The sequence below is a fragment of the Micromonospora sp. NPDC049139 genome (assembly GCF_055586845.1).
Map to the genome: position 1 here is coordinate 1 of NZ_JBVJHK010000014.1, position 56,711 is coordinate 56,711.

Here is a 56,711-nt window from a genome sequence, read left to right on the forward strand (position 1 = left end):
CATCTTCCCTCGACAAGAAGAATGATCAACCAAGGGCTGTCCCCATGATCAGTCGGGGTCACCGACCAACCCTCGCAGGTTAAAGATCAAGTTAGTGGATGTCACCGGGGGTTGGTATGCACGAAGCCGCTGAAAGAGGAGTCCTGTTCAGCCTGCTGGGGCCGGTGACTGCTGCACTGCCCAATGGGGCGGTACGTCTCGGCGGTCCACGTCAGCGGGCAATCTTGGCGGCGCTGCTGCTGGAGCCAGGCCGGGTCGTCCCGGTCGAACGGATCGTGGACGCGGTGTGGGGTCCGCACGCGCCATCTACGGCCCGGAACCAGATTGCAGCCGGGGTCTGCAGCCTGCGCCGCGATTTCCGGGCGGCCGGCCTCGGTAGCGAGCTCATCGGCACGAGTCCGCCTGGATACGTACTGCAGGTCGGCGCTGACAGCATCGACCTTCACCAGATGGAGCGCTGTGCCGCCGAGGCGAGAACACTGGCTGGCGCGGGACGGCTGGACGAGGCAGTGACGAAGCTGCGCGATGCTCTGGCCATGTGGCAGGGCCGGCCGCTGGTCGATATTGAAGGCCGGCTCGCGCACGTGGTGGAGCGGATCGAGGAGCGCCGGGTGGCCTTGGCCGAGGAGTGCCTCGGCTTGGAGCTGCGACTGGGCCGCGCCCGCGCAGTCATTCCCGAGCTGCAAATACTGGTTGAGCGACACCCGTTCCGGGAACAGTTGCGCGCCTGCCTCATGGTGGCGCTGACGTACTGCGGACGTACAGCCGATGCACTCACCGTGTTCCGCGACGGTCGCCGGTTACTGGTAGAAAAACTGGGCGTGGAGCCGGGCCCCCAACTGCGGGAAATGCACGACCGGATCCTGCAGGGGGACGAGGTGGCAATCCCGATGAGCGAGGGCGGACCATGCCCCGAATGGCCTCCGCTCCCGCCCAGTTGCCGACAGGCGACCATGCGTTCGTCGGTCGCACTGAGGAATTGACCCAGATCGACTCCCTCCTCATGGAGCGACCGCGGCAGGGTCCCGCGCTCGCGATCGTCCAGGGCGTGGCGGTTCCCGATCATCGGCAAGGGATTGGCACCTGACCGGCTGGCTGGTCAAGGACTGCCTTCTCGCCGGCCCGGACGGCGAACGGCAGCACGTTCCCCGAAGGCGGCAGCGGGCAGATGAATGCCTCGGAGAACGCACACGGAGGCAGGGTGACGCGGTTGAAGTCCAGCGTCACCGGGCCCGCCGTCGCCGGCAGGGGCAGAAACAGAAACCGGGCCGCGCCGTAGCTCTCCCGTCCGCTGGTGGCGTCCCGGAACGTGATGTGCGCTTCACCCTCGTGGCCGGTGTACAGCGCGACCAGCTCGGCGTGCCGGCCGTCGACGGTGAAGGTGAACGTGCCGACGACCGGGTAGTCCACCAGCCGGTCGGAGCGGCTGTGCGCGGTGCGCACCGCCTGGCCGGCGTCGGCCGGGGTGAACTCGGCGGCCACCACCCAGGCGGGGTCGGGGGCGTACGCGTCGATGCCGGCGAAGCGGTGCACCGCCGGCGCGTGCGGGTCGTACGTCCGTACCGCCAGGTCGGCGCCGCGGCGGATGATCTTCAGCTCGACGTCGCCCACCATGAGTCGCTGGTCGGGGCGCAGCAGGCCCTCGGCGGTCGGTACGCCGCCGACGAGCAGGCCTTCGGCGCCGGACACCCGCACGTCGGTTCCGTCGGCCCACCAGGTGCCGGGTATCCCGTCGATCCGGGTGCGCCCCACCAGCCAGTGAGTGCCGGTCAGCGTGAGGTCCCCACCCGGCGCCGACACGGCCGCCTCACGTTCGGCGTGCCAGGTCCGCCACTGATCGACAAAGGTCACGGTTCCTCCAACAGGTCGAGCGGCAGTTGCGGGATGGCCGCCAGCAGGGCACGGGTGTACTCGTCGGCGGGGTCGGTCAGCACGTCCGCGGTCGGGCCGCGCTCGACGACGCGGCCGTGGCGCATGACCAGCACCTCCTGGCACAGCTGGCTGACGATCGCCAGGTCGTGCGAGACCAGCACCAGCGTGAGCCCGAGCCGGCCAACGAGATCCTTGAGCAGGTCGATGATCTGCAGCCGGACCGAGACGTCGAGGGCGCTGACGGGCTCGTCGGCGAGCAGGATCCGCGGGGCCGGTGCGAGCGCCCGCGCGATGGCGATGCGCTGGCGCTGGCCGCCGGAGAACTCGTGCGGGTAGCGCCGTCCGTCTTCCGGGCGCAGCCCCACCGCGGTGAGCACCTCGGCGACGCGCTCGGCGCGGGCCGCCCGGTCCGTACCGATGCGCAGCGAGCGCAGCGGCTCGGCGACGATCGACGCGACCGACATGCGGGGGTTCAGCGACGACCGGGGGTCCTGGAAGACGACCTGGACCTGCCGACGGAACACGCGGTGTCGAACCCGGTCGAGGGACTGGCCGGCGAAGCGGATCTCGCCCGAGGTGGGGCGGTCCACGCCGAGCAGCTGCCGCAGCAGGGTCGACTTCCCGGCGCCCGACTCGCCGACGATCCCGAGGCTGGTCCCCGGTCGCACGGTGACGTCCACCCCGTCGAGCGCCGGGTGGGTGCGGCCCGGGAACCATCGGGTGAGCTGATGCCCGGTGAGAATCGGATCGCTCATCGGTCCTCCCTGCGCACGCTGGGGCGGGCCAGCCGGGTCACCCTGGCGGCGCTCGCGACGAGCTGCCGGGCGTAGCCGGAGCGGGGCCGGCGCAGCACGTCGTCGACCGGGCCGGATTCGACCAACCGGCCCGTGCGCATGACCAGGAGATGGCGGGCCAGTCCGGCGACGACCGGCAGGTCGTGGCTGATGAACAGCAGCCCCACCCCGGTCTCCTCGATCAGCTCGTCGAGCAGGGTGAGGATCTGCGCCTGCACGGTCACGTCCAGCGCCGTCGTCGGCTCGTCGGCGATGAGCACCCGGGGCCGGCAGGCGAGGGCCATCGCCAGGGCCACCCGCTGCCGTTGGCCGCCGGAGAGTTCGTGCGGCAGGGCCCGTACCAGCCGGGCCGGGTCGGGCAGGTGCACCCGGTCGCACCACTCGATCGCGCGGCGCTCGGCGTCGCTGCGGTTGAGGCCCTGGTGCAGCCGCAGCGGACCGGCGATCTGGCGGCCGACCGGCATCAGCGGGTCCAGGGCGGTCAGGGGCTCCTGGAACACGATGCTGACGGTGCGGCCGCGGACCCGACGCCACCGCCGGTCCGGCGCGCCGAGGTGGTCCTCGCCGTCGATGAGGATGCGGCCGCTCGTGCGCATGCCCGGCGGTAGCAGTCCCAGCAGCGCCAGCGCGGTCAGCGACTTGCCTGAGCCGGATTCGCCGATGAGGCCGACCCGGTCGCGGGCGGCGAGGCCGAACGAGACGTCGCGAACGAGCGGCTGCCCGTCGAGCGTGATGGTCAGCCCGGTGGTCTCCAGGACGGTCATCGGTCCGCTGCCTGCCTTTCCTGCCGTAGCTGCGGGTCGAGGACCTCCCGCAGGCCGTCACCGAGCAGGTTGACCCCGACGACCGTGACGGCGACTGCGAGGCCGGGCAGCAGGACGTTCCACGGGGCCACGCTCACCGTCGACTGCGCCTCCTGGAGCATGCGGCCCCACGACGGCGCGGGCGGCGGAGTGCCGAGCCCCAGGTACGACAGCGACGCCTCGGCGATGACCGCGACGCCGAAGGCGAGGGCGGCCTGCACCAGCAGGGTGTGCCAGATGTTGGGCAGGACGTGCCGGACCAGGACCATCAGTGGCCCGGTGCCACAGGTACGCGCCGCGAGTACGTAGTCCTGGGTGAGCACCCGGCTCGCCGAGATCCGGGTCAACCGGGCCACCTCGGCGGAGACGCCGATCCCGATCGCGCTGATCGCGACTCCGGTCGACGCGCCGTACACGGTGACCAGCAGCATCGCCAGCAGCAGGGTCGGGAAGGCGATCACGATGTCGATCACTCCGATGACGGCGTTCTCGACGAGCCGGCCGGCGATCGCCGCGAGCAGGCCCAACGGGACGCCGATGACGAACGCCACCGCGACCGAGGCCAGCCCGATCCACGCCGCGGTACGCGCGCCGAGCATCAGCTGGGTGAACTGGTCGCGGCCCAGGCGATCGGTGCCCGCCCAGTGCCGTGCGGACGGGCCGGCCAGCCGGGCCGCCGGGTCGGTGTGGTCCAGCCCGTACGGGGACCAGACAAGCGACACCAGCGCCAGGGCGAGAACCGCCAGCAGCAGCGCCGCGCCGACCACGAACGACGGCGAGCGCCAGCCTCGGCGTCGCCGGACGGGGGTGTCGAGCGCATCGGTCGTTTCGATCGTCTCGACCAGAGGTGTGCTCATGCCCGTGCTCTCAGTCTCGGGTCGACCAGCCGCTGCACGACGTCCACGACGAGCCCCATCACCAGCACGATCGCCGTCATGAGAAAGACCGTGCCCTGCACGATCGGCAGATCGCGGGCCTTCACGCTGGTCAACAGCAGCGAGCCCAGGCCGGGCAGGGCGAAAACGCTCTCGATGACCACGGTGCCCAGCAGTGAACTGGCCAGCAGGAGGCCCAGGATCTGGACCACGGTTGCGGCACCGTTGCGTGGTCCGTGCCGCCACAGCGCCTGCGGCAGGCTGTAGCCGAGGGAGCGGGCGGTGCGCACGTACTCCTGGCTCAGCACGTCGAGCGTCGCCGAGCGTACGTAGCGCACCAGCACCGACCCCTGCGCGATCGCCAACGTCGCCACCGGCAGGACCAGCGACTGGACCGCGGCTTGCGGGTCCTGCCAGCCGGTGCGGGGAAACCCGCCCGGCGGCAGCGCCCGCCACTGCACCGCGACCAGCCAGACCACCACGATCCCGACCCAGAAGATGGGCAGCGCGATCCCCAACTGCGCCAGCGTCGACACCGCCACCCCGAGCAGGCCCCGCCGCCGTACCGCCGCGAACACCCCGATCGGTACGGCCACGATGATCGACAGCACGAACGCGCTCAGCGCCAGCGGTACGGTGACCGGGAGCCGGCCGGCGATCTGATCGAGCACCGGCATCCGGGTGAACAGGCTGTCCCCGAGGTTCCCGGTCACCAGGTCGCCCAACCAGTGGCCGTACTGCGCCAGCACAGGCCGGTCGGTGCCGAGCTGGTGCCGGATCGCGTCGATCTGGTCCGGGGAGGACCCGACCGCCAGCAGCGTGACGGCCGGGTCACCCGGTAGGACCCGGAGCAGGAAGAACACCGCCGAGCCCGCGACGAAAAGCGAACCGATCAGCCAGGCGACCCGACGGATGAGGTAGCTGAGCATGCCTATCGCCTAGCGTTTGGTGATCGGCGCGACGTAGAAGCTGTCCGTGGTGTTGTTCTTCTGGTAGCCGCTGACCGAGGTGCTGGCGACCTTGATGGCCGGGTCGAGGAACAGCCAGGCGCTCGCCGCGTCCTCGGAGATCTGCCGTGCCACCTTCTTCAGCAGGGCGGTCTGCTCGTCGGGCGTCGCGGCGGTCTCGGAGTCCTTGACCCACTTCTGCACCTGCGGGTTGTCGTACTGCCAGTAGAACGTCGGGTCGCCGTACCAGACCAGGTCGCGCTGGTTGACGTGGGTCATGATGGTGGCCTGGAAGTTGTGGTTCTTGTAGACCTTGTCGGTCCAGGTCGCGTCGTCGACCGGGTTCAGCGTGATGGTGATACCGGCCTGGGCGAGCTGGCTCTTCAGCCCCTGCGCGATGATGTTGACCGCGTCCGACGGTACGTAGTCGACGGTGAAGGACAGACCGTTCGCGTACCCGGCCTTGGCCAGCAGCTGCTTGGCGCCGGCCACGTTGTGGTCGTCGATGCTGGTCAGGTCCTCGTACCAGGGGTCCGTGGGCGGCACCATCGAGCCGATGACCTGGCCCCGGTCGGCCCACACCGCCGTCAGCAGCGCCTTGCGGTCGATGGCCTGCCGGATGGCGTGCCGCACGTCGGGGTTGTTGAACGGGGCGACGGCGTCGTTGAAGTTGAACAACTCCTTCGTCGTCGACGTGCCCTCCACGATGGAGAACTGCGGCTGGTTGTCGAACTGGGGGAGCACATCCGGCGAGGACACCTGGGTCACCAGGTCGAGTTGGCCGGCGAGCAGCGCGTTGTTCTCGGCGGTGGCGTCCTTGAAGAACCGGTACACCACCTGCTTGTTGCTGGCCTTCGTGCCCCAGTACGCGTCGTTGCGGGTCAGCGTGATGGAGTCACCCTGCTTCCAGGAGGTCAAGGCGTACGGGCCGGTGCCGATCACCGTCGTCTCCGGGTTGCCGGCGCCGGGCTTGGTGACAGCCGCGCCGGTGCTGGTGAGGTAGAAGAGGAACGATTGCGACCGCGTCGACAGGGTGACCTTGACGGTGCCGTCGTCCGGCGCCTCGATCGTCTTCATGATCGAGAGGTTCTTCTTGCGGGCGCTGGTCGACTCGTCGGAGGTCACCCGCTTGAGCGCGACCACCACGTCGCTGGCCTTCAGCGGGGTGCCGTCGGAAAAGGTCACGCCGGGCTGCAGGTGGAAGGTGTATGCCGTGCCGTCCGGCGAAACGTCCCACGACTTGGCCAGCAGCGGCTCGACCTTGCCCTCGTCGGTGAGCACGGTGAGCCCCTCGACGACGTTGCGCAGCAGCACCTGGGCGTGGCCGGTGTTGCCGCCCTTGATCGTATTGAGCGTCGTCGGCTCGTTCAGCGAACCGACCGTGATCGTCGCGTCGGGGTCGGCGGCGCCCGTCGACCCGGGGCTCGTCGACGAGCCGCAGGCGGCGATCAGCAACGCGAGGATGGTGGTGGCCGCGAGCGCGCCGAGCGGGCGCAACCGGCGTGCGAAGGGTAGGCCGACCGAGGGCCTGCGGTGAGTGGTCATGTCCGTACTCCAGGCAGACGGAACCTGCGTCGCGCGAGCGCGGGACGCGGTGATTGAGATTCACAAATGAGGGGAAGATCAGACGTTGATGACGGCGCGCGGGCAGCGTGGCGTGGCAGCCACGGGCGCGGGCCGGGGTGTCAGACCGTCAACAACAGCAGATACGGCGCGCGGCGACGACACGGACCGCGAGCGGGGTCCGGTCCAACGACGGCGCAGTGTTCACGCAGGTCAGAGTACATGATCACGCAGTTGGGGCGACCAGCCGGCATCGTGTCGTCTGCCACAGGTCCTTGGCCCCAGGTGGGAAGATGCGCCGATGCCGCTCACCTTTCCGTCGCACCCCGGCGTGGTACTCCCGCTCAAGCTCTGGCGACCCCGATGGTTCGACGGTGTCGCGCTGACTACCGGGGGCGGTCGCACCCGACATCAAGTACGCGTTCCTCGGGGTCGGTCCGGAGTGGCAGAGCCACACCCTCACCGCACTGGTGTGGTGGTGTCTGCCAGTGGCGCTGCTCGGCGCGTGGCTCGTCCGCGCCACCGTCGCGACCAGGTCAGCGACGTCGCCTGGTGGACCGTGTCCGACATTCCCAGCAGCCTCGTAGGCGCGCTGGTCACGCTCGCCGTCGCCGTCGTGGTCGGCCGCCGTCGGCACCTTCGCGCCTGGCACGGCAACCCACCGCCGGTCCCCACCCGCCCGACGGTGTTCTGGTCCACAACGGGCGCCACCGCAATCATCGGGTACGCCCTGACCCCGCTTCTGCCAGCCGAGAATCTGCCATGGGCGACCGCAGTACGGCTGCTGTGTCTCACGGCCGGGGCGCTACTCGTCGCCGCCGTTGCAGTGCAAGCAATGAACGCTAGGACCGCCCCCGCTGACAGACGTACGGTGGCGCGTGGGAGCCATTCGGAAGCGCCGCCCTCATCGCTGTAGCAGGCTCTGCCAGCGCTGGATGAATGGGCGGACGAAACCTCCGGGGCCAGGTGCCTAGCTCGGCCAGCCAATCGCGTCGAGGAACTCCTCCACGGCGACCACGACTCGACTGGGCACTGCGATCGACTCGGTGAGCGGGCCGGGTACGTACATACCGTGATCCGCGCCTTCCACCTCCAACACGTGGGGCGACAACCGGCGGGCGACATCACCGCCCCATACGTTGTCGGGTCCGAACCTCGCGCCGGGAATCACGACAGCGTCAGCCATGCGGACGACCTTACCCAGACCCTGTGGGAACAGGATGGTCGTGACACTTCCGCTGGGCAGCCAGCACCCGCGCCCGCGCCACCGCATTCGCCCACAACGCCCGCCCGCAATCGCACAGCCGCTTCACGGGAGGTCTACCGGCCCGTACCGGGTCCGGTTGGCCCCGGTGCTCAGCGCCCAGTAGCGGTCGCCGAACGACCAGTGCCACCATTCGGTCGGGTAGTTGACCATGCCGGCGGACGAGAGCGCCCGGGCGAGGATGTCGCGGTTGGTGCGGGCCTGCGGGGCGATGTGGGGTGATCCGGTGAAGCAGGCGTTGGCGCTGTCCACCGGGCTGGCGTTGACGATCGTGCCCAGGTCCAGTTCGATCCCGTCGGCCGTGCAGAGGGTGAGGTCGACCGTCCCGCCGGTGCTGTGCGGAGCCACCTCGGGCGGCGAGATGTACTTGCTGGCCTCCACGTGCCGGCGCGCCGAGTCCCACTCCGGGTACCTGCGGCGCAGTTCGTCCTTGTAGCTCTCGAAGTAGGTCGTCTGCAGGCTGAGCGGCCGGTACCCCTCGATGATCAGCAGCCGCAGTCCTCGGGGCAGGGTCTGCTGGGCGGCGAGCAAGCGCTGGACCGTTGCCTCACGGAGGTGCGCGTAGGCCCCGGCCTCGTCGGCCAGGCGATCGTCAACCCGAAGTTCCGCAACCTGGCGCACGTCGACCAGGGCTTCCCCGTTGTCGCCTAGCGGGATGGCCGAGATTCGCCGATCAGACAGCAGGATCATGGCCGGCACCGGCCGGCGGCGTCGATGATTGCGCTGGCCACGGCTGTGGCCGCGTGGGGGCGGCCGTGTTGACGGGCTGCGTTGGCCAGCTTCTGGCGTCGTTCCGGGTGGTCGAGCAGCACCATGATCTCCTCGTAGAGGCGGTTGGCGGAGGCCTCGGGGCCGGCGAGCATGCGGGAGGCACCGGCGTCGGCGAGGTGTTGTGCGGTCCGCCGCTGTTCGTCGCCGCCGGTGGGGATGAGCGGGACGAGGACGCATGCCTTGCCCAGGGCGGTGAGTTCGGCGACGGTGCCGGCGCCGCTGCGCGCGACGACGATGTCCGCGGCGCTCAGGACGTCCGGCAGCTCGCCGTGGACGTAGTCGACGACCCGGTACCTGCTGCGCAGGTGTTCCGGAAGGGCGGCCGCGACCTGCCGCATCCGGTCGAGGGAGTAGTCGCCGCACTGGTGCAGCACCTGACATCTCGGCAGGAGTCCGGGGAGGCTGTCGGCGATCAGGTTGTTGACCTGGACGGCGCCTTGGGCGCCGCCGGTGACGTACACCAGCGGCAGGCGGGGGTCCAGGTGGAATGCGGCGAGCGCCCGGTTGCGGTTACCCGTGAGGATCTCGGGCCGGATCGGGTTGCCGGTGACCACCGCGCGGGTTCTCGCTCCGGCGGGCAGGTGGTCGATGGAGGATTCGTGGCTCAGCAGGACTCGATCAGCGAGGCGGGCGAGGATCCGGTTCGCCAGCCCGAGCGTGAGGATCTGCTCGTGCATGACCAGCGGGCGGCGGGTCAGCCAGGCGGCGATCCCGATCGGGACGGAGACGTATCCGCCGGTGGAGAAGACCACCTCGGGCCGGGTGCGCACCACGATCATGATGGCCTGGAAGGTACCGAGCGGCACGCGGAAGGCGTCGGCGACGTTGCGGCCCCACTCGCGCAGGTTCGGCGATCGGCGCAGTTTGCCGGTGGTGATCGCCGTGAAGGGGATGCCCTCCTGCCGGGCGATTCTGGCCTCCAGCCCGTGGGCGACGCCCACCCAGCGGACGTCCGGTTCGGTGCCGGCTGCCGCTAGCCGGTCGCGGAGCGCACGGATCGTGGTCAGCGCCGGGTAGGTGTGCCCGCCCGTTCCCCCGCCCGCGACGATCATGCGGAGACCACGGAGACGTTCCGCGGCGTAGACGGCCATCAGCAGGAACTCGGGCAGGGGGAGGCGGTGTCGCGTCGGTGCAGTGCGCCCTGGATGAGGATGTCGAGCAGTGCCGAGTAGCCGACGCCGGCCCGCTGCCAGATCTGCGGGTACTGGGAGGCGGCGGTGAATCCGGGGAAGGTGTTGACCTCGTTGATCACCGGCTCCCGGTGGTCTCCGGTCCACCCCGTTCCGTGGTCGGCGTCCGGATCCGGGAGGAAGAAGTCGACGCGGAGCAGCCCGCGGCATCCGAGCGCGTGGAACGCCCGCACGGCCCGGTCCTGCAGTAGTCGGGTGGTGCCGGGGTCGAGCCGGGCCGGAATGTGGAAGACGGCACCGCCGTCGTACTTGGCGTCGTAGTCGAAGAAGGAGGCGTTGGCCACCCGTATCTCCAGCGGCGGCCCGGCCTCGACGCGACCGTCGGGGTGCTGAAGGACGCCGACGTCGATCTCGCGCCCGCGCACGGCGCGTTCGACGACAACCTTCGCGTCGCTCTCGCGCGCGAGCCGCAGGGCGGCGGGCAGTTGCGCCCATCGTTCGACCTTGGAGACGCCCAGGCTGGAGCCGGCCCGGGCCGGTTTGACGAAGACGGGCAGTCCCAGTCGCTGCTGATCCCGCGACGACAGCTCCTCGTCGGGGCGCAGCGTCACCCCGGCGGCCACGCGCAGGCCGTCGGCGGCGAGGAGTTTCTTCGTGACCGGCTTGTCCATCCCCGCGGCGCTGGCGAAGACACCGTTTCCGACATACGCGACGCCGAGCCACTCCAGCATCGACTGGATGGTGCCGTCCTCACCGTACGGGCCGTGCAGCGCCGGGAACACCACGTCCTGGTCGCCGAGGGTCCGCAGCGCCTGCGCGAACGTGGCCCGGTCGCCGTTCACCCGCCACTGGCCGTCCCGCTCGATCAGCACCTCGGTCACGTCGTACGTGTCGCGGTCGAGATGGGCCAGGATGCTTTCCGCCGAGCGCCGGGAGACGTCGTGCTCCCCGCTGCGCCCACCGAACAGCACCGCCAAACGAACGGTCATGACGTTGCCGCTTCCGCGTGTAGGTGTACGCGCGCCACTCGCGCGCCGATTCCGGTCAGGACTTCGTGCGGGTTGGTGCCGGCCCACTGCGCCCACTCGGCGGCCGTCGGCTCGGCCGGGTCGGGCGAGCCGGGCTCGGCGCCGGGGCCGAAGACGACCACGGGATCGCCGAGCGCCACCGGCAGATCGCCGACATCGACGACGCACTGATCCATGGCGATGCGGCCGACGATCGGGCACCGTCGACCGGCGAGCCAGACCCACGCGCGGCCCTCGGCGGTGCGCGACAGGCCGTCGGCGTACCCGAGCGGCAGCAGAGCGAGCGTGGTCGGCCGACTGGTCACGTGGTCGGGCCCGTACGAGACGCCGGTCCCGGCGGGCACGCGCTTCAGGTTGATCACCCTTGACCGCAGGGTCATGGCGGGTCGCAGGCCGAAACGGCGGGGGCCGGCCGCGCCAAAGGGGTCGACGCCATACATGGCCAGGCCGATCCGACAGAGATCGAACCGGGTCTCCGGGGCGGCCAGTGCCGCCGCCGAATTGGCCAGATGCACCACTTCCGGATCAAGCCCGGCGTCAAGCGCGATCCGCAGTGCCTCCTGGAACGTTGACAGCTGCCGCGCGATGCTCGGGCATCCGGGCACGTCGGCGTTGGTCAAGTGGGACCACACCCCGTGTACCCGGATGCTGCCCTCCACCTCGTGCCTGCGGGCCCAGGCGACCAGATCGGGCCATTCGTCGCCGCTGGCGCCGTTGCGGGACAGACCGACGTCCGCCTTGAGCTGGACCGCGGCGGGCACACCGAGACCCCTGGCCGCGTTGGCGATCGCGCGCAGATGGGTCAGGGTCGACACCGCGATGTCGACGTCCGCGGCAATCAGGCGGGTGAAGTCCTCGTCCGGGCGGTGCAGCCAGCTCAGGACGGGCGCGTCGATGCCCGCCGATCGCAGTGCCACCGCCTCCGTCGCCGAGGTCACGCCCAGCCAGTCGGCGCCGGCCCCCAGCGCAGCCCGTGCCACCGGCACCGCGCCGTGCCCGAACGCGTCGGCCTTCACCACGGCCATCAACCCGGTACGCGCGATCGCCGCGATCGTCCGAATGTTCTGGGCGATCGCCGCGAGATCTATCACGGCCTCGGCCAGCTCGGCACTCTCACTGATCACACCGGTCCCCGCGCGCCGACCGCGCGTACCCGGCGTCGCCCCGGCAGCCCTGGGTTCGACGGGCGGCTCGTCCGGCGGTTCGGCGGCCCCGTGCCCGCCGACAGCGGCGGCCCGGCGCACCGCGAGCGTCTCCCGGATCCGCCGCCGGACCGTCCGCCGCTGTTGCTCCTCGCGGCGGCCCCGGTGCGCCGGTTCCAAGATCATGTCCGGATCCTGACTGACATGACCGGCACGGTAGGCAGCCTGTGGTGAAGAACCCTTGAAGAAACCGTGGGCCAGCTGTGGGGACATCCCGCTCGCCGCTCTCCGGAGCCGTCCGCATCAGTTCTTCACAGGTTTCGGTTTTACTTGACCCCCGCCACCACCAGCCAGAATGGGGAAACATGAGCGCGCGGATCCTGGTCGCCGAGGACGACCCCAAGCAGGCCAACCTGGTACGGGTCTATCTCGAACGCGAGGGGCACAGCGTGCTGCTGGTCGGCGACGGGCGGGCCGCGCTGGACCGGTGCCGGTCCCGCCGGCCGGACCTGGTGGTCCTCGACGTGATGATGCCGGTCGTCGACGGCCTCGACGTGTGCCGGATCCTGCGCGCCGAATCGGAGATTCCGATCCTGCTGCTGACCGCCCGTACCACCGAGGACGACGTCCTGCTGGGCCTCGATCTCGGTGCCGACGACTACCTCACCAAGCCGTACAGCCCGCGGGAGCTGGCCGCCCGGGTACGGGCGCTGCTGCGCCGGGCCCGGGTGGTGAGCGCCGACAACCGGGCGGTGCTGCGCGTCGGCGAGCTCGAGGTGGACGCCGGCCGGTTCGAGGTACGCGTCGGCGGCCGGCCGGTCGCCCTGACGGCCAAGGAGTTCGGCATCCTCGAGGTGCTCGCCGGCGAGCCCGGGCGGGTGTTCACCCGGGCGCAGATCATCGACCGTGCCTTCGGATTCGATCATTTCGTGCTCGAACGCACCGTCGACGCGCACGTGATGAACCTCCGCCGCAAAATCGAGGCCGACGTTGCCGAGCCGCGGTACGTGCAGACCGTCTACGGCCGCGGCTACCGGCTCGCCGAACCGGAGCCGGGACCGGCGGCGAGGCCGACGCCCGAGGGGACGCCCGGAGCCAGCCGGTGAGTTTTCGGCTACGGGTGCTCTGGCTGGTGATCCTCGTCGCGGTGAGCGCGACGGCGGCGACCGCGTGGCTGACCCTGCGGCAGGCCTCGCAACAGATCAACGAGTCGGCCACCGTCGACCGGGCACAGCTCGACCAGGTCGTCGACCGACTCGAGGCGTACGGCAGCGGGCACGGCACCTGGGAGGGCGTGCCCGGCCTGGTGCAGGACCTGCGCGCCGAGACCGGTCAGCGGATCCACCTGGTCGCCGATACGGGCCAGGTGATCGTGGACACGGACACCCAGGAGAATCGCACCGCCCGGCCGCTCGGCACGATGGTCGGGTTCGTCGATCCGCGGCCGGTGCTGAATCTGGCCGCATTGCCGGTGGACCCGGTCGGCCGGCAGAAAGGCGTGGTCGACGAGATCGCCGCCTACCGCACCGGCGTGCTGTTCGCGGCCTGCCTGACGCGGGCATCCGTTCCCGTTGCCGTTTCGCCCGCCAGCACGGGAGTTCCTCGTTTCGAGGTCAACCTGAGCGGGGCCGACGTGCGCGATCGCCGAAGCGTCGACGAGATCGCCGGCGGCTGTCGCGACGTCGCGGCCCGGCCGGGCCGTGAGCGGGGGGCCGACGCCGACCGGGTGCAGGGCTGTGGCGCCCTGACGGCGGTGGAACCACTGGATTCCTGCCTGGCCCAGGTCTTCACCAACCAGATCAGTGACGTCGCGCCGGTACCCGCCCGGGTCTACCTCGGCACTCGTGGCGATCCGGCGTCCGCGCTGGCGGCCGGTCCGCTGCTCGCCGCGGCGGCGGGCGTGGCGGCGGTCGCGATCATCGGCACCGTGCTGCTGAGCCGGCGGGTGCTGCGCCCCATCGACACGCTCACCGTGGCCGCCCAGCAGCTCGGCCGGGGCGACCTCACCGGACGGGTTCCGGTGCGGGGCAACGACGAGCTGGCGGAGTTGGCCCTGTCGTTCAACCGGATGGCCGACTCCCTGCAGCGCGGGGAGGAGCGGCAACGCCGGCTGGTCGCCGACGTCGCACACGAACTACGCACCCCGCTGGCCAACCTGCGCGGCTATCTCGAGGCGCTCTCCGACGGCGTGATCGCGCCGGACCAGGAGCTCTACGCCTCGCTGCTCGAAGAGGCGGTGCTGCAACAGCGCATCGTCGACGACCTGCAGGACCTGGCCCTCGCTGAGGCCGGCAACCTGGCGTACCACCGGGTCACGGTGGATCTGGCCGAACTCCTGGAGACCTGCGGCACCGCCCACCACGCCCGGGCGGAGTCAGCCGGGGCGTCGTTGTGCGTGGCGGCCGAGCCGGTTGCGGTACACGCCGATCCCGACCGGCTCCGCCAGGTGGTGGGCAATCTCGTCACCAACGCACTACGGGCGACCGCTGCCGGCGGCAGCGTCCGGCTGGTCGCGAGCCGCACCGACACGCAGGCGGTCGTCCAGGTCGTCGACACCGGCTCGGGAATCGCAGCGGACGCGCTGCCGCATGTGTTCGACCGGTTCTGGCGGGCCGACGCCGCACGGGGTCGCCGTACCGGGGGCAGTGGCCTCGGCCTCGCCATCACCCGGCAGATCGTCACCGATCACCAGGGCACCATCACGGTCGCGAGTGAGGTCGGCGTCGGGACGACATTCACCATCGCGCTTCCCCTCGCCCACCAGCGAACAGCTCAGGTGGGGGGTCAGGTCCCGCGCGGTCGGCGCCATCCCGCTCGGTAGCGCCATCGGCCCCGCGGGTTCAGCCGTCGGTGGTCTTGCATCGAGTCGGACGCCACGCCGCTGTGTGCGGGGTTTCGATCGGGATCCGTGGCGCTACCGCAGTTGGTCGCGGCGGCGGGTCAGGTAGGCGGTCTCGGCGGTGTTGCCCGCCAGGTCGATGGCTTTGTCGTAGGCCGCGCGTGACTGCTGACTTCGGCCGAGCCGGCGCAGCAGGTCGGCGCGGGTGGCGTGGTAGGCGTGATATCCGACCAACGCCTCGGCGAGGCGGTCAACGATGGCCAGTGCCACCTCCGGGCCGTCGAGCTCGGCGACCGCGACGGCCCGGTTGAGGGCGATGATCGGCGAGGGGTCGAGGCGGACGAGCTGGTCGTAGAGGGCGAGGACCTGCGACCACTCGGTGTCGCGTATGTCGCGGGCGGAGGTGTGCACGGCGTTGATCGCGGCGAGGATCTGGTAGCGACCCGGAGCCACCCCGGCGGCGGCAGCGGCGAGGCGCTCGCGCACCAGCCGGTGGCCCTCGGCGATCAGTTCCGCGTCCCAGGCCCCACGGTCCTGCTCGTCGAGGGCGACCAGTTCGCCGCCGGCCGAGATCCGGGCGGGGCGGCGGGCCGCGGTGAGCAGCATCAGCGCCAGCAGCCCGGCCACCTCACCGTCGTCCGGCAGGAGGGCGCGGATCAGGCGGGCGAGCCGGATCGCCTCGGCGGTCAGGTCGTGTCGTACGGGGTCGGTGTCGGGGCCGCTGGCCAGGTAGCCCTCGTTGAAGACGAGGAACAGGACGGCGAGTACGCCGGAGACACGGGCCGGCAGGTCGTCGGCGGACGGCACGCGATAGGGGATGCGAGCCGCCTTGATCTTGGCCTTCGCGCGGGTGATCCGCTGCCCCATGGCACTCTCGGCCACCAGGAAGGCGCGGGAGATCTCGGGCACGGTCAGACCGCCGACCATGCGCAGCGTCAGCGCCACGCGGGCTTCCATCGCCAGCGCCGGGTGACAGCAGGTGAAGATCAGCCGGAGCCGGTCGTCGTCGATGGCGCCGAGAGGCTCGGGTGGGCTGTCGTCGTGCAGCATCTGAGCCTCCTTGTGCTTGTCGTCGCGTTTGTTCTCGCGCCGGATCCGGTCGATGGCCTTGCGGTTGGCGGTGGTGGTCAGCCAGGCGCCGGGGTTGGGGGGCACGCCGTCGGCCGGCCACCGCTCGACGGCGGTCGTGAACGCCTCGGCCGCTGCCTCCTCGGCGATGTGGAGGTCACCGAAGCGCCTGGTCAGGGCGGCGACCACCCGCGCCCACTCCTCGTGGTGGGCCTCGGTGACCGCCGCCCGGGCGTCGACCCTGTTCACAGGAACGGCCGCACCTCGATCTTCCGATCGCAGACCTTCGACGCCTCGGTGGCGAGCCTGAGCGCCACATCCAGATCGGGGGCCTCCCACACCCAGACGCCGGCGAGGTACTCCTTCGACTCCACGAAAGGCCCGTCGCTGAACACCGCCTCCTCGCCCCGGTTGTCGATGACCGTGGCCGCGTCGGTGTCCGCGAGTCCGCCAGCGAAAACCCAGTAGCCCTCGGCGATCAGTCGTTCGTTGAACGCGCTGATGGCAGGCTGCCTGTCCGTGCTGCCGGGATTGCTCTTGTCATCGATCACGGAAACCAGGTACCGCATCTGAAGATCATCTCCTGTGGTGTCGAGACAGCGTGGTTCGGTGGTCAGGGACTTCAGGCCGTTGCATACCGCGGGCGCCCGGCCGGCCGGTAGACCTGGATCGTCACGCCCTTCGAGTCGACCCGCGACTCGACCAGGTCGAGCGCGAGATCCGGACCGGTCTCCGGGAACAGTCTCGCGCCCTGGCCGAGGATCACCGGGATCACGATCAGAGTCATCTCGTCGACCAGATCGTTCTCCAGCAGCCACCGGGTCAGGGCGCCACTGCCGTGCACCTGCAGCTCACCCCCGGGCTTGGCCCTCAGCTCACTGACGGCCGCCGCGAGGTCACCGCGGAGAACGGTCGTGTCCTCCCAACGCGGCGCGGTGAGCGTGGTCGAGGCAACGTACTTGGGAGCCTCGTTCAAGGCCACACCGATGGGATGTGCGCGCATCTGGTCGATTGATCCCCAGGAGCCGGCGAACAACTCGTAGGTCCGCCGGCCGAACAGGAACGCGTCGGCGCGCTGGTAGGTCTGCGTGATGAACGTCCTGGTCTCGTCGTCACCCTTCCCCCGGGCCCATCCGCCGCGCTCGAAGCCGTTCCTGCGGTCATCCGACGCGGCGCCGTTTCCCTGCATCACTCCATCGATGGTGACCTGAGTCATGGTCGTCAGCTTCATGATCGCGGCTCCTTGCCTTGGCGCCGCCCCTCGTGGGCGTCCTCACCCCTGCTACGAACACCACCGCCCCGATCCGACACCCCCTCCCGGATTTTTCCTGGCGAACGCCTCCGGCTCGACCTTCACCAAGCCCGCCAGGTAGCCCACCGCCGCGCCCGGCACCTCCTACGGGGTAGGCGGGGAACCGGCCCTCGATGTGGTTTGTTCCGGCAAGCGGAACACTCCGCTCGGTAAATGGGCGTGTGATCGCCACGGTGTGACCATGGACCGCCTTCATGGCGCCGTCCTTGACGAAGAACTGGGCGGTGTCCGTGGCCCGCTCGACGGTGGACTCATCAAGATCGCGCGTCTCGAACACGAGATCCTTCATGATCTGTGCCACCTGCCACCAACCCGTGAAAGCCGTTACACCGCAACAAACGCCACAGAACCTGACAAAGCACCAATAGGGCCTTGTCTCAAAGTCCGGCTCATGCGATCTTGTGGCAAGATCGCGGGATGCTACGACTAACCGACTTCATCATCGATTGCCCGGACACGATGAAGCTGGCAGCCTTCTACTCCGAGGTGACGGGGCTCCCGGTCAAGGAAGGCAGTAACGAGAACTGGGCCGGTATCCAGTTCGGCGAGATCGAACTGGCCTTCATCCAGGTGGAGGACTACCGCGCCCCGCAGTGGCCCGACAGCGAGCACCCCAAGCAGTTCCACCTCGACTTCGAAGTCGACGACATCGAGGCCGAACAGCGCCGCATCCTGGCCCTCGGCGCGACCCTGCAGCGGGACTGCGTCGGCCCCGACGGCTACGGCTTCCGCGTCTACGCCGACCCCATTGGCCACCCCTTCTGCCTCTGCCGCAACAAGGGTGTCATCTGGACCGATCAGGGCCTCATCTGGCCCAAGCGCGACTAGGGTCTGTCGAAGTCGGCTACAGCCATTCATTGATGGCGGCGAGGTGGATGGCGGCTTCGTAGCGGACGGCGAGTTTGTCGAAGCGGGTGGCGACGGCCCGGTTGCGTTTGAGCCGGTTGATGCCGCACTCCACAGCGTGTCGCTGCTGGTAGACGTGCGCGTCGAATGCCGGTGGGCGACCGCCCCTGGATCCCTTGGCCCGCCGGTTCGCGTCCTGGTCGGCCTTGCTCGGGATCGTCGCGGCGATCCCGCGGCGGCGCAGGTAAACCCGGTTCGCCTTCGACGTGTACGCCTTGTCGGCCAAGACCCGGTCCGGACGGGTCCGCGGGCGGCCGGTGGTCAGGCGTGGGACGCGGATGGCGGTCAGGACCGGGTTGCCACCGGCGGCGCAGGTCGTGGCCGCGTGCGGGGAAACCCAGCGAGCCGGGTCGCCCGGCTCCCCTGCCGGGCCCTGATCAGCCGCTGCACCAACTCCCGCAGCCGACCGGCGTTTCGGCCGTAGGGGCGATCCCGTAGCGGTCGGAAACAACGCATCCGCCAGGAGGTGGAGAGGACTGGGACCGGTGGCGACGCGAGTCGTACGGCCAACGCGACCGCAGGACGATGCCGCGGGGGTGGCGGCTGCCTACCGTCGTGGCTGTGGGAGAAAGCCCTGATGGCGTGGCGGAGCCTCGCCGACCTGTCCGGACGCGTTGGCGGCGAGCGTTGCTACGGATTGTCGCTGGTCTGGTAGTCGTGTTCGCGGTGGTCAGCGGCTCCGGTTGGGTCTACGAGACGCTGTCGAGGCGGGCCGACGGTCAGCGGTATCCGGAGCCAGGCCGGTCGATCGATATCGGGGGGCACCGGCTGCATCTGAACTGCAGCGGATCGGCCGACAGCGCGCCGACCGTGGTGTTCGAAGCAGGGCTCGGCGAGTCGTCCACGACGTGGGCGACGGTGCAACAGATGCTGACCGACCCCTCGGCGACCGTGCGGATCCGGGCATGCAGCTATGACCGCGGCGGCTACGCGTGGAGCGATCCGGGGCCCGGTCGGCGCGACGCCGGGCGGCTGGCCGAAGAGCTACACACCCTCCTGGACAAGGCGGGCGAACACGGGCCCTACGTCCTGGTCGGTCATTCGCTGGGTGGGTTCGTGGTACGTCTGTTCGCTGACCGTTGGCCAGGCGAGACCGCGGGTCTGGTGCTGGTGGACGTCACCGACGAGCGCCAGACCGGGACGTTGAAGGCGAGCACCCCTGTCGTTCGCGCGCAGATGGCAGCCTTCCAGTTCGCCGCGCGGATCGGTGCGGTGCGGCTGGCCCCGGGGATCGCCGCGAGCACCGGCGCTCCACGGGCGGTGCGTGAGAACGCGGCGGTCGTGTATCGGAGCACCAGCATGGCAGCCGCCGCCAGCGAAGCCGAGGCCTCTGTGGACAGCGCCCGTCTGGTGCAGTCAACGGTACGGCCCGGAGCCTGGCAGGACCGTCCGGTGGTGGTGATCTCCGCAGCCGGCCAGTCGCGCGAGGTGCTCGAGCGTCACGCCCAACTGGCCGCGCTGTCCAGCCGAGGACAGCACGTGGTCGCCGACACGACCGACCACTACGTTCATTACCACCAGCCGCAGTTGGTTGTGGACGCGGTGCGACGAGTCGTCCTTGGACCTGCGCTGTAGCGACCGTCGACCTCGGAGTGGTCGGTTCACAAGGCGTCAGCGGGGCAACAACCCCTGGCTGCCGGCAGCTGCCGGCAGACGGGGCTGCGTTGCTGCGGCTTGTCGCTGGTCTGGTGGAAGCGTTCGCGGTGGTCAGCGGCTCCGGTGGGCCTACGAGGCGCTGTCGAGGCGGGCCGGAGGCCAGCGGCACCCGGCGCCAGGCCGATTGATCGATAGCGGGGGCACCGGCTGCATCCGAACTGCAGCGGATCGGCCGACAGTGCGCGGACCGTGGTGCTCGAAGATCGCCGCGAGCACCGGCGCTCCGCGTCCGAAGGGGAACCTCATAGAGGTTCCGTGAACCAACCACCCGGCTGCATCCGTGCCTCCATAGACGCACGCGTTAGGCGCGTCCAGGCGCAACTGATTCATGGCAATGTCCCACTACCAGGTCCTAGGAGCCCAGATGACAGCTTTGACTCGCATGCGCAAGGTGTGGCGGCCGGTCTTGATCGGCGCCCTGGTCCTGGCAGGGTTGGCCACCGCCGCGACACCGGCAAGCGCAGCGAGCACCAACCGGACCGGACTCTGCAACAAGTCAACGACCTACTCGTCGACCCTGGAGTTCCCCTATCGTGGCGGGTTCACCAGCAATCTGGTAGGGCCGGGCAAGTGTTGGAGCATCACGCTCGCCGCCGGCAGCACTGAGCCTGTCTACGTGTATGCCCACGGCAGCGGCGCGACGGTCTTCCTCGGCTCGAAGACGATCAAGACGGGCGAGCACAACGTGTTCCGGACCTACGGCACGATCTACTCGCCCTCCTTCACCTTCTCGCACTAACTGACGGCCGGAGAGGCCCCGCGTGCCCCTCTGGCGCGGGGCCAGGGCGAATCGCGTAGTCGGGCGGTAAGGCTCTGAGCAGGAGGTTCGTGGGGCGGCCCCTGATCGTCTCGAACAACGGCCGCAACGGTTTCGGCCCGACTCTTCCCCTGACCCTGGTCAACGTGAATAATCCGAGGCCAACCCATGTTGTTGTGCTCGCGGGCCAGGGTGCCGGACGGTCCCGATGGTCAGCCATGCAGCCCGAGAGGGCTCAGGGGCGCGCGTGCGCCGCGATGACGCACGTCGGGACGCGACGTCCTGCTGGGCTGCCAGTTCACGTCGGATCTAGACGACCATGTGGACGCTCCCGAGGAAGGATTCGGAGACAGGTGACCACGGACAGCTCGGTCCAGTCGGGCGGCATCGACCCCTCGGTCCCCACTGCTGCGGGCATGTACGACTACTACTTGGGCGGCAAGGACAATTCCGCAGCCGATCGCCGAGCCGCGAACGAGGTGCTCGCAGCGGCTCCCGAGGTGATTCTCATGGCACGGGAGAACCGTGGGTTCATCCAACGTGCAGTGCGTTTCCTGGCCCGCGACGCGGGCATCCGCCAATTCCTCGACATCGGCAGTGGCCTGCCCACCCAGGGCAACGTCCACGAGATCGCCCAAGCTGAGGCGCCGGACGCCCGCGTGGTCTACGTCGACAACGATCCGAAGGTGCTGGCCCGCTCGCGCGCCTTGAAGACCACCGAAGCCAAGACCACGAGCGTGATCACGGCGGACCTGCGCGACCCGGACGTCATCCTCAACCACCCCGACACCCGGGCGCAGATCGACTTCGACCAGCCGATGGCAATCCTGCTGGCCGCCGTCCTTCACTTCATCGACGACGAAGCCGACCCGTACGCGATCGTCGCCCACCTCCGCGACGCCATGGCCCCGGGTAGCTACCTTGTCATCAATCACGCCACCGCCGACGCCAGGCCGGACAACGCTGGTGGCGCCGCAGCGGTCTACAAGAACACCAAATATCCGTCCACACACCGCACGCGCAGTCAAATCGAACGCTTCTTTGACGGCGTAGACCTCATCGACCCCGGCCTGGTGTTCGTTTCCGAATGGCGGCCCGACACCGAAACCGACATCAGCCCGGAGGAGGTCTGGATCCTCGGCGGCGTGGGCCGAAAGCCGACTGTGGACTGATCTCGATCGTTCACGGATCTGACGGGTCTGCTCGCGTTCGGGCCCGCGACGACTTCCGGACCGGAGGCCGCCTCTGTCGGGTCACCAACCCGGTGAGCGCTCCTGGTCGGCGTACGAGGCGGAGGACAGGAGACCCACCGCGCCCGTCACCGCGAGGTGGCGGGCGGTCTCGGCTCGGATGCCCTCGGCGGCGAGCACTTCCCGCTGCTCCCCCGTGTAGCCGATGCAGTCGAGAAAGACCACGTCGGCTCCGCCCGCGGTGACCCTTCGTCCGGCGGCCGCCACCTCGTCGAGGCCCGCCGTGTAGGGGTCCACGGCTGCCGCGACGACCGGGCGGCCCAGGCGCCCCTCCCACCGCTGCCGGATGTCCGTCAACTGCTCCGGCACGGGGCACAGGACACCCAACCGCCCCTCACCGACGAGGCGCACCATGAGGTCGTGGGCGAGGTCCTCCGCGTGGAGCACCGGCACCGACGCCGGACCGTGCTCGACGCGGCCGGTACACAGCACGAGGACGGCCCCGCAGTGATCGGCTACGCAACGTCGGAGAGCGCCGTCAAGCGCCGGGGCGATGCTCGTCGCGCCGAGGCGGACGCGCGAACCGTCCCGCAGCCGGGAAACAAGGGTACGCTCCCCGCCGCGTGGTTCGAGCCGGGCGATGCCGTCCGCGTCGAGGAGGTCCAACGCCCCGTGTTCGACCCAGTCGACGCCGGAGAGGGCAGCCTCGACATCGGGGATCAGGTCGACGCGGGGGGCCTGGCCGATCGTGACGAGACCGAGCGTCGGCCTTACGCTGCGCGCCCCGCCCGCAGCCGGTTCGTGCATCACGCCACCTCCTTCTCGGGCAGGTCGGCCGCCGCGACGCCACGCTCGACGATGCGGCGCCGCACGGCCCGATCGACCCGGGCGGTGGGGTCGGCGATCGGGATCGCAGCGAGGAGCGCCTTGGTGTAGGGGTGCTGCGGCGCCGTGAAGATCTGCTCGACACTGCCCTGCTCGACGACGCGGCCCTGGCTCATGACGACGATCTCGTCGGCCATCATCTCGACGACGGACAGATCGTGCGAGATGAAGACGTACGTGAGCCCGAGGTCCCGCTGCAACTGCTTCATGAGGTCGAGCACCTGGGCCTGTACCGACACGTCGAGTGCCGACACGGGCTCGTCGCAGACGACGAGGCTCGGGTTGAGGATGAGGGCCCGTGCGATGCCGATCCGCTGGCGCTGCCCCCCCGAGAACTCGTGCGGGAAGCGGTCGATGTCCTCCTCCCGCAGGCCGACCGTCTCGAGGACGTCGACGATGCGGGCGCGGATCGCCGCGTCGTCGAGGTCCGTGTGCAACCGCAGCGGCTCGGCGAGGGCCCGGTGGATCGTCCACCGCGGGTCGAGCGAGGCGTACGTGTCCTGGAAGACGATCTGCATCTCGGAGCGGAGCCGACGCAACTCGTCGTCACTCGCCGCGAGGAGGTCGACCCCGTTGAAGGTCACCGCGCCCGACGTCGGCTCGTGCAGGCGCAGCAGGGCCCGACCGGTCGTCGACTTGCCCGAACCGGACTCGCCCACGATGGCGAGCGTGCGGCCACGGCGGACCCGGAAGGACACGCCGTCGACGGCTTTGACGGTATCGGCCGGACGTCCCAGACGGCGGCGTCGCCCGGTGAAGGTCTTCGTCAGGTCGGTGACCTCGAGCAGCACCGGCGCCTCGTCGTCGGATGCCGAGGGAGCGTCCGTGCCCGCCTCGACGCGAACCGGCCCCGAGCCGTCGGGCGCCGCGCTGTTTTCGGCGAGCGCCTCGACCGCCTCGATGACGTGCTCGTTGGCGGAGGGGATGAAGCTGAGCAGCCGCTTCGTGTAGTCGGCCTGCGGCGCGGCGAAAAGCTGCTCCGTCGGCGCCGTCTCCTGCAGTTCACCGCCGTACATCACGGCGACCCGCTGGCAGGTCTGGGCGACGACGCCGAGGTCGTGCGTGATGAGCAGGACCGCCGTTCCGTGCTGCTCCTGCAGGTCCATGATGAGGTCGAGGATCTGCAACTGGGTCGTGACGTCGAGCGCGGTCGTCGGCTCGTCGGCGATGAGCAGCTTCGGCTCACACGCCATGGCCATGGCGATCATGACTCGCTGGCGCATTCCACCGGACAACTCGTGCGGGTACCCGGCGAGGACGCGTGCGGTGTTGCGGATGCCCACCATGTCGAGCAGTTGGCCCGCTCGGTCCGCCGCCTGCCGTCTGCCGAGGCGCAGGTGCTGGCGCAACGGTTCGGTGAGCTGGTCACGGATCGTGAAGACCGGGTTGAGCGCGGTCATCGGCTCCTGGAAGATCGTCGCGATCTCCTTGCCGCGGATCCTGCGCATCTGCCGGTCCGACAGCGCGGCGAGGTCGCGCCCGTCGAAGCGGATGTGCCCGCCGGTGACGTGCGCCTGCCGCGCCGGCAGCAGTCCCGTGATCGACATGGCGGTGACGCTCTTGCCCGAGCCCGACTCGCCGACCAGCCCGACCATCTCGCCTCGCGCGATGGTCAGGTCGAGGCTCCGGACCGGGTGGATCGGGCCGCGCGACGTGTCGATCCGGATCGAGAGGTTCTCGATCGACAGCAGGGTCTCAGCCATGTCCGTGCTCCTTGTTCCGTATGCCGCTGGGCTCGGTCCCGCGTGCCCGCTCAGGCGTGCGCGGGGCTCTTCCCGCTCGTCTGCAGGTGGGTGGCCGGGCCGTAGAGGCTCTCGAGGAGCGCCGCCTGAGCCTCGTCGTGGAAGGACACCGCACCCGCGGTGAAGCCCTTGGCGACCTCGACGGCGAAGCGCGCGGCCAGTGCGATGTCGACCTCGTGGCTCGCGCCGGTCGCGCAGCCGGCGACGGGCGTGACCGTGGTGATGGCGACACCGACGACGGGCGCGGCCGTCGCGACGGCCGGCTGGAGGATCGAGTTGAGGTGGTGCAGGCCGTTGCCGTACGGCGTGATGTCCTGCGTCGACAGCGGAAAGACGACGGCCGGCTCCCCCGACACGGTCTCCAGGACGCTGACGAGGTCGGTGCTGGCGGGGAGGATGTAGCCGGCGCGGACCGTCGGGGAGATGGCGATGCCCCGGTGGTTGATGAGGCGGTTGCCCTTCGTGGTGTCGATGGACAGGACGGCGTCCATCTCCGACGTGACCTCGTGCTCGTTCATCGCGGTGATGTCGACGGGCGAGTCCATGAAGGGCACGGGGTCGTGCGGGCGGGTCGGCGCGTCGGGGCAGATGTGCGTCGAGATGACGACGTCGCCGGGCAGGATGTCGCCGCGGGCGTGCATCGCGAGGAGCTTGGCGGCCGTGGCGACGGCGGCGGTGGCCCCGTCACCGTCGGACACGTAGCCGATGAGTTCCGGGCGGGCGCCGAGGCCGCCGAGGCGCCCGACGACACCGAGCGTCGGGGCGTCGCCGCCGACGGTCTTGCCGCGGCTGCCCGGGACGATGACCTGGATGAAGTCGGTCGAACCGAGCTCGCCCGCCACGGTCTCGACGGTGATCGAGCAGGCGTCGTCGCCGAGGGTGCGCAGGTGCTCGGCGACGAGCTTGCCGGACGCGTCGGGGCGGTCGAGGAGGTCGAGGGCCGTGAGGACGTGGGACAGCATGATCATTCGCTTTCGACGGCGGTCTCGGCGACGCCGAGGTACCGGAGGGTGGTCAGGGCGTAGGTCTTCGCGGCGAGGACGACGTCGGCGACGGGTGCCCTCTCGTCGAAGCCGTGGATGGTGGCCAGCTCCGCCGGCCCGTACTGGAGCACGGGGATGCCGTGGCTGCGGAAGGTGCGGGCGTCGGAGGACGCCCACTGGAGCACACCCTCCGCGGTGGGGTCCCCGGTCAGTTCGCGTAGGGCCGCGACGAGTTCGGCGACGATGGGGTCGCTCGGCAGCGTCCAGTTCGGCTCGCTGCGGAAGCCGGTCGGCTCGATCGTCGCCTCGATGCCCGCCCCGGCGAGCAGCTCGTCGACCCGGGCGAGGACCTCGGCCCGCGACAACCCGATCGGCACGCGGGTGTCGACGTCGACGACGCACCGGTCCGCGACGACGTTGGAGGAGGTGCCACCGTGGATCGTGCCGATGTTGACGGTGACGTGCTCGAAGACGGCGCCGATGCCCGGACCGTAGCCCTCGCGTTCCTCGGCGAACGTCTTGGACCGCTCGATGAGGTCGACCACGTCCTCGGGCGGCGACGGCTTCATGTCCCAGAGCTGCTGCAGGGCGATGACGGCCCTGGCCGCGAGCAGGTTCGCGCTGACGCCGTGCAGCGGCTGGAGGCTGCCGTGCCCCGGCTTGCCGTCGATCGTCATCCGGAACCAGTTGCTGCCCTTCTGGCCGATCGTCGGGTGCGTGCGTTCGGCGGGCTCGGCGATGATCGCGCCGGTCGCGCCGTCGAGGACCCCCTGGTCGAGGAGCCAGTCCGCCCCGCGCGAGCCGCCCTGCTCCTCGTCGGGGACCGCCGCGAGCGACAGCTTCCCGGCGAGCGGGACACCGAGGCGGTGCAGGACGACGAGCGTGTGGATGACGCCGGCGAGGCCGGCCTTCATGTCGCTCGCCCCGCGACCGCGGAGGTAGCCGTCGACGATGTCGCCCGCGAAGGGGGGAAACGTCCAACGGTTCAGGTCACCGACGGGAACGACGTCGGTGTGACCGGCTAGCACCAGGTGGCGCGCCGTCGTGGGGTCGTCGTCCACCGCGGCGTTACTCGCGGCACGGTGGACGACGATGCTGAGGCGACCATCGCCGGCGTCGTGGACCTCGGGGTCGAGGCCCTGGGCGCGCAGGTGGTCGGCGATGAAGTTGCCGACGTCCGTGCAGTCCCCCGGAGGGTTCTCGCTCGGGATCCGGATGAGGTCTCCGGCGAGCGTCAGCAGTTCGTCCTGGGTGCGCTCGATCTCGTCGAGGACCCGGGTCTCCCAGGCGGGGGATGTCGTGGTCAAGTCGGGCTCCAGGTGTCGTGTTCGCCTGCGGGAAGTCGGATTCGCGGTGGTGTGGAGGAGGCGGCCGCCGGGCGCGTCGGGATGGCGGTGGGCCCGGCGGCACGCCTCTCCTATCGGCGTCAGCCCTTGTTGCTCAGCTGGAAGAAACGGATGATCCCGTCGGGGTACGACGTGTACCCCTGCACGCCCGCGCGCTGCGCGACGACGATGTTGTACTCGTAGAGGTACGCCCACGGCGCCTGGGTGTTGATGATCTCCTGCGCCTTGCCGTACAGATCGTTCCGGACGTTCTGGTCCGTCTCGGTCGAGGCCTGCTTCCAGAGGTTGTCGACCTCGGGACTGTTGAAGTTGACGTAGTTGCTCGTGCCGTCGCTCGTCAACAGGAGGCCGAGGTGGTAGCCCGGGTCATTGACGAAGGAGGTCCAGCGGCTGATGTAGGCCTGCACCTTCTTCGTGGCGAGCGCCTCGAGGAACTGCGGGCGCGCCATCTTGTTGATGTTCATCGTCACGCCGATCTTCGCCAGCTCGGCCTGGATGAGCACGGCGTCGTCCGACCAGTCCTCGAAGCCGCTGCCGAGGGTGAAGTCGAAGCTGAAGCCGTTGGGGTAGCCGGCCTCCGCGAGGAGCGCCTTGGCCTTGTTCAGGTCGTACGAGTAGACATAGCCGGCGTCGGTGAAGCCCGGGGTCGAGCTGGCCACGGACGAGCGCATGGGCGACGCCTGGCCCTTCATGACGTCGCTGATGAGCTTGTCGTACGGAATCGCGTACGAGACGGCCTGCCGGACCTTCGGGTTGTCGAACGGCTTGATGGCGTTGTTCATCCCGAAGAAGAGGACCTTGTTGCTGGCCCGGGAGTCGATGGCGACGCCGGACTGCTTCGACAGCGTGCCGACGTCCTTCGCCGGCACCTCGAGCGCGATGTCGACCTCGCCCTTGGTGAGGAGCTGCACGCGGTTGCTCGCCTCGCCGATGAACTTGGTGTTGATCTTGCGCAGGGCCGGCTTCTCACCCCAGTAGGTGTCGTTACGTTCGAGCACGGCCTCGGTCGCCGGGTCCCACTTCGTCAGCCGGTAGGGGCCGGAGCCCGCGGTGTGCGTGTCGAGCCACTTGCCGCCGCCCTCGGCGTTGACCTTGTCGATGTTGATGATCGAGAACGAGTACATCGGCAGGATCTGGAGGAAGAGGTGGTTCGGCGCCTTGAGGTCGATCTTCACCGTCTGCGAGTCGATCGCCGTCACGGTGTCGATGCCGGCCATGCCGTACAGGAAGCTCGCCGAACTCGACTTCTTGATGAAGTCGAACGTCTTGACGACGTCGTCGGAGTCGAGCGCCGAGCCGTCCTCGAACTTCACGCCCTGCCGCATGGTGAAGGTGTAGCTCTTCGAGTCGGTACTCACCTTCCACGACTCGGCCAGCATCGGCACGATCGTGTCCGTCTTCGCGGTCGGCTTGCCGTCGACCGTCGTGCGGTCGTACGTGACCAGTTGGTCGTAGGCCGCCACGACGAACGTGTCGGAGGTGACGTCGTTGGCCTCGGCGGGGTTGAGGGTCTTGCCGCCTTCGGAGTAGGCGGCGACGAGGGTGTCCTTGGCGGTCCCATCGGCCTGCGAGGAGCCGCCCTGGTTGGCGTTGGCTCCACAGCCGGCTGCGACGAAGATGACGGCGACCGCGGCGGCCAGGGTGGCGCTGCGCTTCACGCTGTTCTCCTTCAGGTCAGGGTGGGGGTTGGGGTGGGCGGATGGGCTGGCGTCCGTGGCAGGTCCGCACCGGGTCATCGGCTCGTCCGCAGGCGCGGGTCGAGGACGTCGCGAAGGCCGTCGCCGATCAGGTTGAAGCCGAGAATCGAGGTGGCGATGGCGATGCCGGGGAAGACGGTCATCCACCACTCGCCGCTGATGATGTAGCCACGGCCGTCCGAGATCATGACGCCCCATTCCGGCGTCGGCGGCTGCGCGCCGAGGCCGATGAAGCTGAGCGAGGCGGCCGTGAGGATCGCGTAGCCCATCCCGAGGGTCGCTCGGACGAGGATCGGGGCAACGGTGTTCGGGACGATGTGCCGGATGAGGATCGTCCGGTCCCGCAGGCCGATGGCGCGCCCGGCCTCGACGAAGTCACGCTCCCGCAGCGAGCGGGTCTGGCTGTAGACGATGCGGGCGAACTCGGGGATGCCGACGACGCCCACGGCGACCATCGCGCTCGCCAGGCCCGGGCCGAGGGCGGCGGCGATCGCCATGGCCAGCACGAGCGACGGGAAGGCGAGGAGCACATCCATCACCCGCATGAGCACCGCGCTCACCGCGCCGCCGACGAAGCCGGAGATGGCGCCGATCGGAACACCGACGAGCAGCGAGATCCCGACGGCGATGAGCCCGGTCCAGAGGGAGATCCGCCCGCCGGCGAGCACCCGGGCGAGGATGTCGCGGCCGAAGTTGTCCGTGCCGAAGAGGTGCGCGCCAGAGGGGGGTTCGAGAAGCCCTCCGGCTCCGGTCTCGGTGGGCGAGTACGGCAGCAGGTCGGCCACCAGAGCACCGATGGTCCAGATCGCGATGAAGACGAGACCGACCATCGCCAGGCGGTTGCGGACCAGGAGGCGCCAGGCGGTGGTGGGCCTGGCGGTCGCCCGGTCGGACGACGCGACCCGGTGGCCCCGCGCGGTCGCGGACACGGTGGTGTCAGGCATTCTCGATCCTCGGGTCCAGGCGGCCGTTGAACAGATCGACGCAGAGGTTGACCGTCAGGTAGATGACCGCGGCGAGCAGGGTGAAGGCCTGGACCGGCGCATAGTCGGTGGCGAGCACGGACTGCACGACATAGGCGCCGATGCCCGGCCAGCTGAAGACCGTCTCGGTGATGACCGCGCCGCCGAGGAGCTGGCCGAACTGGAGGCCGACGACGGTCACGATGACGGGGGCGGCGTTCTTCAGCGCGTGCTTGAGGATGACCTTGGCCGGCGGCAGGCCCTTGGAGCGAGCGGTGCGCACGTAGTCCTGGTTGATCACCTCGAGCATCTCGGACCGCGTCATCCGGGCGATGATCGCCGTGCTCCCGGTGGCGAGGCACAGGGCCGGCCAGATGATGTGGGCCAGCGACGACTTGAGCGCGACGAGGTCACCGGTCAGGAGCGAGTCGAGGACGTAGAGCCCCGTGATCGACGTCGGTGGGTTCACGTCCTGGGCGATGCGGCCCAGCGGGGCCGGCTCCCACCCGAGCCGGTTGTAGAAGACGAAGATCACGATGAGGGCGAGCCAGAAAAGCGGCATCGACGCTCCGACCAGCGAAAAGATGCGGCTGGCGTGGTCGACGGGCCGGTCGCGGCGCGTCGCGCTGATGACACCGATCGGGACCCCGACGAGCAGCGAGATGAGGATCGCCACGATGGCGAGCTCGACCGTCGCCGGCAGCCGGGAGGCGAAGTCCGTGAGGACGGGCTGCCCGGTGTGCCAGGCGAACCCGAAGTCTCCGGCGAAGAGGCCGCGCACGTAGGAGACGAACTGGGCGACCAGTGGCTGGTCGAGGCCCATCTCGGCACGGATCTTCTCGACGGTCGCCGGGTCGGCCTGCTCCCCGGCGAGAGTCCGGGCCGGGTCACCGGGCAGGACTCGCGTGAGAAGGAAGATGCAGAGCACGACGCCGAGGAGCGCCGGGATCATCGCGAGGACTCGTCGCACCACGTGGTTCACGGCCACCTCCAATCTGCGCTTTGTTGGGTCTGACCTGGTCTTGGCGCCACCCAGGATTCGTCCGCCCCGCACCCATGCGCAATACCTTCTCTGTATATGAGAGGGCGTCTCGAACTGGATCGGGGTGCGGTAGGTTCTCACACGTCCCACCCATCCCGGAGGACCCATGTCAGACGCTCGCCCCCGCTCGCCGCTCCAGACCGTGGACCGCGCCCTGGAGGTCCTTCTGTCGTTCACCGAGCGGCGTCGCGACTGGGGCGTCCTGGAGCTTGCCGAAGCCTTCGCCATCGACAAGTCGACCGCACAGCGACTCCTCGCCGCGCTCGCCGCGCGCGGCTTCCTCAACGCCGATCCGGTGACCCGGCGCTACAGCCTCGGACCGACGATGTGGCGGATGGCCGCCGTCTGGGAGCGCACGGGAGGGCTGGCCGCCCTGGCCCAGCGGGTGCTCGAGCCGCTCGCCTTCCAGACCGATCGCACCGCCATCTTCGCCGTCCCGGACGGGCTCCACGTCCGCTGCGTCGCCGCCGTCAACGGCGGTGAACCGCTGCGCAGTCATCCGCTCGTCGGCGAGCTGTACCCGGCCAACGCGGGAGCCACCTCTCGCGGCTACTTCGCCTTCCTCGACAGCAACGAACGGCGCGCCCTCATCTCCGGTCGGGTCTTCGCCACGTTCACGGAGCTGACGAAGATCGACGAGCACCAGCTCGAACGGCTCTTCGTCGAGACCGTCGCGCAGGGCTACGCCTACTCAGAGGGCGAATACGACTACGCCACCAGGGCGCTCGCCGTTCCCATCATGCTCAGAGGGCGGCCCGTCGGCTCGCTCAGCCTCGGCGAGAGCAAGCATCCGGCGCGCCCGGACGACATCCGGGACCACCTGCCCGCACTACAGGCCGCCGCGGAGCAACTGTGCGCCCTGCTCGACAACCGGGCGAACTCGGCCGCCGCAGCCCGGCAGACCACGACGGTCCGATCCCACTGAACGCCGCGCCGGCGAGCCAGACCGGCCGCATCGAGGAGACACCATGACCCAGGGCCACCAGAACCTCCTGCTCCTGTCCAACTCGACGGCGCCGGGACGGGCCTACCTGGAGCATGCGCGCGACGCGATCCTCCAGGCACTCGACGGCCGGCGCTCCATCGTGTTCGTCCCCTTCGCACTGGCGGACCACGACGGCTACACCGACACGGTCCGTCGGGCCATGGAGCCACTCGGCATCACCGTCCGAGGAGCACACGAGGGCACGCCACGCGACATCGTCGCCGACGCCGAGGCGGTCTTCGTCGGCGGCGGTAACACCTTCCGGCTCGTCAAGGCGATCCACGAGCTCGACCTGATCAGCGTCGTGCGCACCCGGGTGTCCGAGGGAATGCCCTACATCGGGTCGAGTGCCGGCACCAACGTCGCGACGCCGAGCCTGCGTACGACGAACGACATGCCCATCGTCCAACCGCCGTCCTTCGAGACCTTCGGCCTCGTGCCCTTCCAGATCAACCCCCACTACCTCGACCCGGACCCGGCCTCGACGCACCAGGGTGAGACCCGGGAGGAGCGGCTCACACAGTTCCTCGAGGAGAACGACGTCCCGGTACTCGCCATGCGCGAGGGCACCTGGCTGCGGGTGAGCAACAGTTCGATGCGTCTCGATGGCGTGGCCGCGGGAGGGCGGGTCTTCTGCCGCGCCTCCGAGCCCGTCGAGGTCACGAGCGGCGCCGATGTGACCTGGCTCGTCGACAGAGTCGCTTCGTTCGATGTCGGCCGCTGAGGTCGATCAGTCGGACATCCTGGAGATCTACGGGACGCGCCTCAGGTCCGGTCCTGCTCCAGCCGGGCGGCGGGAGCCTGCTGGGCCTTGAGGGCGGACGTGAACGCCTGGACCGTGGGATGGCGCGTTGCTCCCCGCCGTACGGTGGTGAAGATCTGCCTTCTGGGACGGTCGTGGAGCGGGTGCGAGACCACGTTGTGCCGGTCACCCGCACCTGACAGGTCGGGAAGCAGGGCGGCGGCGAGGCCGTTCTCGACGAGTCGCAGGTGGATCTGCAGGTCGGTGGAGGTGTAGCGGACGTCGGGCTCGAACCCCGCCTGTCGGCATGCCGCCGTCGCCCATTCCCGGGCGGTGCTGCCGACGGGCTCCATCACGAACGGACGCGACGCCAGTTCGGACAACGACCGCTCGCTCCACACGGCTGGCGTGATGAGCCGAAGTTCGTCGGTGAGCAGGTCGCGCCGCTCGGTCTCCCGGGCCCGCGGCAGGGGGTGGCCGGGGTACTCCTCGCCGAGGACGATGTCGAACTCGCCGGCTACGAGGGCGGGGTGAGCGACCTCGGGCTCGAGCTCGGTCACCTCGACTCGCAGCCTCGGGTGTTGCTGCGCGAGCTGGGTGAGGGCGTACGGCACGAGCCTGAGGACCGCGGTCTGGAAGGCGGCGACCCGCAGCGTGCCGACCGTTTCGTTCAGGGACTGGGCGAGTGCGGCCTGGGTGCGTTCCATCTCCTCCAGCAGCAGCTCGGTGTGGGCGACGAGGAGGTCGGCCTGGGCGGTCAGCCGGACCCGGCGGCCGGCTGGCTCGAGGAGGCGCACCCCGGTCTCCTTCTCCAGCGCGGCGAGCTGCTGGGAGACCGCGGACGGGCTGTAGGACAGCGCCTCCGCGACCGCGGTGATGGTGCCTCGACGGGCGAGCTCGCGCAGCAGTCGTAGGCGTCGAAGATCAAGCATCGAGCCTCCAAAGCATCAGGTTTGCTTCACATTATCTTGCTGGTTTCCGCGCTGGACCTGATGAGTTGTGGTGGGGACGATGGTCCGCATGATGTCGTGGTACCGGTCGCCGGCCGCTCGTAACTGGACCAGCTCGTTCGCGCCGGGTGACGCGTACGCGTTCCACCGGTCGTTGCCGGGGTACACGCCCACGCCGCTGGTTCCGGTCCCCGACCTGGCCGGCGAGCTTGGGGTCGGGCGGGTACTGGTGAAGGACGAGTCGTCGCGACTCGGGCTCCCGGCGTTCAAGGTGCTCGGTGCCTCCTGGGCCTGCCGCCAGGTGCTTCAGCAACGCCCCGGCGCCACGCTGGTGACCGCGACCGATGGCAACCACGGTCGTGCCGTCGCCCGCATGGCGGCTCACTTCGGTGTCGAGGCGACCGTGTTCGTGCCGGAGGTGATGCTGCCGGAAACCGCCGCCCGCATCACCGGGGAGGGCGCGAAGGTCGTGTGGGTGGGCGGAGACTACGACGCCGCGGTGCGTCGGGCAGCCGAGTTCGCCGACGAGCATCCCGACCGGGCACTGGTCCAGGACACCGCCTGGGACGGCTACGAGCAGGTGCCTGCCTGGATCGTGGAGGGCTACCAGACGCTGCTGGAGGAGGTCGACGCCCAGCTCGAGGGGCCACCGGACCTGGTGGCGGTCCCGGTCGGGGTCGGGTCGCTGGCTGAGGCGGTCGTGTGGCACTACCGACGCCCGGGCACCACGCATCCGAGCGTGCTCTCGGTCGAACCCGACGCCGCGGCATGCGTGCTGACCAGCCTGACCGCAGGCCAACCCGTGACGGTGCCGACCGCGGCGACGTCGATGGCCGGCCTGAACTGCGGCACCATGTCCCGCTCCGCCTGGCCGGTGCTGCGTGCGGGCTGCGACGCAGCCGTGGCCGTCACCGACGACGAGGCGCTCCGCGCCGTCGACGACCTCGGTCGGCTCGGTGTCTCCTCCGGCCCGAGCGGCGCGGCCACCCTGGCCGGCGTCCGGGCCGTCCTCACCGACCCCCAGCGGCGTGCCGCCCTCGACCTCGGCCACGACGCCGTAGTCGTCCTGCTCAGTACGGAAGGACCCGTTCGATGACCCGTACCGTCCGGATCAACCGCGACCGGCTCTGGGCCTCCCTGATGCAACTGAAGGAGATCGGCGCCTACCACGACGAGGCGACCGGGCTGCGCGGAGTCCGGCGTCTGGCGCTGACCGACGCTGACGCCGAAGCCCGCCGCCGATGCGTGCAGTGGATGCTCGAGGCCGGGCTCGAGGTGCGGGTCGACCGCATCGGCAACGTCTACGCCACCCGCCCGGGCCGCGACCGGTCCCTGCCGTGCGTGCTGATGGGCTCCCACATCGACACCGTCGCCACCGGCGGAGCCTTTGACGGCACCCTCGGTGTGCTTGGCGGCATCGAGGTGATGCGCACCCTCGACGACGCCGGCATCTCGACCCTGCGCGACATCGAGGTCGGATTCTTCACCGAGGAGGAAGGCGTCCGGTTCGGCACCGACATGCTCGGCTCGGCCGTGACGGCCGGACGCATCCCGCTCGACCACGCCCACAAGCTCACCGACGGGGACGGCCGGACCGTCAAGGAAGAACTCGTTCGCATCGGATTCGACGGCGACGCCCACGAACGGCGCGCCATCCCGTACGCCTACATCGAGTGCCACATTGAGCAGGGCCCCGTCCTCGCCGACGCCGGCGTCGACATCGGCATCGTCGAAGGCGTTCAGTCCATCTCCTGGCAGCGGCTCACCATCTGCGGTGAGGCCGCCCACGCCGGCACCACCCCCATCGGGTCCCGGCACGATGCCGGCCTGGTCGCAGCCCATGTCGTGGTCGAGGCCCGACGGATGTGCGACAGCGGCGACTTCGGACAGCTTCGCGCCACCATCGGGAACTTCGACATCGGCGAAGGCCAGACCAACGTCATCCCGCACCAGGCCACCCTGACCATCGACCTGCGCAACCCCGACAACGACCAGATGACCTCCGCCGAGCAGCACCTCGCCGGCTACGTCGACACGCTCGCCGCCCACCACGGCGTCCAGGTCGGTTGGGAACGGATGGCCAGGACCGCCGTCGTCCCGTTCCACCCCGGCATCCAGGAGGTGCTCGCCGCCACCGCCGACGACCTCGGTCTGCCGTACGTGCGCACCATGTCCGGCGCCGGCCACGACGCCCAGGAGATCTCCGCGATCTGCCCCACCGCCATGGTGTTCGTCGCCGGTGAGAACGGCGGCATCAGCCATACGCCCCGCGAGTACTCCAACCCGACAGCCTGCGGCAACGGCACCGACGTCCTCGCCAACGCCGTACTCCGACTGGCGGACCAGCCATGACCGTCCCGGACCTGCGCGACGCCCTTCTGCCCATCGGCCCGGTCGACCCCGGCCTCGACCACCGTCACTTGACGACCGAGCGCAACCGGCCGTACAGCGTCTCCGACATCGAGATCGCCGTGGCCAGGTCCGGTTCGCAGATCTCCAGGTAGTGGCTTCCGCGGGCCACGTAGAGCTGGTACTGCCGCACGGTGAAGTCCCCGGCGGGCTGGTTGACCGCCGTGACGGTTCCCGCGCCCTCGTCGCAGGTCCAGCCGACCGCCACGACGGCCGACGCCGCCTCGATCGAGCAGCTGTCCGCGACGAGCTGGTCGAACTGCTGCTGCGTCAGGCCGGTGAACGTGATGGTCGACTGCAGCCCGTACGTCGCGGCTCCGTCCAGCGCCGGCACGGGCACCTCGGCCAGTGTGATCCTGGCGCCGACCTTCAGTGACCGCCAGGTCATGCTGCCGGACGTACAGGTGCCCGCGGCCTCGCGGAGCCGGGCGAGATCCAGCCCCTCGGGCAGTTCCTCGACGGTCGCGGTGAACCTGCCCGTGGCGCCCTTGTCGGCGTCGCGCCGGCTGCCGACCTGGATCCAGCCGCCGGCGACCCGACTCTGCTCGCCGATCGCCAGCTGCAGGGAGCCCAGGCAGGCCACCGGCGAGACGGTGACGTCGGGGTCGGGCTCGAACAACTTGCCCGCGTCGGCCAACGACATCTCCACGAGTTCGGTGCCCGCGGGGTGTTCGGCCTTGGGCAGCAGGACCTCACGGAGGCGCTCGTCCAACAGCACCGGCGCGGCCGGGCCGGCCGCCGCTGCCGCCAGCGTCGCCCGCTCGGCCTCGGCGGTGCGGTGGTTCCCCACCACGACGACCAGCACAGCCGCCACCAGCAGCAGCGCTGCGCCGGCCGCCGTGAGGGCACGACGAGTTGTCAGCATGGCACGCCTCCGTTTGCTAGGTGTTTCCGTGGTCAAGGAACAGCAGTACCGCACCGAAGGCATCGGTCGCTATACATGGATCAAGTGGATTTTTGCTGACCAGAGCCGCCCGCGACATCTCTGGCCAATCGGCACGTGTCGCAACGACCCGGGTCCGCGACCCCGGTTCCGACGACACTCCGGCGACGCGGACAACCCCGCCGGCCGGGCTCGCCGCACCGCCGCTGCGGCCATCGGGCTGCCCGCCGCCCCGCTCGGCGGGTCCCGGAGTGTCCAGGAGGGAGCGTTCCACCAGCTCAGCGACCTCCGCACCGAGGCCTGGGACGGTGCCGAGGCGCACCGCGACTGCCGCTGCCGGCGGGTCACCGCGCCGGCGCCGTACCCGTTGGTCCGGGCGCGGCCCCGGTGCCGTCCGCCGGCGACCCGTTTCCGGATCGTTTCGGGGGAACGCCCCGGACGCTATTGACACCTCTGTCGCGCCGTGCGTATGGTCGCCGCCAAGTTGTACATGGTTGTCCATGAACAAGAGGCCAGGATGAAGATTGCAGTGGTCGGCAGCTACGGCGCCGGGCTCACCATGCAGGTGCCCCGGATGCCCGTGGCGGGTGAGACCCTTTCGGGCGGCAGGTTCGCCTCGGGGCACGGGGGCAAGGGCTCTAACCAGGCGGTGGCCGCGGCCCGCCTGGGTGCGGAGGTCAGCTTCCTGACCGCCGTCGGGCCGGACCAGTTCGGCGCCGCCGCGCGCCAACTCTGGGCCGAGGAAGGAATCGACGCGAGCGGTGTCCGCACCGCCGACGCCGCCACCATGGTCGGCATCATCCTCGTCGACGAGGAGGGCGAGAATCGGATCGCGATCGCGCCCGGAGCCCTGGACGAGCTGACCCTCGCCGACGTCGACGGGTTCGCCGACCGGATCGCCACGGCGGACCTGGTCGTGGTCAGCCTGGAGATTCCCCTGCCGGTCGCGGTCGCGGCCCTGCGTACCGCCCACGAACGCGGAGTCCGCACCCTGCTCAATCCCGCCCCGGCCGTGGCCCTGCCCGACGAGGCGTGGGAGTGGATCGACGTGCTCACCCCCAACGCCAGCGAAGCGCGGGTACTCACCGGCCGCGACCCGGACGACCCGGCCAACGGCGACGAGCTGGTGGACCTGCTCCGGACCCGCTACGCCGGGACCCTCGTGCTCACCCTCGGCGCCGAGGGCGCCCTGGTGGACTCCGACGGGCAGCGGTCCCGGGTCGCGCCCGTCACCGTGCCCCGCGTGGTCGACACCACCGGCGCAGGCGACGCCTTCACCGGTGCGCTCGCGGTCGCCCTGGTCCGGGGCGACGACCTCACCGAGGCGGTCCGGTTCGCCGCCGCGGCCGGTGCCCACACCGTCGGCATCGCCGAGGTCATTCCCGCCCTGCCCCGCCCGGACGACGTCGCGGCCCTGTTGAGGAGATGAGAGATGGCCCAGATGACCGCTCAGGCGGCGCCTCCCGTGAAGACGGCGGTCGCCGCTTCCCGTAACCCCTCGCCCTTCCAACGGTTCCTGCACGCCCGGGAGTCGAGCACCTTCCTCGCCCTGGTCGTGCTCTTCGCGCTGGGCACCCTGGTCGCTCCGGGCTTCGTAGGGGCCAGCAACTTCCTCACCGTCGGCCAGCAGATCGCGCAGATCGGCATCATGGCGATCGGCGTCACCTTCGTCATCATCAACGCCGAGATCGATCTGTCCGTCGGCTCCATCTACGGCCTCGGTGCCGTGGTCTGCGGTCTGCTCATGACCTCGGACGTCGCCTGGCCGCTGGCCGCCGTCGCCGGGATCGCCGCCGGCACGGTCGCCGGCCTGCTCAACGGCCTGCTGACCGTGGGGTTCGGCATCCCGTCCTTCATCGTCACGCTCGGCACCCTCAGTGTCTTCCGGGGGGTGACGCTGCTGCTCAGCGGCGGGTCGCCGATCTCCCTGTCCGCCAACGACCCCGAGGTCGCCGAGTTCAACCTGCTCGGTCAGGGCAAGCTCTTCGGCGTCCTGCCGATGCAGCTCGTCATCTTCGCCCTCGTCGCCGTCCTCGGCACGATCGTGCTCTCCCGGTCCCGCTACGGCTTCAACACCTACGCGGTCGGTGGCAGCGCCGAGGCCGCCCGGCTCTGCGGCATCAAGACCGGTCGGGTGCGGGTCACCGCCTTCATGCTCTCCGGCACCCTCGCCGGTCTCGCCGGCGTGCTCGGCCTGTCCTTCCTCTCCTACGTGCAGGGCGTCACCGGCGCCGGGATGGAGCTCACCGCCATCTCCGCGGTGATCATCGGTGGCGCGGCCCTGTTCGGCGGGTCCGGCACCATGCTCGGCACCGTCATCGGCGTCGCGTTCATCGGCGTACTGCAGAACATCCTCAACCTCCGCGGCATCTCCTCCTTCTGGCAGACGGTGGCGACCGGCACGGTGATCATCCTCGCCGTGGCCGCCGACACCTGGCTGCGCAGACGCTCCGGACGTCGGTGACCTTCGCCGGCACCCACCCCGCACTCCCCCGTCCCCCACACCGCAAGGAGTCACCCCTGATGAAGCTCTCCCTCGGGCGTCGGATCGCGGTCGCCGCGACCCTCGGCCTGGCGCTGGTGGCGAACGCCGCCTGCGGCGCGATCACCCCGGCCAGCACCGCCTCCGCCGAGAGCGGCGGCTTCAAGCTCGCCGACTACATCAAGGAAGCCGTCGACAAGGGCGAGCCGCTCAGGATCAAGCTGAGCTACCACGACCCGTCGCTCGCCTTCGCCGTCCCGATCCGCCAGGGCATGGAGCGCGGCGCCAAGGAACTCGGCGTCGACGCGCAGATGATCGGGCCGTCGGGCGGCAATCCCGCCGACCAGGTCAGCGAGCTGCAGACCCTGATCAACCAGAAGCAGATCCACGGCCTGGCCGTCTCCTCGGCCAGCAACGACGCCCTCAAGCCGATCATCGCCCAGGCGTACGACGCCGGCATCCCGATCATCTCGTTCAACACCAACAACCCCGAGTCCAAGCAGATGGGCTTCGTCGGCCAGGACCTCGTGGCCTCCGGCCGCTCCCTGGCCAAGGAACTGCTCGGCGTGCTCAAGGGGAAGACCGGCAAGGTCGTCGTGGTCTCCGTCGACTCCGGCGCCGGCTGGTCCAACGACCGCTTCTCCGGCTTCCAGGAGGGGCTGAAGGACTCCGGCGTGCAGATCGTCGGTCCGGTGAACACCGGCAACGAGCCCAGCGCGGCCTACAACACCATCGAGTCCACGATGGCGGCGCAGAGCGACGCGATCGCCCTCGTCTCCCTCGACTGCTGCAGCTTCACCGCCGGCGCCAAGTGGCTCCAGCAGTCCGGCAAGGCGGGCAAGATCCACGCGGTCGGTTTCGACGTGCAGCCGCAGACCGTCGAGTACCTCAAGGGCGGCGTCGTCGACCTGACCATCAGCCAGGGCCCCGCCGAGCAGGGCTACCAGGCGGTCAAGCTGCTCGCCGACTTCCTGAAGAACGGCACCGAGATCAAGGACGTGGACACCGGGGCGCTCGTGGTCACCCGCGACACCGTGGCCACCGTGCCGGTGGAGGGCTGAGCCGATGACCAGCCCGGCCACGATCGCCGCCCCGACGACGGCCGCCGTCGAGGTGACGGGTCTGTCGAAGCACTTCGGAGCCGTCCGTGCCCTCCAGGACGTGAGCCTCAGCGTCCCCGCCGGCAGCCTCACCGCCGTGATGGGTGAGAACGGTGCCGGCAAGTCGACACTCATGAAGATCCTGGCCGGGCTGGACACCCCCACCACCGGTACGGTGCGGGTGGACGGTGAGGAGGTCCGCCGGTACGACCCGGCCACGCTGCTCAGCCGGCACCGGGTCGCCCTGGTGCCCCAGGAGCTCGCCCTCGCCCAGGACCGGACCGTCGCCGAGAACATCATGCTCGGCGTCGAACCGGGATCCCGCCCCTTCCCGCACCGCCGTCGGATGGACGAGCGGGCGGCGGAACTGCTGGACCGGCTCGGTCTGCGGGTCGACCCCCGGCGCAGCATCCGCCGCCTGGACGCCGCTTCCCAGCAGTTGGTGGTCATCGCCCGGTCCCTGGCGCGCGAGGCGCGAATGGTGATCCTCGACGAGCCGACGTCGATCCTCTCCCCCGCCGAGTCGGAACGACTGTTCGAGGTGATCCGGTCGCTGCGGGCCGACGGGGTGACCATGCTCTACGTCTCGCACCGGATGCCCGAGGTGTTCGCCCTCTCCCAGCACATCCACGTGCTGCGCGACGGTCGGCACGTCGGGCACTGGCCCACCGCGGAGGTCACCCCCGACCAGGTGGTCGCCGCGATGGTCGGCCGGGAACTCGCCGCCGAGTTCAGCCGGCACGACAGCCCCGCGCCCGCCGCCACGGCCACCCCGCGCCTACGGCTGCGCGGCGTCTCCGGCGCCGGTTTCACCGGGGTCGATTTGGACGTCGCCCCGGGCGAGGTGGTCGGCGTGGCCGGCCTGCCCGACAGCGGCCGGATCGAGCTGTTGCGCGGCATCTTCGGCGCCGACCCCGTGACCGGCGGCGAGCTGTCACTGGACGGGGAGACGTTCACCGCGAGGTCGCCGCGGGACGCCATCGCCGCCCGGGTGGCGTACCTGCCGGGCGAACGCCGGCAGCAGGGGATCCTGCCGACGATGAGCGTCGCCGACAACGTCAACATCCTGACCCTGGGCCGTCGGCAGCGCTTCGGCCTGCTGCGGCGGCGGGCCCTGCGTCGGGACGCGGACACCCGCGCGCGGGAGCTGCGGGTGAAGACGTCGACGACCGCCCAGGGCATCACGCAGCTCTCCGGCGGCAACCAGCAGAAGGCGCTGCTGGCCCGGTGGCTGTCCATCGAGCCCCGGCTGATGCTGCTGGACGAGCCCACCCGTGGCGTCGACGTCGGCGCCAAGGCGGAGATCTACCGGCTGTTCCGCACCCTGGCCGACGAGGGGGTGGCGCTCGTCGTCTCCTCGTCGGACCTGCCCGAACTGCTGACCGTCAGCGACCGGATCGCCGTCATGGCCGCCGGCGCCCTGGTCGGCGTCATTCCCGCGGCGGAGGCCACCGAGGAGTCGGTGATGGCCCTGGCCACCGGCGCGCACACCATGAAGGAGAAGGCATGAAACGCAGGGGCGTGCTCAACGCCGAACTGTCCGGGGTGCTGGCCACCCTGGGCCACACCGATCTGCTCCTCGTCGTCGACGCCGGTTTTCCGATCCCGCGCACCGCCCACCGCATCGACCTGGCCGTCACCGAGGACCTGCCGAGCCTCACCACGGTGCTCGATCTCGTCGCCGACGAGATCATCGTCGAGGGCGTCGTGGTCGCCGAGGACGTCACCACCCACAACAAGCCCCTCGCCCAGTGGCTGGGGCAGCGCTTCCCCGGCGTACCGACGACCACCCGGCAGCACGCCGAGATGCTCGGCGAACTGGCCCACCAGGCCAAGGCGATCGTCCGGACCGGGGCGTTCAACCCGTGGGGCAACGTCGGGCTGATCTGCGGCGTGGACGTGCCGCGCTGGTTCGACGAGCCCGGAGTCATCGTGCCCGACTACTACCAGGACCGGATGTAGCGGCGTCGTCGCCGCCGCCCCACGACGTACCCGACATTGGAGAACAACGTGAGCACTGCCACCCTGACCGACGCCGACCTCACCGCCGCGGCGCTGGCCCCCTACATCCAGCACACCCTGATCGAGTCCGGGGTGACCCGGGACCGGATTGTGGCCCACGCCGAGGAGGCCGTCCGGTACGGCTTCAACGCGGCGATGGTGCCGGGCTCCTGGGTCCCCGAGGTCGCCGAGGTCCTGCGCGGCACCGGCGTCGAGGTCGCCTCGGCGCTGGACTTCCCCACCGTCGGGGTGACCACGAGCGCCGGCAAGGCCGCCGAGGCCGAGAGCCTGGTCCGGGCCGGCGCGACCCAGATCGACATCGGGGTTCAGCTCGGCTGGCTCAAGAGCGGGCGGTACGACGCGTTCCGCGAGGACATCGCCGGCGTGGTCCGGGCGTCCGGCGTACCGATCAAGGTGATGCTCGAACTGCCGCTGCTCACCCCGGACGAGCGGGAGGCGGCCGTCGAACTGTCCATCGAGGCCGGTGCGGCTGTCCTGAAGAACGCCAGCAGCGGCGCGATCGAGGTGGCGAACCCGGAGAGCGTCGCCTACCTGGTGGCCCGCGCGCCGGAGGGCGTGAAGGTCAAGGCCTCCGGTGCGATCAAGTCCTTCGATCAGGCCGTGTCCCTGCTGCGGGCCGGGGCGGTGCTGCTCGGCACCAGCGCCGGGGTCGCTATCGTCACCGACACGACCAACGAAGAGACCACGAGCTACTGACCGTCCGGCGCCCCTCGACCACGTCGCCAGGTGCGGCCGGGGTCGAGGGGCGGCGGAGTCTCATGGAAGGTGACATGTCCGACCAGTTGCGCCCGTCCGGAGCGTCCGAGCACCTCGACCGTGACGCGCCGGTGCCCCTGCACGCGCAGGTGTCGGAACAGATCCGGGCCCGGATCCTGTCCGCCGAGTGGCCACCGCACTACCGACTTCGCAGCGAACCCGAACTGGCGACCGAACTCGGCATCTCCCGGGGCACCCTGCGGCGGGCCCTGTCCACTCTGATCCGGGACGGCCTGCTGGTGCAGGTCCGGGGGCGTGGCACCTTCGTCACCTCCACCGCCATCGAGCCCTCGATCGCGCAGAAGCTGACCACCCTGTCCGAGGACTTCGCCCGGCAGGGGATCTCGATGACCACCCAGGTGGTCACCCACCAGGTCATGGCCGCGCCGTCACCGGTGGCCGCCCTGCTCGACCTGCGCCCCGGCCAGTCGGTGCTCCGCCTGGAGCGGCTCCGTTCCACCTCCACCGGCCCGGTGGCCTGGCTGGTCAACTACGTACGCGTCGACCTGGCTCCCGGCCTGGACCTGGTGGACCTGGCCGACCGCTCCCTGTTCGGCCTGCTGGAGAACGAGTACGGGCTGAAGATCAGCACCGGTCGGCGTACCTTCAGCGCGACCGCCGCCACCGGACGGATCGCGGCGGCGCTGGAGGTGCCGGAGCACTTCCCGCTGCTGTACCTGGAGCAGATCACCTACCTCGACGACGGCCGGCCGATCGAGTACTCCGACGTGTGGATCCACAGCGAACGGATGCGGGTCACCTCCCTGCTCTCCCGTCGCTGACGGGCACCTCGCCGCCGACGCCCGGCCACCGGCCAGGGATTGGTTCTCGACGGGAGGCGGCTGGCCGCGTACGGTGCGGCGTGGTGGTGGTGCGCGTGCGTGTCGGTAGCGGCGACCGCGAGGTCGGGCAGGACAGGGTCGAGGTGGCGGCCCGGGTCCACGGACGGCTGAGAGGCGGCCGGTGAACCGCACCCGCCAGGAACCGTACGTGAACCGACCGCCCCGCGTCGGCCCGGCCGCGGTCGTGTTCGACCTCGACGGCACCCTGGTCGACACGATGACGATCGCTCCCACCGTGTACGCCGACACGATCCGCGCCCTCGGCGGGCCGGACGTCTCGCCGGCCACGGTCGTCGCCACCTGGCACATCGGAGCCACGCCGGTGGTGCTGGCCCATTTCCTGCAGCGGCCCGTCACCGCCCCCGACCTCGAGTGCTTCCACCGCCATTTCGAGGCGGTGGTCGCGGACGTACGACCGTTCCCCGGCGTGCTCGACCTGGCCGACGACCTCGACCGGGCCGGCTGCCGGCTCGGCATCTTCACCGCCGCCCCACGACGGAGCACGACCCTCGTGCTGGCCCGCACGGGGCTCGACCGGCTGTTCCCGGTCGTGGTCTGTGGTGACGAGGTCCCCGCGCCGAAGCCCGCGCCGGACGGGCTGTGGCTGGCCTGCCGCCGCCTGGGCGTCGACGTCGCCGAGACCGCGTACGTCGGCGACGCGGCGGTGGACCTCGCGTGCGCGGAGGCGGCGGGAGCACTGGCGGTGCACGCCCGCTGGTGCGACAGCTCCCCGGCTCCGGCGGACGTCCCGGCGGTGGCCCACCGGCCCGCCCAGGTCCTCGACCTGCTCGCGGTGACGGCTGGCTGACGCGGGAGGCCATGGGTGCGCGTCAGCATGGCGACCAGCGCCGGCAGGGCCGGCCAGCCGAACGAGGACTTCGTCGGCGCCGTTCCCGGCGCCGCTGTGCTGCTGGACGGCGCCGGCATCCCGGGAACCGAGTCGATCTGTTCCCACGGTGTCGCCTGGTACACGCACCGTCTCGGCGGCGCGCTGCTCGGCCTGCTGTCGCGTGACGACGGGCGAGACCTGGCGGCGATCCTCGCCACCGCGATCGGCGAGACAGCCGCCGATCACCGCGGCACCTGCGACATCACGGACCCCAGCAGCCCGCAGGCGACGGTGGTGATCGTCCGCGCCCACCGGGACCGCCTGGACCATCTCCTGCTCGCGGACTCCTTCCTCGTCCTCGACCAGGTCCGCGGTGGCCCGCAGGTCGTCACCGACGAGCGTGAGGTCGCCACCAGGCGCACCTGCTCGGCGCCCTTGGACGGCATTCCCAGGGGAACACCGGAGTACGACCGCATCCGGGACTCCTGCGTCGAGGCACTGCGCGCTCGCCGGAACCAGCCGGGCGGCTACTGGATCGCCAAGGACGATCCGCACGCGGCGGAGGAGGCGGTGACCGGCAGCCGGCCGCTTCATGACCTGAACGGCGTCGCGCTGCTCAGCAATGGCGCCAGCCGCATCGTCAGCCCGTACGGCCTGACCGACTGGCCCGGCGTACTGGGCCTGCTCGGCGCGTACGGGCCGGGTCACATCATCCGCCGCGTCCGGCAGGCCGAGGCCCGCACCTCCGGAGGCCCCGACGCTCGGGTCCCTGACGACGCCACCGTCGCGCACTGCACCCACCTGCCGCGCCCTGAAGGGGCCGGGGGGCGCCGACGGGACATCCGGACCGGGGGTGAGCGGTCTGGCAGGTGACAATTCGCCGAACTTGAGACCGTCGACCGGTCGCCACTGCCCTTCCCGCTGCTCTTCCTGGAACGAGATCCGGTAGCGGACAGATGTGATCTTCGCATGACCCGGTCCCGCGTTGAAGAAATAGAGGGCCCAGCGATCACCGTCGCCGCCCCGCCGCGTCAGCAACAGCCGAAGTGAGGTCGCACCGTCCCGGCGAGCTGCGCACGGGCGAGCATCAGCCCACCGAACGCGGCTGGCAGATTCGCAGTGGTGGGAGGCCCAGCACGGAGAGTCGCCACGGAATCTCGTCCACGGAAACGGCGGCGTTCGCACGAATTGCCTCCCGGGCGAAGTCCCGCCAGAATCGCCATGAGCGCGGCGGGGAACGTGGTGAACAGCCTCGATACCCGGACCTGATGCCAGTGCGCCCACAATCGGAGGGGGCATCTGATTTGACAGCTGAGAACTCGACGCGGCCCAGCGAGACGAGCGTCACGCGTGGCGGCCGGGCGATCGCCCGACGACGGTGGCGAGGGCGGACCGTCGCCGGGGGCGATGCCTTCGTCATGTCACAGTGGGGCCGTGCCGCCCCGCCGGAGTTCGAGCCCCTGCCCTACGGTGTTGGGGGCGCGTAGCGCGCTGTCCGCAACATGGCACTGCCGGCCGCCGGATGTCGAGCGAAACAGGGGTTCTCAAGCGCCGGCGGAAGGGTGAACACTGCCGGGGGCTGCCGTGTCACGGGGCGTACATCGTTGGTCTACAGGAAGGCTCGGTCGGGTGTTCAGTCGTGTCGCCATCGTCAACCGTGGAGAGGCCGCCATGCGGCTCATCCACGCCGTACGGGACCTGGCCGCGGAGACCGGCACCCGGATCGAGACCGTCGCCCTGCACACCGACGTCGACCGCACGGCCACCTTCGTCCGCGAGGCGGACCTGTCCTACGACCTCGGTCCCGCGTCCGCGCGCCCGTACCTCGACCTGAAGGCGCTGGAGCGCGCGCTGGTGGAGACCGGGGCCGACGCCGCCTGGGTCGGCTGGGGCTTCGTCGCGGAGGACCCGGCGTTCGCGGAGCTGTGCGAGAAGGTCGGCGTCACCTTCGTCGGCCCGAGCGCGGAGGCCATGCGCAAGCTCGGCGACAAGATCGGCGCGAAGCTGATCGCCGAGGAGGTCGGCGTGCCGGTCGCGCCGTGGAGCCGCGGTGCGGTCGAGACCCTGGACGCGGCCCTGGCGGCGGCGGCCGAGATCGGCTACCCGCTGATGCTGAAGGCGACCGCGGGCGGCGGCGGGCGCGGCATCCGCGTGATCACGAACGAGGCCGAACTCGCCGACGCCTACGAGCGCACCAGCCAGGAGGCCGCGCGGGCGTTCGGCAGCGGCGTCGTGTTCCTGGAGCGCCTGGTCACCGGCGCCCGGCACGTCGAGGTGCAGGTGATCGCGGACGGGGAGGGCACGGCGTGGGCGCTGGGTGTCCGCGACTGCTCGGTGCAGCGGCGCAACCAGAAGGTCATCGAGGAGTCGGCGTCGCCGGTGCTCAGCCCCGCGCAGGCGGCCGAGCTCAAGGCGTCGGCCGAACGGCTGGCCGTCGCGGTCGGCTACCGCGGCGCCGCGACCGTCGAGTTCCTCTACCACCCCGGTGACCGACTGTTCGCGTTCCTCGAGGTCAACACCCGCCTGCAGGTCGAGCACCCGATCACCGAGGCGACCACCGGGTTCGACCTGGTCAAGGCGCAGCTGCACGTGGCCTCGGGCGGACGGCTCGAAGGCGAGCCGCCGGTGGAGCGCGGGCACGCCGTCGAGGCCCGACTGAACGCCGAGGATCCCGACCGCGACTTCGCGCCCTCCCCGGGCCGGATCGCGCGGCTGGACCTGCCCGCCGGGCCGGGTATCCGGGTGGACACCGGGGTCAGCGAGGGCGACACCATCCCCGCCGACTTCGACTCGATGATCGCCAAGATCATCGCGTACGGCCGCGACCGCGACGAGGCGCTCGGCAGGCTGCGCCGCGCGATGGCGCAGACCACGGTGATCATCGAGGGTGGCGCGACCAACAAGAGCTTCGTGCTCGACCTGCTCGACCAGCCCGAGGTGATCGACGCCAGCGCGGACACCGGCTGGATCGACCGCGTCCGCGGCGAGGGCAGGCTCGTCTCGCACCGGCACTCCGCCGTCGCGCTGGCGGCCGCCGCCATCGAGGCGTACGAGGAGGAGGAACGCGCGGAGCGGCAGCGGCTGCTGTCGACCGCGTTCGGTGGGCGCCCGCAGGTGCAGCACAAGAGTGGCCGACCGCTGGACCTCAAGCTGCGAGGTGTCGGCTACCGCGTGCGGGTCGCGCGGGTCGGCGCGCACCGGTTCCGCGTCGGCATCGAAGCGGGTGACGACGTCCGTACCGCCGACGTCGAGCTCGACCGCTTCGACCGGCACACCGGGCAGGCCGTCGTCAACGGCACCCGGTACCGCCTGCTCACCGGCACGCACGGGCCGATCCACCTGGTCGAGGTGGACGGGGTGACGCACCGGGTCAGCCGCGACGAGGGCGGCGTGGTGCGCTCCCCGGCGCCGGCGCTGGTCGTCGCCACGCCGCTGGAGGTCGGCGCCGAGGTCGAGGCGGGCGCGCCGGTGCTGGTGCTGGAGAGCATGAAGATGGAGACGGTGCTGCGGGCGCCGTTCCGGGCGCGGCTGAGGGAATGCGCCGTGTCCGTGGGCAGCCAGGTGGAGACCGGCGCCCCCCTGCTGCGCCTGGAGCCGCTCGCCGACGACGCCGACGAGGCCGAGGACACCTCGGCCGCCCAGTCCGTCGAGCTGGACCTGCCCGCCATGCCCGGGGAGGTGCCGGCTCGGGAGCGCATCACCCGCGGCCAGGAGGACCTGCGCAGCCTGCTGCTGGGCTTCGACATCGACCCGCACGACGATCGCCGGACGCTCGACGACTACCTCGCCGCGCGCCGGGCGGCCACCGAGGACGGCCACCGGCCGCTGGCCGAGGAGTTCGAACTCGTCGACGTGTTCGCCGACCTCGCCGAGCTGAGCCGCAACCGGCCGGCGGGCGAGGACGTCGGTGGCGAAGGGCACGTGCACAGCGCCCGCGAGCACTTCCACACCTACCTCCAGAGCCTCGACGTCGAGCGGGCCGGGCTGCCGGAGGCGTTCCAGGCCAAGCTCGCCCGGGCGCTCGGGCACTACGGCGTCACCGATCTGGAGCGCTCCCCCGAGCTCGAAGCCGCGGTGTTCCGCATCTTCCTCGCCCAGCAACGCGCGTCCGCCGACGCGACGGTCGTCGCGACGTTGCTGCGCGCGTGGCTGCGGGAGCCGCCGCCGGACGAGGTGCTGCGTGAGCCGGCCGGCCTCGCGCTGGAGCGGCTGGTGGCCGCGACGCAGGTCCGTTTCCCCGTGGTCGCCGACCTCGCGCGCGGCGTGGTGTTCGCCTGGTTCGGCCAGCCGTTGCTGCGCCGCAACCGCGCCCGCGTCTACGCGAACGTCCGCAAGCACCTGCGCCACCTGGACGCGCACCCGGACGCGCCGGACCGCGCCGAACGCGTCGGCGAGATGGTGCGCAGCACCGAACCGCTGGTGCGGCTGCTCGGCCAGCGGCTCGTCCGCGACTCCCTGGACCACGCGGTCATGCTGGAAGTGCTGACCCGCCGGTACTACGGCAACAAGGATCTGACCAGCGTCCGCACCAGCGAGGTCGCGGGCTGCACCTTAGTGGTCGCCGAGCGCGCGGGCTCGTGCGTGGTCTCCGCCGCGGTGAGATTCGAAGCGCTGGGCAGCGCGCTGCGCGGGCTCGCGGAGCTGGCGGGTGGCGAGGACGCCGTCGACGCCGACATCTATCTCGCCTGGGAGAACCAGCCGGAGGACTCGGATGCGATGGCGGCGGCGCTGCACGAGGTCGTCAGCGCGCACCCGCTGCCGAGCCGGGTCCGCCGGGTCACCACCACCGTCGCGGGCCGCAGCGGCGCGGTGATGCACCACCACTTCACGTTCCGGCCGTCGAGCACCGGGATGACCGAGGAGCGGCTGATCCGGGGCCTGCACCCGTACATCGCGCAGCGGATGCAGTTGGAGCGGCTGCGCAAGTTCGACCTCACCCGGCTGCCGTCGTCGGACGAGGAGGTCTACCTCTTCCGGTGCGTGGCGCAGGAGAACCCGTCGGACGACCGCCTGGTCGCGTTCGCGCAGGTGCGTGACCTGACCGCGCTGCGGGAGCACGACGGCAGGCTGGTCGCGCTGCCGACGGCCGAGGACGTCGTCGCCACCTGCCTCGACTCGATCCGCCGTGCGCAGTCGCGGCGACCGTCGAAGAATCGCTTCAACACCAACCGGATCGTGGTCTACGTCTGGCCGCCGAGCGACCTCACCCGCGCGGAGCTGGAGATGATCGCCGGGCGCGTGCTGCCGACGACCGCTGGCGCCGGGCTGGAGGAGATCCTGTTCATCGCGCGGCAGCGTCACCGGACGACCGGCGAGCTGACCAAGATCGCCGTGCGGGTCTCCTTCGACGCCACCGGCGGCACCAAGCTGACCGTCGGCCAGCCGTCGGACGAGCCGGTCGAGCCGCTCGACGGCTACCGGCAGAAGGTGCTGCGCGCGAGCAGCCGCAACACGGTGTACCCGTACGAGCTGACCGGCCTGCTCGGCGACTTCGTCGAGCACGACCTCGACGACGACCACGCGCTGGTGCCGGTCGACCGGCCGAAGGGCCGCAACACCGCGGCGATCGTCGCGGGCGTGGTCAGGACGCGTACCCGGCGGCACCCGCAGGGCGTCACCCGGGTCGTGCTGCTCGGCGACCCGACGAAGTCGCTCGGCGCGCTGTCGGAGCCGGAGTGCCGCCGGGTGATCGCCGCACTGGACCTGGCCGAGCGGATGCGGGTGCCGCTGGAGTGGTACGCGCTGTCCGCCGGCGCCCGGATCTCGATGGAGTCCGGCACGGAGAACATGGACTGGGTAGCCGCGGCGCTCAAGCGGATCGTCGAGTTCACCCAGGACGGCGGCGAGATCAACATCGTGGTCGCGGGCATCACCGTCGGCGCGCAGCCGTACTGGAACGCCGAGGCGACGATGCTCATGCACACCAGGGGCATCCTGGTGATGACGCCGGACTCGGCGATGGTGCTCACCGGCAAGCAGTCGCTCGACTTCTCCGGCGGCGTGTCGGCCGAGGACAACTTCGGCATCGGCGGCTACGACCGGGTGATGGGGCCGAACGGGCAGGCGCAGTACTGGGCGCCGAACCTGACCGCCGCGCGGGACGTGCTGATGTCGTACTACGACCACACGTACGTCGCGCCCGGCGAGGCGGGGCCGCGGCGGGCGAAGACGACCGACCCCGTCGACCGTGACATCTCCGACTTCCCGCACGCCCTGGCCGGCAGCGACTTCACCACCGTCGGCGAGATCTTCTCGGCCGAGGCCAACCCGGACCGCAAGAAGCCGTTCGACATCCGGACCGTGATGCGGGCGCTCTCCGATCAGGACCACCCGGTGCTGGAACGCTGGGCGGGCATGGCCGACGCGGAGACCGTGGCGGTGCAGGACGTGCATCTCGGCGGCATGCCGGTGTGCCTGCTCGGCATCGAGTCACGGGCGGTGCCGCGGCGCGGCTTCCCGCCCACCGACGGCCCGGACACCTACACCGCGGGCACGCTGTTCCCGCGGTCGTCGAAGAAGGCCGCGCGGGCGATCAACGCGGCCAGCGGCAACCGGCCGCTGGTGGTGCTGGCGAACCTGTCGGGCTTCGACGGCTCGCCGGAGTCGATGCGGAAGCTGCAACTGGAGTACGGCGCCGAGATCGGCCGCGCCATCGTGAACTTCCGCGGGCCCATCGTGTTCTGCGTGATCTCCCGGTACCACGGCGGCGCGTTCGTGGTGTTCTCGAAGGCGCTGAACCCGAACATGACCGTCCTCGCGCTGGAGGGCTCGTTCGCCTCGGTGCTCGGCGGCGCCCCGGCCGCCGCGGTGGTGTTCTCCGGTGACGTCAACGCCCGCACCGCGGCCGACCCGCGCGTGCGGGACCTCGAGGCCCGCGTCGCGGCCGCCTCCGGCGCCGACCGCGCCGCGTTGACCGCGGAGCTCGACGAGCTCCGCGCGTCGGTCCGCGCGGAGAAGCTCGGCGAGGTGGCCACGGAGTTCGACCGCGTGCACAACATCCAGCGCGCCGTCGAGGTCGGCTCCGTCGACGCCGTCATCCGCGCCGCGGAACTGCGCCCACGGATCATCGAGGCCATCGAGTCCCGTTCACGCTGACCCCACCCGTCGCCGGCCGTGGCGTTCAGCCCCGGCCGGCTCGTCCGCCAGGCGCCCGCACCGGTGCGCGGAAGCCTCCGCGCACCGGTGCCCTCGCCGCCGTGACCGGGGGACATCGACACCCTGCGGCTGACCCGCCTCCGCCGCTGGGCCGAGGGCGACCTCGTCGAGATCGCACAGGCCGCCGGGGGGCATGCTCCGGCCGAGCCTTGGGGCCCGTCCGGCAGCCTGCCGCAGCCAGAATCATCGCGAGCCGTCTTCATATTTCTATGGATATCAATTAGGCTCTGACCCGTCCCGTAATGATCCACAATGGAGGCGCCCCGTGAGGAAGATGACCGTCCGCCGCAAGAGCTCGCTGCGCCTGCTGTCCGGTGCCCGCCGGCTCTGGATCGAGTGGTGCTGGTAGCAGCCGACCCGGCGGGCGCTCCCGGGCGCCCGCCCCTGCGGCGATCGGCCCGGCCGTGACCGACGAGTCGGGCGACTACGACTGCCACCGCGACCACGGGCCGTACGCCGGGGTCGGGGCCTTCCTCGGCCGGGTCGCCGCCGACCGCCCCCGCCTGGCGTCCCGCCACAGGGTCGAGCTGCACGCCATCGCACCCGGGCTGGACGGCGCGGCACGACCGGCCGCCGAGGAGGAGCCGATCCGGTTCCATCCCGCCCGACGCACCGCCTACCTGGCCTATGGCGCGGCCGAGTTCGTGGCGGCCTGGGCAGACCGGCTCCGCCGCCCGGTCACGGTGCGGTTCACGCACGTCGGAAGCGCCGACGAGACCACCCGCGAGCTGCTGGAGACGCTGACCCGCCGGCTCGGGCCGTCCCCCGTGCGCTTCCACCTGCACGACAGTGGCCCCCGTCCGCCGGTGACGGCCGCCCCGACGCCGGAGGCGATGCGCACGGCCCTGGGCGACAGCCTGGCCCGCGGCTTCTACCACCACGCGGCCCGAACCGCCCGACGCGGACGCGCCGCCGTGACCCCCGACGGCGACCTGCGGCACTGGTGGGCGTTCACCACCGGCCTGGCCACCGCCCTGGCGGCGCTGGACCGCGCCACCGAAGCCCTCGACCTCTACCACGAGGCGCGCGCCACCACCGACAGCCCCAAGATCGCCATGTCGGCCGCGTACGCCACCGCCATGCTGTACGCCCGGCACCTGCCGGCCGCCGACCAGGACCCGGCGCGGGCGCGGCACTGGCTGGAGAAGGCGCTCCACCTCGCCGCCGGGCTGGACGACCCGCGGCAGCGGGTGCTGTCCACCGTCTTCTACGAGCAGGGCCTGGCCCTGCTGGACAGCAGGGAAGGCGATCCCGCCTCCGCGCTGCGGCTGATCGACGACGGGCTGGCCCGGTTGACCGCGGTGCTCGCTCCCGGCGAGCGCCCACAGGATCTGGCCCGGCTGCGCCACAACCGGGCGCAGGTGCACCTCGCCCTGGGCGATCCGGCGCAGGCCCTGGCCGACCTCGACACGGTGATCGCCCACGACCCGGACAACTGCGAGTACTACGTGGACCGGGCCGCCCTGCACCGGGCGGCGGGGCGGCCACGGGCCGCGATCAGGGACTACGACACCGCGATCCGCCTGGGACCGCACCTTCCGGAGGCGTACTACAACCGGGCCGTGCTCCACCAGGAGCGGGGCCGTTCCGGGCGGGCGCGTGACGACCTGGAGCGCGTGCTGACCATCGACCCCGGGCACCTCGACGCCCGGATCGCCCTGGTCAACCTGCACGTCCGACGCGACGCGTTCGCACAGGCCGAGACGGACGCGCGGGCCGGGCTGGCGCTGGCCCCGCAGGAGCCCGCGCTGCTGTGCACCCTGGGGCTGATCCGCTCCGAGCGGGGCAGCCTCGCCGAGGCCGACCACCTGCTCAGCCAGGCGCTGGCCGGGGATCCGGAGCTGGTCGAGGCGTGGACGAACCGTGCCGCGATCCGGTTCGAACGCGGTGACGTGCCCGCCGCTCTGGCCGACCTGGACCGGGCGGTGGCGCTGTCGGCGGCACCTGTCCCCCGCTACAACCGAGGCACGGCGCTGATGCGGCTCGGACGGTGGGAAGAAGCCGCCCGGGACTTCACCCACGCGCTCACCCAGCCCGACCTGGACCGGTCGCTGCGACGCGACCTACGCGCGGAACTGGCCCGCTGCCAGCGGGCCATGCCCCGATGACCGCCGGCCAGGGCGGAATCGACGGAATCGACGAGCCCGTCGACCATGCGGCCTGATCGGGCAGTATCGTCCCAGAATGACCCCGGTAACGCCGACGCTGCCCGCGAACACCGCGCTGCTCCACTACTACCTGCTGCAAGCGACGGGCGGGGATGACGCGACGGGGGCGGGGCTGCTGGTCGAGGAGTTCGTGCTGGACGACGACCTGTCGGCCGTACGGCTGCGCAGTGCCTGCTGGACGGCGACGGACGCCGGCTGGTCAAGCTCGGCCGCGTTCGTGCGGGCAGTCCGCACGGACCCGCGCCTGCGCTCCCGGTTGACGGCCGTGAACCGCCCCGGGGCGGAAGCGGCGTACGCCCGGCTCGGCGGCGGGGCCCTGCCGGACGAGGCCGCGCTGCGCCGGCACTTCGGCGACGACGTCCCGCTGGGGGCCGGTACGCCGCTGCGGCTGGGCACCGGCCCGGCGGTTCACCGGGTGCTCTTCGCCGGTGAACCGGACGGCGACGCGATAGCCCGCCTGTCGGCGTTGCTGCGGCTCGGCGGCGCCTCGGGCACGGACGCGACCGAGCCTGGCGTGGTCGGCACCGGCCGGCTGCGGGTCAACGACACGAACCACCTCTGGCAGCTCCGCCGGGTCGGCGGTGTCGCGTGGAGCATCGACGTGACGTCCGACCCGGCCGGTGGCGACGGGCTGCGCTGGGTGCTGCGCCAGGTCACCGACGTGGCCCGCTGCCACGGCCTGGTCCCCGCGACGATCGAGCGCCTCGCCTGACGACCGGAGGCCGGTGACTCGACCGGGATTCGCGCCCCGGCGGGGGGCTGCCGCAGCGGAGGCCCCGAAAAGGGTGTACGGGCCTCCGCTGCGTCGCGCGGCACCGTCAGTCGGCCAGGTTGACCCACACGTCGGTGGCCCACCGGGGGTGGTTGCAGTTGGCCTGCGACCAGGTCGGGCCCGGCTGCAGCCACGGCCCGGTCCGGTAGGTGCCGTCGTTGCACCGCACGAGCACCTGGAACGCGGGCATGCCGTAGTTGCACCGGGCGATGCCGTAGTACCAGCCCATCTCGGCGAAGCAGCCCGCCGGCGGTTGGTGGACGCCGGCGGAGGCCGGGCTCGCGACGCCGACGAGGCCGCCCACGGCCATCGACGTGGTGGCCGCGCCGAGGGCGACGCGGCGGATGATCTTGGAAATGCTCATGCCGATGAACGTATCGATCGGCGCTGTCACGCCGCTGTCGCGTCCGGCCGAACCGCGTCGACCGGACGAGGAGGAGAGCCGGTGACGCGGTCCCGGGGTCGAACTGGTATCCACACCGTGGTGGGTCGCGTCGGGTGGCCGCGGGCTTCGGCCTCGTGCGCGGGGTTCTCGACGGCGACCGGTGAGGGGAGGTCGAGTGGCGGGTCGGGTGTTGAGTCGGCGCCTGGCGCGGGGCGGGGTCGACGGCACGTCCGACATGGCCGGGCGCGGGTGGTCGCCGTGGCGGGTTGTCGTCGGGTTCGGGGTGGTCAGCCTCGCCGCGGACATGGTGTACGAGGGTGCCCGGTCGGTGTACGGGCCGCTGCTGGCCTCGCTGGGCGCCTCGGCGGTCGCGGTCGGGCTGGTCACCGGGGCCGGAGAGGCCGCGGCGTTGCTGCTGCGCCTGGCGTCCGGGCCGCTGGCGGACCGGACCCGCCGCTACTGGTCGTTGACGATCCTCGGGTACGCGTTGACCGCGCTCTGCGTGCCGCTGCTCGCCGTCACCCCGTTGCTGGGTGGCGCCGGCATGGCCGTCGCCGCGGCACTGATCATCGCCGAACGGCTCGGCAAGGCGATTCGCAGCCCGGCCAAGTCGGCCCTGCTCGCCGACGCCGCCGCACACGTGGGGCTGGGTCGGGGACTGGGCGTGCACAAGGCACTGGACCAGGTCGGCGCCTTCGCGGGTCCGCTGCTCGTCGCCGGAGTCGTCGCGCTGGCCGCGGGAGCGCTGTGGCCGGGACTGGCCGCACTTGCCGCACCCGGGGCCGTCACCATGCTGCTGCTGGTCGTCGTGCGGGCCCGCGCGGCTGCCCCCGCGCCGCAGGGCGATGCCGCACCGCGCCCGCCCGCCCGTCCAGCGGGCCGGGTGTCGCTGCCGGCCCGCTTCCACTGGTTCGCGGCGGCGATGGCGCTGTGCACCGCGGGCCTGGTGACGTTCGGGCTGATCGGCTTCCACCTCGTACGCGCCGGGGTCGTCGCGACCGCCACGGTGCCGCTGTTGTACGCGGCGGCGATGGGCGCGGGTGCGCTCGCCGCGCTGGTGACCGGTCTGATCTACGACCGGGCCGGCCCGTGGGTACTGGTGGTGCTTCCCGCGCTGATTGCTGCCGTGCCCGTTCTGACGTTCGGCGGAGGCCCACTGCTGGCGACGGCCGGGGTGCTGGTCTGGGGTGCCGCCGTGGGTGTGCAGGACTCCACCGTCAAGGCTCTCGTGGCCGATCTCGTGCCCGGTGCGCGGCGAGCCACGGCGTACGGGGTGTTCGCCGCCGTGCAGGGTGCTGGTGCCCTGGCCGGAGGCGCTGCCGCGGGAGGACTGTACGAACACTCCGCGGCGAGCCTGGTGGTGGCCGTGGCGGTCTCGCAGGCCGCCGCGGCGACGGCACTCGTGGGCATCCTGGCAAGGATCCGCACCGCGCGCCGGGGCTGAGGAATGCCTCGCCCTCGGTGCGTGGCATGCGGTGCACCGTGACGTCTCATTCCTCGACCCACTCGAGCAGGTCACCGGGCTGGCAGTCGAGCACCCGGCACATGGCTTCCAGGGTGCTGAAACGGACGGCCTTGGCACGACCGTTCTTCAGCACGGCCACGTTCGCCGGCGTGAGCCCGACGCGCTCGGCGAACTCACCGACGCTCATCTTGC

At 70.9% G+C, this 56,711-nt stretch carries 49 protein-coding genes and 1 pseudogene (1 of these 50 running past the window's edge); 24 read left to right on the top strand and 26 right to left on the bottom strand.

Annotation, left to right across the window (positions count from 1 at the left end; genetic code table 11):
- The first annotated feature begins 164 nt into the window (after positions 1-164).
- Complete coding sequence (locus ACZ6Q9_RS22080) at positions 165-983, top strand: AfsR/SARP family transcriptional regulator (RefSeq protein WP_396829524.1); 819 nt, start codon at positions 165-167, stop codon at positions 981-983.
- A gap of 79 nt (positions 984-1,062) precedes the next feature.
- Here the strand turns inward: ACZ6Q9_RS22080 and ACZ6Q9_RS22085 are convergent, their stop codons facing one another.
- The 11 genes from ACZ6Q9_RS22085 to alr form a co-directional block, all read right to left on the bottom strand.
- Positions 1,063-1,851 carry a DUF1684 domain-containing protein gene (locus ACZ6Q9_RS22085; RefSeq protein ID WP_396829523.1) on the bottom strand — a complete coding sequence of 263 codons (789 nt, stop codon included), beginning with the start codon at positions 1,849-1,851 and terminating at the stop codon, positions 1,063-1,065.
- Positions 1,848-2,627 carry an ATP-binding cassette domain-containing protein gene (locus tag ACZ6Q9_RS22090; protein ID WP_393263594.1) on the bottom strand — a complete coding sequence of 260 codons (780 nt, stop codon included), beginning with the start codon at positions 2,625-2,627 and terminating at the stop codon, positions 1,848-1,850. The genes ACZ6Q9_RS22085 and ACZ6Q9_RS22090 overlap by 4 nt, the downstream gene beginning before the upstream one ends.
- Positions 2,624-3,430, bottom strand: a complete 807-nt coding sequence (locus tag ACZ6Q9_RS22095; protein ID WP_393456960.1) for an ATP-binding cassette domain-containing protein — start codon at positions 3,428-3,430, stop codon at positions 2,624-2,626. The genes ACZ6Q9_RS22090 and ACZ6Q9_RS22095 overlap by 4 nt, the downstream gene beginning before the upstream one ends.
- The gene (locus ACZ6Q9_RS22100) at positions 3,427-4,326 is read right to left on the bottom strand and encodes an ABC transporter permease (RefSeq protein WP_393456963.1); all 900 of its coding nucleotides are present in this window, start codon (positions 4,324-4,326) and stop codon (positions 3,427-3,429) included. Before ACZ6Q9_RS22100 ends, ACZ6Q9_RS22095 begins: the two co-directional genes overlap by 4 nt.
- Positions 4,323-5,273 (bottom strand): ABC transporter permease, encoded by a 951-nt coding sequence (locus ACZ6Q9_RS22105; RefSeq protein ID WP_393456966.1) that lies wholly within the window; start codon positions 5,271-5,273, stop codon positions 4,323-4,325. The genes ACZ6Q9_RS22100 and ACZ6Q9_RS22105 overlap by 4 nt, the downstream gene beginning before the upstream one ends.
- 9 nt (positions 5,274-5,282) lie before the next feature.
- On the bottom strand, positions 5,283-6,836 hold the full coding sequence (locus tag ACZ6Q9_RS22110) for an ABC transporter substrate-binding protein (protein WP_396829522.1): 1,554 nt from the start codon (positions 6,834-6,836) through the stop codon (positions 5,283-5,285).
- Positions 6,837-7,824: 988 nt separating this feature from the next.
- Complete coding sequence (locus tag ACZ6Q9_RS22115; protein WP_396829521.1) at positions 7,825-8,040, bottom strand: hypothetical protein; 216 nt, start codon at positions 8,038-8,040, stop codon at positions 7,825-7,827.
- A gap of 123 nt (positions 8,041-8,163) precedes the next feature.
- Entirely contained in the window at positions 8,164-8,703 is a 540-nt protein-coding gene (locus ACZ6Q9_RS22120) for a M15 family metallopeptidase (protein WP_393457064.1), read from the bottom strand.
- Positions 8,704-8,804: 101 nt separating this feature from the next.
- Positions 8,805-9,980, bottom strand: a complete 1,176-nt coding sequence (locus ACZ6Q9_RS22125; protein WP_396829520.1) for a UDP-N-acetylglucosamine--N-acetylmuramyl-(pentapeptide) pyrophosphoryl-undecaprenol N-acetylglucosamine transferase — start codon at positions 9,978-9,980, stop codon at positions 8,805-8,807.
- Positions 9,980-11,008 (bottom strand): D-alanine--D-alanine ligase family protein, encoded by a 1,029-nt coding sequence (locus tag ACZ6Q9_RS22130; RefSeq protein ID WP_393456981.1) that lies wholly within the window; start codon positions 11,006-11,008, stop codon positions 9,980-9,982. The genes ACZ6Q9_RS22125 and ACZ6Q9_RS22130 overlap by 1 nt, the downstream gene beginning before the upstream one ends.
- Entirely contained in the window at positions 11,005-12,462 is a 1,458-nt protein-coding gene (gene alr / locus ACZ6Q9_RS22135; protein WP_396829519.1) for an alanine racemase, read from the bottom strand. The genes ACZ6Q9_RS22130 and alr overlap by 4 nt, the downstream gene beginning before the upstream one ends.
- Before the next feature lie 92 nt (positions 12,463-12,554).
- On the opposite strand from alr, the gene ACZ6Q9_RS22140 reads away from it, so the two are divergent.
- Entirely contained in the window at positions 12,555-13,295 is a 741-nt protein-coding gene (locus ACZ6Q9_RS22140; protein WP_396829518.1) for a response regulator transcription factor, read from the top strand.
- The gene (locus ACZ6Q9_RS22145) at positions 13,292-15,010 is read left to right on the top strand and encodes a sensor histidine kinase (protein WP_396829517.1); all 1,719 of its coding nucleotides are present in this window, start codon (positions 13,292-13,294) and stop codon (positions 15,008-15,010) included. Before ACZ6Q9_RS22140 ends, ACZ6Q9_RS22145 begins: the two co-directional genes overlap by 4 nt.
- Before the next feature lie 93 nt (positions 15,011-15,103).
- Here ACZ6Q9_RS22145 and ACZ6Q9_RS22150 read toward each other — a convergent pair whose 3' ends face one another.
- From ACZ6Q9_RS22150 to ACZ6Q9_RS22160, 3 genes are read right to left on the bottom strand one after another with little or no spacing between them, the layout of a single operon-like run.
- A complete protein-coding gene (locus ACZ6Q9_RS22150; protein WP_396829516.1) occupies positions 15,104-16,345 on the bottom strand; it encodes an RNA polymerase sigma factor in 1,242 nt (413 codons plus the stop codon).
- Positions 16,342-16,665, bottom strand: a complete 324-nt coding sequence (locus tag ACZ6Q9_RS22155; protein WP_393456993.1) for a YciI family protein — start codon at positions 16,663-16,665, stop codon at positions 16,342-16,344. Before ACZ6Q9_RS22155 ends, ACZ6Q9_RS22150 begins: the two co-directional genes overlap by 4 nt.
- A gap of 53 nt (positions 16,666-16,718) precedes the next feature.
- Positions 16,719-17,327, bottom strand: a complete 609-nt coding sequence (locus tag ACZ6Q9_RS22160; protein WP_396829515.1) for a dihydrofolate reductase family protein — start codon at positions 17,325-17,327, stop codon at positions 16,719-16,721.
- A gap of 498 nt (positions 17,328-17,825) precedes the next feature.
- Between ACZ6Q9_RS22160 and ACZ6Q9_RS22165 the strand changes: the two genes are divergently transcribed.
- Positions 17,826-18,236, top strand: coding sequence for a VOC family protein (locus ACZ6Q9_RS22165; RefSeq protein WP_393263621.1), 411 nt, complete (start codon positions 17,826-17,828; stop codon positions 18,234-18,236).
- A gap of 16 nt (positions 18,237-18,252) precedes the next feature.
- On the opposite strand, the pseudogene ACZ6Q9_RS22170 reads toward ACZ6Q9_RS22165, so the two are convergent.
- Positions 18,253-18,609, bottom strand: a pseudogene (locus ACZ6Q9_RS22170) (transposase); the annotation flags it as partial.
- Positions 18,610-18,971: 362 nt separating this feature from the next.
- Here ACZ6Q9_RS22170 and ACZ6Q9_RS22175 point away from each other — a divergent pair.
- The 3 genes from ACZ6Q9_RS22175 to ACZ6Q9_RS22185 all read left to right on the top strand — a co-directional run bounded on the left by ACZ6Q9_RS22175 (position 18,972) and on the right by ACZ6Q9_RS22185 (position 21,899).
- On the top strand, positions 18,972-19,889 hold the full coding sequence (locus ACZ6Q9_RS22175) for an alpha/beta fold hydrolase (RefSeq protein ID WP_396829514.1): 918 nt from the start codon (positions 18,972-18,974) through the stop codon (positions 19,887-19,889).
- A gap of 445 nt (positions 19,890-20,334) precedes the next feature.
- Positions 20,335-20,709: a hypothetical protein gene (locus ACZ6Q9_RS22180; protein WP_393263625.1), complete on the top strand. Its 375-nt coding sequence runs from the start codon at positions 20,335-20,337 to the stop codon at positions 20,707-20,709.
- 371 nt (positions 20,710-21,080) lie between these two features.
- Complete coding sequence (locus ACZ6Q9_RS22185; RefSeq protein ID WP_393263627.1) at positions 21,081-21,899, top strand: SAM-dependent methyltransferase; 819 nt, start codon at positions 21,081-21,083, stop codon at positions 21,897-21,899.
- A gap of 81 nt (positions 21,900-21,980) precedes the next feature.
- Here the strand turns inward: ACZ6Q9_RS22185 and ACZ6Q9_RS22190 are convergent, their stop codons facing one another.
- From ACZ6Q9_RS22190 to ACZ6Q9_RS22220, 7 genes are all read right to left on the bottom strand, one after another.
- Positions 21,981-22,724 carry an AroM family protein gene (locus ACZ6Q9_RS22190; protein ID WP_393263840.1) on the bottom strand — a complete coding sequence of 248 codons (744 nt, stop codon included), beginning with the start codon at positions 22,722-22,724 and terminating at the stop codon, positions 21,981-21,983.
- A complete protein-coding gene (locus tag ACZ6Q9_RS22195; protein ID WP_393263628.1) occupies positions 22,724-24,505 on the bottom strand; it encodes an ABC transporter ATP-binding protein in 1,782 nt (593 codons plus the stop codon). The genes ACZ6Q9_RS22190 and ACZ6Q9_RS22195 overlap by 1 nt, the downstream gene beginning before the upstream one ends.
- A 50-nt stretch (positions 24,506-24,555) precedes the next feature.
- Positions 24,556-25,506: a DUF1177 domain-containing protein gene (locus ACZ6Q9_RS22200; protein WP_393263630.1), complete on the bottom strand. Its 951-nt coding sequence runs from the start codon at positions 25,504-25,506 to the stop codon at positions 24,556-24,558.
- A gap of 2 nt (positions 25,507-25,508) precedes the next feature.
- The gene (locus tag ACZ6Q9_RS22205) at positions 25,509-26,834 is read right to left on the bottom strand and encodes a M20 family metallopeptidase (RefSeq protein ID WP_396829513.1); all 1,326 of its coding nucleotides are present in this window, start codon (positions 26,832-26,834) and stop codon (positions 25,509-25,511) included.
- 119 nt (positions 26,835-26,953) lie between these two features.
- Entirely contained in the window at positions 26,954-28,531 is a 1,578-nt protein-coding gene (locus tag ACZ6Q9_RS22210; protein WP_393263633.1) for an ABC transporter substrate-binding protein, read from the bottom strand.
- Positions 28,532-28,605: 74 nt separating this feature from the next.
- Positions 28,606-29,514 (bottom strand): ABC transporter permease, encoded by a 909-nt coding sequence (locus ACZ6Q9_RS22215; protein WP_393263634.1) that lies wholly within the window; start codon positions 29,512-29,514, stop codon positions 28,606-28,608.
- The gene (locus tag ACZ6Q9_RS22220; RefSeq protein ID WP_393263635.1) at positions 29,507-30,514 is read right to left on the bottom strand and encodes an ABC transporter permease; all 1,008 of its coding nucleotides are present in this window, start codon (positions 30,512-30,514) and stop codon (positions 29,507-29,509) included. Before ACZ6Q9_RS22220 ends, ACZ6Q9_RS22215 begins: the two co-directional genes overlap by 8 nt.
- 166 nt (positions 30,515-30,680) lie before the next feature.
- Here ACZ6Q9_RS22220 and ACZ6Q9_RS22225 point away from each other — a divergent pair, with 166 nt between their 5' ends.
- Complete coding sequence (locus ACZ6Q9_RS22225; RefSeq protein WP_393263636.1) at positions 30,681-31,499, top strand: IclR family transcriptional regulator; 819 nt, start codon at positions 30,681-30,683, stop codon at positions 31,497-31,499.
- Between the two features lie 43 nt (positions 31,500-31,542).
- Positions 31,543-32,283, top strand: coding sequence for a dipeptidase PepE (gene pepE / locus ACZ6Q9_RS22230; protein ID WP_393457010.1), 741 nt, complete (start codon positions 31,543-31,545; stop codon positions 32,281-32,283).
- Positions 32,284-32,324: 41 nt separating this feature from the next.
- On the opposite strand, the gene ACZ6Q9_RS22235 is transcribed toward pepE, so the two are convergent.
- Positions 32,325-33,233 carry a LysR family transcriptional regulator gene (locus ACZ6Q9_RS22235; RefSeq protein ID WP_396829512.1) on the bottom strand — a complete coding sequence of 303 codons (909 nt, stop codon included), beginning with the start codon at positions 33,231-33,233 and terminating at the stop codon, positions 32,325-32,327.
- 88 nt (positions 33,234-33,321) lie between these two features.
- On the opposite strand from ACZ6Q9_RS22235, the gene ACZ6Q9_RS22240 reads away from it, so the two are divergent.
- Both ACZ6Q9_RS22240 and ACZ6Q9_RS22245 read left to right on the top strand, forming a co-directional pair.
- Positions 33,322-34,347 carry a pyridoxal-phosphate dependent enzyme gene (locus tag ACZ6Q9_RS22240; protein ID WP_396829511.1) on the top strand — a complete coding sequence of 342 codons (1,026 nt, stop codon included), beginning with the start codon at positions 33,322-33,324 and terminating at the stop codon, positions 34,345-34,347.
- Positions 34,344-35,603, top strand: coding sequence for a M20 family metallo-hydrolase (locus tag ACZ6Q9_RS22245; RefSeq protein WP_393457019.1), 1,260 nt, complete (start codon positions 34,344-34,346; stop codon positions 35,601-35,603). The genes ACZ6Q9_RS22240 and ACZ6Q9_RS22245 overlap by 4 nt, the downstream gene beginning before the upstream one ends.
- 64 nt (positions 35,604-35,667) lie before the next feature.
- Here ACZ6Q9_RS22245 and ACZ6Q9_RS22250 read toward each other — a convergent pair whose 3' ends face one another.
- Positions 35,668-36,525: a hypothetical protein gene (locus tag ACZ6Q9_RS22250; RefSeq protein ID WP_393457022.1), complete on the bottom strand. Its 858-nt coding sequence runs from the start codon at positions 36,523-36,525 to the stop codon at positions 35,668-35,670.
- Positions 36,526-37,060: 535 nt separating this feature from the next.
- On the opposite strand from ACZ6Q9_RS22250, the gene ACZ6Q9_RS22255 reads away from it, so the two are divergent.
- The 12 genes from ACZ6Q9_RS22255 (at position 37,061) to ACZ6Q9_RS22310 (ending at position 54,609) form a co-directional block, all read left to right on the top strand.
- Positions 37,061-37,972, top strand: coding sequence for a ribokinase (locus tag ACZ6Q9_RS22255; protein ID WP_393457025.1), 912 nt, complete (start codon positions 37,061-37,063; stop codon positions 37,970-37,972).
- A gap of 3 nt (positions 37,973-37,975) precedes the next feature.
- Positions 37,976-39,007, top strand: coding sequence for an ABC transporter permease (locus tag ACZ6Q9_RS22260; RefSeq protein ID WP_393263649.1), 1,032 nt, complete (start codon positions 37,976-37,978; stop codon positions 39,005-39,007).
- 59 nt (positions 39,008-39,066) lie between these two features.
- Positions 39,067-40,086, top strand: coding sequence for a substrate-binding domain-containing protein (locus tag ACZ6Q9_RS22265; protein ID WP_393263650.1), 1,020 nt, complete (start codon positions 39,067-39,069; stop codon positions 40,084-40,086).
- A gap of 4 nt (positions 40,087-40,090) precedes the next feature.
- Positions 40,091-41,635 (top strand): sugar ABC transporter ATP-binding protein, encoded by a 1,545-nt coding sequence (locus tag ACZ6Q9_RS22270; protein WP_396829510.1) that lies wholly within the window; start codon positions 40,091-40,093, stop codon positions 41,633-41,635.
- Positions 41,632-42,087, top strand: a complete 456-nt coding sequence (gene rbsD, locus ACZ6Q9_RS22275; protein WP_393263653.1) for a D-ribose pyranase — start codon at positions 41,632-41,634, stop codon at positions 42,085-42,087. The genes ACZ6Q9_RS22270 and rbsD overlap by 4 nt, the downstream gene beginning before the upstream one ends.
- Positions 42,088-42,135: 48 nt before the next feature.
- Positions 42,136-42,843 (top strand): deoxyribose-phosphate aldolase, encoded by a 708-nt coding sequence (deoC, locus tag ACZ6Q9_RS22280; protein WP_393263655.1) that lies wholly within the window; start codon positions 42,136-42,138, stop codon positions 42,841-42,843.
- Between the two features lie 74 nt (positions 42,844-42,917).
- Positions 42,918-43,685, top strand: coding sequence for a GntR family transcriptional regulator (locus ACZ6Q9_RS22285; protein ID WP_393263657.1), 768 nt, complete (start codon positions 42,918-42,920; stop codon positions 43,683-43,685).
- A 208-nt stretch (positions 43,686-43,893) separates the two neighbouring features.
- A complete protein-coding gene (locus ACZ6Q9_RS22290; protein WP_393457031.1) occupies positions 43,894-44,553 on the top strand; it encodes an HAD family hydrolase in 660 nt (219 codons plus the stop codon).
- 15 nt (positions 44,554-44,568) lie between these two features.
- Entirely contained in the window at positions 44,569-45,447 is an 879-nt protein-coding gene (locus tag ACZ6Q9_RS22295; protein ID WP_396829509.1) for a hypothetical protein, read from the top strand.
- Between the two features lie 756 nt (positions 45,448-46,203).
- On the top strand, positions 46,204-51,669 hold the full coding sequence (locus ACZ6Q9_RS22300; RefSeq protein WP_393457037.1) for an ATP-binding protein: 5,466 nt from the start codon (positions 46,204-46,206) through the stop codon (positions 51,667-51,669).
- 464 nt (positions 51,670-52,133) lie between these two features.
- On the top strand, positions 52,134-53,837 hold the full coding sequence (locus ACZ6Q9_RS22305; protein WP_393457040.1) for a tetratricopeptide repeat protein: 1,704 nt from the start codon (positions 52,134-52,136) through the stop codon (positions 53,835-53,837).
- A gap of 76 nt (positions 53,838-53,913) precedes the next feature.
- Positions 53,914-54,609 carry a hypothetical protein gene (locus ACZ6Q9_RS22310; protein ID WP_393263667.1) on the top strand — a complete coding sequence of 232 codons (696 nt, stop codon included), beginning with the start codon at positions 53,914-53,916 and terminating at the stop codon, positions 54,607-54,609.
- 106 nt (positions 54,610-54,715) lie between these two features.
- Here ACZ6Q9_RS22310 and ACZ6Q9_RS22315 read toward each other — a convergent pair whose 3' ends face one another.
- The gene (locus ACZ6Q9_RS22315) at positions 54,716-55,033 is read right to left on the bottom strand and encodes a hypothetical protein (RefSeq protein WP_393456593.1); all 318 of its coding nucleotides are present in this window, start codon (positions 55,031-55,033) and stop codon (positions 54,716-54,718) included.
- A gap of 256 nt (positions 55,034-55,289) precedes the next feature.
- On the opposite strand from ACZ6Q9_RS22315, the gene ACZ6Q9_RS22320 reads away from it, so the two are divergent.
- Positions 55,290-56,498 (top strand): MFS transporter, encoded by a 1,209-nt coding sequence (locus tag ACZ6Q9_RS22320; RefSeq protein ID WP_393456625.1) that lies wholly within the window; start codon positions 55,290-55,292, stop codon positions 56,496-56,498.
- A 46-nt stretch (positions 56,499-56,544) separates the two neighbouring features.
- Here ACZ6Q9_RS22320 and ACZ6Q9_RS22325 read toward each other — a convergent pair whose 3' ends face one another.
- Positions 56,545-56,711, bottom strand: the 3' portion of a protein-coding gene (locus ACZ6Q9_RS22325) for a helix-turn-helix domain-containing protein (RefSeq protein ID WP_091094605.1). It continues 40 nt past the right edge of the window; 167 of the gene's 207 nt are visible here — the last part of the coding sequence; the start codon falls outside the window, past its right edge — the gene reads right to left on this strand; the stop codon is at positions 56,545-56,547.

Excerpts from the sequence above, each read along its gene's own strand:
- ACZ6Q9_RS22105 (WP_393456966.1), bottom strand. The coding sequence starts at position 5,273 with ATGCTCAGCTACCTCATCCGTCGGGTCGCCTGGCTGATCGGTTCGCTT.
- ACZ6Q9_RS22100 (WP_393456963.1), bottom strand. The coding sequence starts at position 4,326 with ATGAGCACACCTCTGGTCGAGACGATCGAAACGACCGATGCGCTCGAC.
- ACZ6Q9_RS22255 (WP_393457025.1), top strand. The coding sequence starts at position 37,061 with ATGAAGATTGCAGTGGTCGGCAGCTACGGCGCCGGGCTCACCATGCAG.
- ACZ6Q9_RS22200 (WP_393263630.1), bottom strand. The coding sequence starts at position 25,506 with ATGCTGTCCCACGTCCTCACGGCCCTCGACCTCCTCGACCGCCCCGAC.
- ACZ6Q9_RS22095 (WP_393456960.1), bottom strand. The coding sequence starts at position 3,430 with ATGACCGTCCTGGAGACCACCGGGCTGACCATCACGCTCGACGGGCAG.
- ACZ6Q9_RS22165 (WP_393263621.1), top strand. The coding sequence starts at position 17,826 with ATGCTACGACTAACCGACTTCATCATCGATTGCCCGGACACGATGAAG.
- ACZ6Q9_RS22260 (WP_393263649.1), top strand. The coding sequence starts at position 37,976 with ATGGCCCAGATGACCGCTCAGGCGGCGCCTCCCGTGAAGACGGCGGTC.
- ACZ6Q9_RS22225 (WP_393263636.1), top strand. The coding sequence starts at position 30,681 with ATGTCAGACGCTCGCCCCCGCTCGCCGCTCCAGACCGTGGACCGCGCC.
- ACZ6Q9_RS22195 (WP_393263628.1), bottom strand. The coding sequence starts at position 24,505 with ATGGCTGAGACCCTGCTGTCGATCGAGAACCTCTCGATCCGGATCGAC.
- ACZ6Q9_RS22125 (WP_396829520.1), bottom strand. The coding sequence starts at position 9,980 with ATGGCCGTCTACGCCGCGGAACGTCTCCGTGGTCTCCGCATGATCGTC.
- ACZ6Q9_RS22240 (WP_396829511.1), top strand. The coding sequence starts at position 33,322 with ATGATGTCGTGGTACCGGTCGCCGGCCGCTCGTAACTGGACCAGCTCG.
- ACZ6Q9_RS22130 (WP_393456981.1), bottom strand. The coding sequence starts at position 11,008 with ATGACCGTTCGTTTGGCGGTGCTGTTCGGTGGGCGCAGCGGGGAGCAC.
- ACZ6Q9_RS22315 (WP_393456593.1), bottom strand. The coding sequence starts at position 55,033 with ATGAGCATTTCCAAGATCATCCGCCGCGTCGCCCTCGGCGCGGCCACC.
- ACZ6Q9_RS22235 (WP_396829512.1), bottom strand. The coding sequence starts at position 33,233 with ATGCTTGATCTTCGACGCCTACGACTGCTGCGCGAGCTCGCCCGTCGA.
- ACZ6Q9_RS22180 (WP_393263625.1), top strand. The coding sequence starts at position 20,335 with ATGACAGCTTTGACTCGCATGCGCAAGGTGTGGCGGCCGGTCTTGATC.
- rbsD (WP_393263653.1), top strand. The coding sequence starts at position 41,632 with ATGAAACGCAGGGGCGTGCTCAACGCCGAACTGTCCGGGGTGCTGGCC.
- ACZ6Q9_RS22270 (WP_396829510.1), top strand. The coding sequence starts at position 40,091 with ATGACCAGCCCGGCCACGATCGCCGCCCCGACGACGGCCGCCGTCGAG.
- ACZ6Q9_RS22115 (WP_396829521.1), bottom strand. The coding sequence starts at position 8,040 with ATGGCTGACGCTGTCGTGATTCCCGGCGCGAGGTTCGGACCCGACAAC.
- alr (WP_396829519.1), bottom strand. The coding sequence starts at position 12,462 with ATGTCCCCACAGCTGGCCCACGGTTTCTTCAAGGGTTCTTCACCACAG.
- ACZ6Q9_RS22265 (WP_393263650.1), top strand. The coding sequence starts at position 39,067 with ATGAAGCTCTCCCTCGGGCGTCGGATCGCGGTCGCCGCGACCCTCGGC.
- ACZ6Q9_RS22310 (WP_393263667.1), top strand. The coding sequence starts at position 53,914 with ATGACCCCGGTAACGCCGACGCTGCCCGCGAACACCGCGCTGCTCCAC.
- ACZ6Q9_RS22140 (WP_396829518.1), top strand. The coding sequence starts at position 12,555 with ATGAGCGCGCGGATCCTGGTCGCCGAGGACGACCCCAAGCAGGCCAAC.
- ACZ6Q9_RS22090 (WP_393263594.1), bottom strand. The coding sequence starts at position 2,627 with ATGAGCGATCCGATTCTCACCGGGCATCAGCTCACCCGATGGTTCCCG.
- ACZ6Q9_RS22110 (WP_396829522.1), bottom strand. The coding sequence starts at position 6,836 with ATGACCACTCACCGCAGGCCCTCGGTCGGCCTACCCTTCGCACGCCGG.
- pepE (WP_393457010.1), top strand. The coding sequence starts at position 31,543 with ATGACCCAGGGCCACCAGAACCTCCTGCTCCTGTCCAACTCGACGGCG.
- ACZ6Q9_RS22320 (WP_393456625.1), top strand. The coding sequence starts at position 55,290 with ATGGCCGGGCGCGGGTGGTCGCCGTGGCGGGTTGTCGTCGGGTTCGGG.
- ACZ6Q9_RS22250 (WP_393457022.1), bottom strand. The coding sequence starts at position 36,525 with ATGCTGACAACTCGTCGTGCCCTCACGGCGGCCGGCGCAGCGCTGCTG.
- ACZ6Q9_RS22215 (WP_393263634.1), bottom strand. The coding sequence starts at position 29,514 with ATGCCTGACACCACCGTGTCCGCGACCGCGCGGGGCCACCGGGTCGCG.
- ACZ6Q9_RS22160 (WP_396829515.1), bottom strand. The coding sequence starts at position 17,327 with ATGAAGCTGACGACCATGACTCAGGTCACCATCGATGGAGTGATGCAG.
- ACZ6Q9_RS22155 (WP_393456993.1), bottom strand. The coding sequence starts at position 16,665 with ATGCGGTACCTGGTTTCCGTGATCGATGACAAGAGCAATCCCGGCAGC.
- ACZ6Q9_RS22245 (WP_393457019.1), top strand. The coding sequence starts at position 34,344 with ATGACCCGTACCGTCCGGATCAACCGCGACCGGCTCTGGGCCTCCCTG.
- ACZ6Q9_RS22190 (WP_393263840.1), bottom strand. The coding sequence starts at position 22,724 with ATGCACGAACCGGCTGCGGGCGGGGCGCGCAGCGTAAGGCCGACGCTC.
- ACZ6Q9_RS22285 (WP_393263657.1), top strand. The coding sequence starts at position 42,918 with ATGTCCGACCAGTTGCGCCCGTCCGGAGCGTCCGAGCACCTCGACCGT.